Annotated in this window: 52 protein-coding genes and 1 tRNA gene; 15 read left to right on the forward strand and 38 right to left on the reverse strand. The window is 56.3% G+C overall.

Annotation, left to right across the window (positions count from 1 at the left end):
* Window positions 1-3: 3 nt before the first annotated feature.
* Window positions 4-1,154 (reverse strand): IS3 family transposase gene (locus ASE07_RS09555; protein ID WP_156396509.1). Its coding sequence is split into 2 segments (ribosomal slippage): window positions 4-917 and window positions 917-1,154, totalling 1,152 coding nucleotides; the frame shifts between segments, so codons are not numbered across the junction.
* Between the two features lie 470 nt (window positions 1,155-1,624).
* On the opposite strand from ASE07_RS09555, the gene ASE07_RS28710 reads away from it, so the two are divergent.
* Both ASE07_RS28710 and ASE07_RS09565 read left to right on the forward strand, forming a co-directional pair.
* Window positions 1,625-2,938 (forward strand): phosphoribosyltransferase-like protein, encoded by a 1,314-nt coding sequence (locus tag ASE07_RS28710; RefSeq protein ID WP_156396511.1) that lies wholly within the window; start codon window positions 1,625-1,627, stop codon window positions 2,936-2,938.
* Window positions 2,939-3,125: 187 nt separating this feature from the next.
* Window positions 3,126-4,295 carry a reverse transcriptase family protein gene (locus ASE07_RS09565; protein ID WP_082584053.1) on the forward strand — a complete coding sequence of 390 codons (1,170 nt, stop codon included), beginning with the start codon at window positions 3,126-3,128 and terminating at the stop codon, window positions 4,293-4,295.
* Between the two features lie 122 nt (window positions 4,296-4,417).
* Here the strand turns inward: ASE07_RS09565 and darG are convergent, their stop codons facing one another.
* The 4 genes from darG to rpoD all read right to left on the reverse strand — a co-directional run bounded on the left by darG (window position 4,418) and on the right by rpoD (window position 9,090).
* On the reverse strand, window positions 4,418-5,488 hold the full coding sequence (darG, locus tag ASE07_RS09570) for a type II toxin-antitoxin system antitoxin DNA ADP-ribosyl glycohydrolase DarG (protein ID WP_057290602.1): 1,071 nt from the start codon (window positions 5,486-5,488) through the stop codon (window positions 4,418-4,420).
* Window positions 5,489-5,490: 2 nt separating this feature from the next.
* The gene (gene darT / locus ASE07_RS27985) at window positions 5,491-6,120 is read right to left on the reverse strand and encodes a type II toxin-antitoxin system toxin DNA ADP-ribosyl transferase DarT (RefSeq protein WP_082584054.1); all 630 of its coding nucleotides are present in this window, start codon (window positions 6,118-6,120) and stop codon (window positions 5,491-5,493) included.
* 462 nt (window positions 6,121-6,582) lie between these two features.
* Window positions 6,583-6,661 (reverse strand) — tRNA-Ile (locus ASE07_RS09580).
* Window positions 6,662-6,801: 140 nt separating this feature from the next.
* Window positions 6,802-9,090, reverse strand: a complete 2,289-nt coding sequence (gene rpoD / locus ASE07_RS09585; protein ID WP_442946060.1) for an RNA polymerase sigma factor RpoD — start codon at window positions 9,088-9,090, stop codon at window positions 6,802-6,804.
* On the opposite strand from rpoD, the gene ASE07_RS29660 reads away from it, so the two are divergent.
* Window positions 9,053-9,337 (forward strand): hypothetical protein, encoded by a 285-nt coding sequence (locus ASE07_RS29660; RefSeq protein ID WP_235548416.1) that lies wholly within the window; start codon window positions 9,053-9,055, stop codon window positions 9,335-9,337. The two genes, rpoD and ASE07_RS29660, sit on opposite strands and share 38 nt — an antisense overlap.
* A 172-nt stretch (window positions 9,338-9,509) precedes the next feature.
* On the opposite strand, the gene dnaG is transcribed toward ASE07_RS29660, so the two are convergent.
* From dnaG to nirB, 10 genes are all read right to left on the reverse strand, one after another.
* Window positions 9,510-11,306: a DNA primase gene (gene dnaG, locus ASE07_RS09590; RefSeq protein WP_057290604.1), complete on the reverse strand. Its 1,797-nt coding sequence runs from the start codon at window positions 11,304-11,306 to the stop codon at window positions 9,510-9,512.
* A gap of 116 nt (window positions 11,307-11,422) precedes the next feature.
* Window positions 11,423-11,872 carry a GatB/YqeY domain-containing protein gene (locus ASE07_RS09595; protein WP_057290605.1) on the reverse strand — a complete coding sequence of 150 codons (450 nt, stop codon included), beginning with the start codon at window positions 11,870-11,872 and terminating at the stop codon, window positions 11,423-11,425.
* Window positions 11,873-12,116: 244 nt separating this feature from the next.
* Window positions 12,117-12,329 (reverse strand): 30S ribosomal protein S21, encoded by a 213-nt coding sequence (rpsU, locus tag ASE07_RS09600; RefSeq protein WP_005665410.1) that lies wholly within the window; start codon window positions 12,327-12,329, stop codon window positions 12,117-12,119.
* A 102-nt stretch (window positions 12,330-12,431) separates the two neighbouring features.
* Window positions 12,432-13,628 (reverse strand): NAD(P)/FAD-dependent oxidoreductase, encoded by a 1,197-nt coding sequence (locus tag ASE07_RS09605; protein WP_057290606.1) that lies wholly within the window; start codon window positions 13,626-13,628, stop codon window positions 12,432-12,434.
* A 285-nt stretch (window positions 13,629-13,913) separates the two neighbouring features.
* A complete protein-coding gene (cobA, locus tag ASE07_RS09610) occupies window positions 13,914-14,690 on the reverse strand; it encodes a uroporphyrinogen-III C-methyltransferase (RefSeq protein WP_082584055.1) in 777 nt (258 codons plus the stop codon).
* Window positions 14,674-15,660: a DNA-binding protein YbiB gene (ybiB, locus tag ASE07_RS09615; protein ID WP_057290608.1), complete on the reverse strand. Its 987-nt coding sequence runs from the start codon at window positions 15,658-15,660 to the stop codon at window positions 14,674-14,676. Before ybiB ends, cobA begins: the two co-directional genes overlap by 17 nt.
* Window positions 15,661-15,767: 107 nt before the next feature.
* Window positions 15,768-18,644: a nitrate reductase gene (locus ASE07_RS09620; RefSeq protein ID WP_082584056.1), complete on the reverse strand. Its 2,877-nt coding sequence runs from the start codon at window positions 18,642-18,644 to the stop codon at window positions 15,768-15,770.
* Window positions 18,641-18,994, reverse strand: coding sequence for a nitrite reductase small subunit NirD (gene nirD, locus ASE07_RS09625; protein WP_057290609.1), 354 nt, complete (start codon window positions 18,992-18,994; stop codon window positions 18,641-18,643). Before nirD ends, ASE07_RS09620 begins: the two co-directional genes overlap by 4 nt.
* Window positions 18,995-19,005: 11 nt before the next feature.
* A complete protein-coding gene (locus tag ASE07_RS30365; RefSeq protein WP_268793414.1) occupies window positions 19,006-19,128 on the reverse strand; it encodes a hypothetical protein in 123 nt (40 codons plus the stop codon).
* Window positions 19,129-19,195: 67 nt separating this feature from the next.
* Complete coding sequence (gene nirB, locus ASE07_RS09630; RefSeq protein WP_057290610.1) at window positions 19,196-21,634, reverse strand: nitrite reductase large subunit NirB; 2,439 nt, start codon at window positions 21,632-21,634, stop codon at window positions 19,196-19,198.
* A gap of 286 nt (window positions 21,635-21,920) precedes the next feature.
* Between nirB and ASE07_RS09635 the strand changes: the two genes are divergently transcribed.
* Both ASE07_RS09635 and ASE07_RS09640 read left to right on the forward strand, forming a co-directional pair.
* Window positions 21,921-23,135, forward strand: a complete 1,215-nt coding sequence (locus tag ASE07_RS09635; protein WP_057290611.1) for a nitrate/nitrite transporter — start codon at window positions 21,921-21,923, stop codon at window positions 23,133-23,135.
* A 133-nt stretch (window positions 23,136-23,268) separates the two neighbouring features.
* On the forward strand, window positions 23,269-24,972 hold the full coding sequence (locus tag ASE07_RS09640; protein WP_057290612.1) for a bifunctional protein-serine/threonine kinase/phosphatase: 1,704 nt from the start codon (window positions 23,269-23,271) through the stop codon (window positions 24,970-24,972).
* A gap of 27 nt (window positions 24,973-24,999) precedes the next feature.
* On the opposite strand, the gene ASE07_RS09645 is transcribed toward ASE07_RS09640, so the two are convergent.
* Window positions 25,000-26,118 carry an HPP family protein gene (locus tag ASE07_RS09645; protein ID WP_057290613.1) on the reverse strand — a complete coding sequence of 373 codons (1,119 nt, stop codon included), beginning with the start codon at window positions 26,116-26,118 and terminating at the stop codon, window positions 25,000-25,002.
* Between the two features lie 83 nt (window positions 26,119-26,201).
* Between ASE07_RS09645 and ASE07_RS09650 the strand changes: the two genes are divergently transcribed.
* Window positions 26,202-26,648, forward strand: a complete 447-nt coding sequence (locus ASE07_RS09650; RefSeq protein WP_057290614.1) for a MarR family winged helix-turn-helix transcriptional regulator — start codon at window positions 26,202-26,204, stop codon at window positions 26,646-26,648.
* A 111-nt stretch (window positions 26,649-26,759) separates the two neighbouring features.
* Here the strand turns inward: ASE07_RS09650 and ASE07_RS09655 are convergent, their stop codons facing one another.
* From ASE07_RS09655 to ASE07_RS09665, 3 genes are read right to left on the reverse strand one after another with little or no spacing between them, the layout of a single operon-like run.
* Window positions 26,760-27,548, reverse strand: a complete 789-nt coding sequence (locus tag ASE07_RS09655; RefSeq protein WP_057290615.1) for a metal ABC transporter permease — start codon at window positions 27,546-27,548, stop codon at window positions 26,760-26,762.
* Complete coding sequence (locus tag ASE07_RS09660; protein ID WP_057290776.1) at window positions 27,545-28,450, reverse strand: metal ABC transporter substrate-binding protein; 906 nt, start codon at window positions 28,448-28,450, stop codon at window positions 27,545-27,547. The genes ASE07_RS09655 and ASE07_RS09660 overlap by 4 nt, the downstream gene beginning before the upstream one ends.
* A gap of 9 nt (window positions 28,451-28,459) precedes the next feature.
* Window positions 28,460-29,905, reverse strand: a complete 1,446-nt coding sequence (locus ASE07_RS09665) for a hypothetical protein (protein WP_057290616.1) — start codon at window positions 29,903-29,905, stop codon at window positions 28,460-28,462.
* A gap of 239 nt (window positions 29,906-30,144) precedes the next feature.
* Between ASE07_RS09665 and ASE07_RS28715 the strand changes: the two genes are divergently transcribed.
* On the forward strand, window positions 30,145-30,318 hold the full coding sequence (locus ASE07_RS28715) for a hypothetical protein (protein WP_156396514.1): 174 nt from the start codon (window positions 30,145-30,147) through the stop codon (window positions 30,316-30,318).
* A gap of 238 nt (window positions 30,319-30,556) precedes the next feature.
* On the opposite strand, the gene ASE07_RS09670 is transcribed toward ASE07_RS28715, so the two are convergent.
* The 4 genes from ASE07_RS09670 to ASE07_RS09685 all read right to left on the reverse strand — a co-directional run bounded on the left by ASE07_RS09670 (window position 30,557) and on the right by ASE07_RS09685 (window position 34,580).
* On the reverse strand, window positions 30,557-31,369 hold the full coding sequence (locus ASE07_RS09670; protein ID WP_057290617.1) for an ABC transporter ATP-binding protein: 813 nt from the start codon (window positions 31,367-31,369) through the stop codon (window positions 30,557-30,559).
* Between the two features lie 96 nt (window positions 31,370-31,465).
* A complete protein-coding gene (ntrB, locus tag ASE07_RS09675; RefSeq protein ID WP_057290618.1) occupies window positions 31,466-32,377 on the reverse strand; it encodes a nitrate ABC transporter permease in 912 nt (303 codons plus the stop codon).
* Between the two features lie 21 nt (window positions 32,378-32,398).
* Window positions 32,399-33,649 carry a CmpA/NrtA family ABC transporter substrate-binding protein gene (locus ASE07_RS09680; RefSeq protein ID WP_057290619.1) on the reverse strand — a complete coding sequence of 417 codons (1,251 nt, stop codon included), beginning with the start codon at window positions 33,647-33,649 and terminating at the stop codon, window positions 32,399-32,401.
* Window positions 33,650-33,956: 307 nt separating this feature from the next.
* Window positions 33,957-34,580 (reverse strand): ANTAR domain-containing response regulator, encoded by a 624-nt coding sequence (locus ASE07_RS09685; RefSeq protein ID WP_057290620.1) that lies wholly within the window; start codon window positions 34,578-34,580, stop codon window positions 33,957-33,959.
* A 69-nt stretch (window positions 34,581-34,649) separates the two neighbouring features.
* On the opposite strand from ASE07_RS09685, the gene tsaD reads away from it, so the two are divergent.
* Entirely contained in the window at window positions 34,650-35,678 is a 1,029-nt protein-coding gene (tsaD, locus tag ASE07_RS09690; protein WP_057290621.1) for a tRNA (adenosine(37)-N6)-threonylcarbamoyltransferase complex transferase subunit TsaD, read from the forward strand.
* A gap of 120 nt (window positions 35,679-35,798) precedes the next feature.
* Here the strand turns inward: tsaD and ASE07_RS09695 are convergent, their stop codons facing one another.
* The 4 genes from ASE07_RS09695 to ybaK form a co-directional block, all read right to left on the reverse strand.
* Window positions 35,799-36,674, reverse strand: coding sequence for an amino acid ABC transporter substrate-binding protein (locus ASE07_RS09695; RefSeq protein ID WP_057290622.1), 876 nt, complete (start codon window positions 36,672-36,674; stop codon window positions 35,799-35,801).
* 220 nt (window positions 36,675-36,894) lie between these two features.
* Window positions 36,895-37,587: an MgtC/SapB family protein gene (locus tag ASE07_RS09700; RefSeq protein WP_057290623.1), complete on the reverse strand. Its 693-nt coding sequence runs from the start codon at window positions 37,585-37,587 to the stop codon at window positions 36,895-36,897.
* A 91-nt stretch (window positions 37,588-37,678) separates the two neighbouring features.
* Complete coding sequence (plsY, locus tag ASE07_RS09705) at window positions 37,679-38,284, reverse strand: glycerol-3-phosphate 1-O-acyltransferase PlsY (RefSeq protein ID WP_057290624.1); 606 nt, start codon at window positions 38,282-38,284, stop codon at window positions 37,679-37,681.
* A gap of 34 nt (window positions 38,285-38,318) precedes the next feature.
* Window positions 38,319-38,810 (reverse strand): Cys-tRNA(Pro) deacylase, encoded by a 492-nt coding sequence (gene ybaK / locus ASE07_RS09710; RefSeq protein ID WP_057290625.1) that lies wholly within the window; start codon window positions 38,808-38,810, stop codon window positions 38,319-38,321.
* A gap of 422 nt (window positions 38,811-39,232) precedes the next feature.
* Between ybaK and phaP the strand changes: the two genes are divergently transcribed.
* On the forward strand, window positions 39,233-39,796 hold the full coding sequence (gene phaP, locus ASE07_RS09715) for a phasin family protein (protein WP_057290626.1): 564 nt from the start codon (window positions 39,233-39,235) through the stop codon (window positions 39,794-39,796).
* Between the two features lie 331 nt (window positions 39,797-40,127).
* On the opposite strand, the gene xerD is transcribed toward phaP, so the two are convergent.
* The 9 genes from xerD to ASE07_RS09760 all read right to left on the reverse strand — a co-directional run bounded on the left by xerD (window position 40,128) and on the right by ASE07_RS09760 (window position 48,917).
* Window positions 40,128-41,033, reverse strand: coding sequence for a site-specific tyrosine recombinase XerD (xerD, locus tag ASE07_RS09720; protein ID WP_057290627.1), 906 nt, complete (start codon window positions 41,031-41,033; stop codon window positions 40,128-40,130).
* Window positions 41,030-41,530, reverse strand: coding sequence for a methylated-DNA--[protein]-cysteine S-methyltransferase (locus ASE07_RS09725; RefSeq protein ID WP_057290777.1), 501 nt, complete (start codon window positions 41,528-41,530; stop codon window positions 41,030-41,032). The genes xerD and ASE07_RS09725 overlap by 4 nt, the downstream gene beginning before the upstream one ends.
* 157 nt (window positions 41,531-41,687) lie before the next feature.
* Window positions 41,688-43,187 (reverse strand): tripartite tricarboxylate transporter permease, encoded by a 1,500-nt coding sequence (locus tag ASE07_RS09730; protein WP_057290628.1) that lies wholly within the window; start codon window positions 43,185-43,187, stop codon window positions 41,688-41,690.
* A gap of 12 nt (window positions 43,188-43,199) precedes the next feature.
* Window positions 43,200-43,661: a tripartite tricarboxylate transporter TctB family protein gene (locus ASE07_RS09735; protein ID WP_057290629.1), complete on the reverse strand. Its 462-nt coding sequence runs from the start codon at window positions 43,659-43,661 to the stop codon at window positions 43,200-43,202.
* 148 nt (window positions 43,662-43,809) lie between these two features.
* Entirely contained in the window at window positions 43,810-44,793 is a 984-nt protein-coding gene (locus ASE07_RS09740; RefSeq protein WP_156396516.1) for a tripartite tricarboxylate transporter substrate binding protein BugD, read from the reverse strand.
* 201 nt (window positions 44,794-44,994) lie between these two features.
* Window positions 44,995-45,420 (reverse strand): universal stress protein, encoded by a 426-nt coding sequence (locus tag ASE07_RS09745; RefSeq protein WP_057290630.1) that lies wholly within the window; start codon window positions 45,418-45,420, stop codon window positions 44,995-44,997.
* Window positions 45,421-45,474: 54 nt separating this feature from the next.
* Complete coding sequence (locus tag ASE07_RS09750; RefSeq protein ID WP_442946061.1) at window positions 45,475-46,218, reverse strand: TerC family protein; 744 nt, start codon at window positions 46,216-46,218, stop codon at window positions 45,475-45,477.
* Window positions 46,219-46,511: 293 nt separating this feature from the next.
* Complete coding sequence (locus ASE07_RS09755) at window positions 46,512-47,489, reverse strand: tripartite tricarboxylate transporter substrate binding protein BugE (protein ID WP_057290632.1); 978 nt, start codon at window positions 47,487-47,489, stop codon at window positions 46,512-46,514.
* Window positions 47,490-47,912: 423 nt separating this feature from the next.
* The gene (locus ASE07_RS09760; RefSeq protein ID WP_057290633.1) at window positions 47,913-48,917 is read right to left on the reverse strand and encodes a TRAP transporter substrate-binding protein; all 1,005 of its coding nucleotides are present in this window, start codon (window positions 48,915-48,917) and stop codon (window positions 47,913-47,915) included.
* A gap of 181 nt (window positions 48,918-49,098) precedes the next feature.
* Between ASE07_RS09760 and ASE07_RS09765 the strand changes: the two genes are divergently transcribed.
* The 3 genes from ASE07_RS09765 (at window position 49,099) to ASE07_RS09775 (ending at window position 52,895) form a co-directional block, all read left to right on the forward strand.
* The gene (locus tag ASE07_RS09765) at window positions 49,099-51,153 is read left to right on the forward strand and encodes a sensor histidine kinase (protein WP_057290634.1); all 2,055 of its coding nucleotides are present in this window, start codon (window positions 49,099-49,101) and stop codon (window positions 51,151-51,153) included.
* A 105-nt stretch (window positions 51,154-51,258) separates the two neighbouring features.
* Window positions 51,259-51,849 carry a response regulator transcription factor gene (locus tag ASE07_RS09770; protein ID WP_057290635.1) on the forward strand — a complete coding sequence of 197 codons (591 nt, stop codon included), beginning with the start codon at window positions 51,259-51,261 and terminating at the stop codon, window positions 51,847-51,849.
* A 155-nt stretch (window positions 51,850-52,004) separates the two neighbouring features.
* On the forward strand, window positions 52,005-52,895 hold the full coding sequence (locus ASE07_RS09775; RefSeq protein WP_057290636.1) for an AEC family transporter: 891 nt from the start codon (window positions 52,005-52,007) through the stop codon (window positions 52,893-52,895).
* A gap of 26 nt (window positions 52,896-52,921) precedes the next feature.
* Here ASE07_RS09775 and queG read toward each other — a convergent pair whose 3' ends face one another.
* Window positions 52,922-54,031, reverse strand: a complete 1,110-nt coding sequence (gene queG, locus ASE07_RS09780; protein WP_057290779.1) for a tRNA epoxyqueuosine(34) reductase QueG — start codon at window positions 54,029-54,031, stop codon at window positions 52,922-52,924.
* A gap of 98 nt (window positions 54,032-54,129) precedes the next feature.
* Here queG and tsaE point away from each other — a divergent pair, with 98 nt between their 5' ends.
* The 3 genes from tsaE (at window position 54,130) to ASE07_RS09795 (ending at window position 56,570) form a co-directional block, all read left to right on the forward strand.
* Window positions 54,130-54,615 (forward strand): tRNA (adenosine(37)-N6)-threonylcarbamoyltransferase complex ATPase subunit type 1 TsaE, encoded by a 486-nt coding sequence (gene tsaE, locus ASE07_RS09785; protein ID WP_057290637.1) that lies wholly within the window; start codon window positions 54,130-54,132, stop codon window positions 54,613-54,615.
* Window positions 54,579-55,940 (forward strand): N-acetylmuramoyl-L-alanine amidase, encoded by a 1,362-nt coding sequence (locus ASE07_RS09790; protein WP_057290638.1) that lies wholly within the window; start codon window positions 54,579-54,581, stop codon window positions 55,938-55,940. Before tsaE ends, ASE07_RS09790 begins: the two co-directional genes overlap by 37 nt.
* 126 nt (window positions 55,941-56,066) lie before the next feature.
* Complete coding sequence (locus ASE07_RS09795) at window positions 56,067-56,570, forward strand: chemotaxis protein CheW (protein ID WP_057290780.1); 504 nt, start codon at window positions 56,067-56,069, stop codon at window positions 56,568-56,570.
* 55 nt (window positions 56,571-56,625) lie between these two features.
* On the opposite strand, the gene ASE07_RS09800 is transcribed toward ASE07_RS09795, so the two are convergent.
* Window positions 56,626-57,267, reverse strand: a complete 642-nt coding sequence (locus tag ASE07_RS09800) for a VTT domain-containing protein (protein ID WP_057290639.1) — start codon at window positions 57,265-57,267, stop codon at window positions 56,626-56,628.
* Window positions 57,268-57,346 lie beyond the last annotated feature (79 nt).

Below are 57,346 nucleotides of genomic sequence, written 5' to 3' on the forward strand. Positions count from 1 at the left end.
ATCCTAGACACTAGCGAGCCGTTCGAAGTATTGCTTCTCGTAGTCTACCGGTGATAGGTGGTTGTTGTAACCATGCCGGCGCCTTGAGTTATAAAACATCTCGATATAGTCGAACACATCCTGCTTTGCTTCTTCTCGCGTGCTGTAGACCCGACGTCGTATCCGTTCACGCTTGAGTAGTTGGAAGAAGCTCTCTGCTACGGCATTGTCATGACAGTTCCCGCGTCGGCTCATGCTGGCCTGAAGGTTGTGGGCCTTCAGGAAGGCCTGCCAGTCGTAGCTGCTGAACTGACTCCCCTGGTCCGAATGCACCGTCACCGTCTCCGTTGGTTGCCGACGCCAGACGGCCATCAGTAACGCGTCGAGTGCCAACTCCTTGTTCATTCGAGATTGCATTGACCAGCCTACTACCTGGCGCGAGAACAAGTCGAGTACGGCAGCCAGAAACAGCCAGCCTTCATGCGTACGGATGTAGGTAATATCGGTAACCCATACGCGATTAGGCTCTGCCACATCGAATTGCTGTTGTAGACGATTGGGAGCGATGACGGCAGGAACTCCGCCCCGATGTCCTGGCCGCCGGTGGTAACCGGTCTGCGAGCGAATGGCGGCTTGCCGCATCAAACGATAGACTCGATTGTGGCCGCAGTCCTCCCCCAGTACACGCAGGTCCTCGTGTACCTTGCGATAGCCGTACACTGCGCCGCTTTCCAGCCATGACTGTTTGATGTGCCCAAGCAGAAGCCGGTCTTCGATACTGCGCCTGGAGTGCGGGTTGGAACGCCAGGCGTAATAACCGCTCGGATGCACGACCATCATCTTGCACAGCCGACGTATTGCATGCTGTGCCTCATGCTCACGGATGAATGCGTACCTCACCCGGACGTCTTGGCAAAGTACGCGGCGGCCTTTTTTAGGATATCGCGCTCCTCGGTGACGCGTTTGAGCTCCGCCTTGAGTCTACGTACTTCCGCTTCTTGGTCCTGCGCTGCCTGCCGTTCAGGCTCGGCAACACTGTACTTCTTGACCCACTGGTACATGCTGTAGGGCGTTACCCCCAGACGGCTTGCCACTTCCGCAACTGGATGTCCTCGTTCCGTAACCTGCTTGACTGCTTCCACCTTGAATTCTTCTGTGTACCGTTTGCCGCTCATAACACCTCCCTTTAGCCAAATTGTAAGGCTCGGAAGTGTCTATGAAACCAGGGGCGATTCANCCACCTTGAATTCTTCTGTGTACCGTTTGCCGCTCATAACACCTCCCTTTAGCCAAATTGTAAGGCTCGGAAGTGTCTATGAAACCAGGGGCGATTCAAAAAGCCGTGGGTTTCAACTTGGCGAAGCGTATTGAAACAACTTGATCGCTACCATTGGACCCAACTCTATCCCTTATTTGTCCGTTCGGATTTTTGCAACAAAGTGACCAAAGCCTTACAAGCGCGTGAAAAAAAAGGACTCGTCATTTCATGGAATGAATGGAATCACCAATTACAAAGCACTTGATAAAGGCTATACAAACCTTTGACAATAGTTATACAAAATATCCTTAGTTGGAAACCTAAAAATACAGTCATGCGTAAGCAACCTAGCGAATAACGTAGTTGCTCTCAAATGGAAGTAATAATATGTCCATTCTAAAAAGTGAAGCAGCGGTACTCTGGCGGCAACAGTTCAAGGAACCCGATGATTTCGTAGCAGCAGGCCAGTTATTAAAGAAATTCAAGTTTGTTACTGCAACGGAGTTCAAACGTGATTTACGCAGGCTTATTCTAAGTACGTTTCCAGTACCTCAAAAGGCTGCTTTCTACATCGAACGTGAGCTGCAAAAAGTGAAGCCACGTTGGCCCTACAAAAAGCCCGATGGCCGTAAGATAAGAAACAGATTGAAAGACCAAATTGCTGCTCCGATGTATAAAGAAGTTGCATCAAATCGCGGACCGAGACTTCCGCAGCGATGGACTGCGGCAGGAAGTGCCATCCCAGCCGTTCGCTCACCAAACAATCTTCGACAGGAAGTCGGTAGTGAAGGTGTTGTTGCATCCCTAGTCTCAAGACTATGCAGGACGGAACAAGCTAGGTTTATCATGCATCCGCATACAACCGCCCTAAAACGCATGCATGTTAAGCAATTAGTCGTCGTAACGGACTTCATTGGCTCAGGCAAAAGGACGTGGGAGATGCTCGACTCGTTATGGCGGGTCGCATCCGTACGAAGTTGGAAAAGCAGTGGCTATTGCCAATTGTCGGTACTTTGCTATTCAGCAACTGACCGTGGCCTCAAACTAGTTCGACGACATCCTTGTCACCCTACTGTGGTCCAGGTTCGCCCTTGCCCTACTATTTCTAATTCTTTTAAGGGTGTAGAAGCCATAACCATGGAGAATCTTTGCAGTCGATTTCCGCCAGGCGCTTCCGAGCCGCTCGGATACAAACGCACTGGGGCTCTGATTGCGTTTGAACATTCCTGCCCAAACAATGTTCCCGCTATGTTTACGACGACAACACGCAGCAAAAAGGAAACGTGGACTGCACTGTTTCCCTCTAGATCTGCTGAGGAATTCAGTGAGTCGGAAATAAGCGATTTTAACGATACACAAATCAGTGCGTTAGATAATATTCGATGTTCGAATATTGCCCGTAATCCTGCATTCATTACCAGCAGCAAGGAACAACGCGCAATGATTACTCTTCTAGCTGCCATCTACAAGGGACGCCGCAATTCGGACGATTTGGTCGCTGCCACATGCCTGCCGTTTGTAATATTACTAGACGCCTCAGCACGGGCACAACAACAAGGACTGCTAACCAGTTCGGGACGGCTTACAACTACAGGTTTTACATTGATCGTTCATTTGAACCGTCCAGTGCTAGGAACTTTACATATTCCCATTACTGGTAAAACCAATTATTATCCATCATCGCTGAGAGAGCCGTATTAGTGGAAAGCTAGAATCCATAAGGGGTAACCCTTGTGGCTGAACCTTAGCTATATGTTGAGGTGAGGTGTAGGATGTCCGAACACCAATGATTGAACCGGCGCCAACTTGAGGACGCCTCCCGAGTCTGGCTACCAGCGTAACCTCGGGTCAGATCGGGAGGCGCCCCGCAAGGCGGGGCCAAAGGTAGATGAACCACTGGCAATCTCAGCGATATCTAAAAGAAGGTCTAGCTACCAATAAAAACATTGGCTTGCTTAACCGTGCAATTGCGACGGCCGAAGCTATTCGTGCTGTTAATCCGCATGCTCCACCGATCCTCACGCTGAATCACTTAGCCCATGAGACTGGTGTTCCATACGACTTCCTTCGCGGCGTGGTCACACGCGGGGGATCTTCAGATCATAGTTTTTATCATGTTTTCACGGTTAAGAAGAACAATGTAGGGCACGCTCACGGAAGGACTCGGACGATCTGTGTGCCTCACCCTATGTTGATCAAAGCGCAACGTTGGATTCATGAAAACATTTTGCAGTTCGGTCGTTTCCACGAGGCGGCTTGTGCCTACCGTCCCGGTTCAAAGATTGTGGATACGGCGTCGCTTCACTGCGAGGCTCGATGGATGGTGAAGATGGACGTGACTAACTTTTTCGAGTCAATTTTGGAGACTAAGGTATACAAGGTCTTTCGTTCATTTGGATACCAACCTCTCGTCGCATTCGAACTTACGCGAATCTGCACCAGGATCCGCAAGGAAAGCCCCCGTAGAATACAACCTTCGAAGGCAGGGATATCCTCGTATGCCAATAACTACGTCGGCCATTTGCCACAGGGTGCGCCGACTAGTCCACTGCTTGCGAATCTAGCTGTGTACGACTTAGACAAAGAACTTAGCCTGCTGGCCAGGCAAAACGGCATGATATACACCAGATATGCTGATGACATCACTTTCTCTTCTGTAACTTCCACTTGGTCTCGAGCCAAAGCCGTACAGTTGCTTTGCGATGGACATGCAAAGCTCAAGTCTCATGGCTTCTGGCCTAATCATGCAAAAGCCCACATTGTTTCCCCAGGTTCGCGAAAAATAGTGCTTGGCCTCACTGTCGACGGCACTGCTCCACGCCTAACAAAACAATTTAAGAACACACTCCGAGCGCACATTCACTATCTTGAGCGCTTTCAATTAAGTAATCGCCCGCCTCACCAAGTACTCGGCTTTGACTCTATTCTTGGCCTACAGCGTCACGTATTTGGGCTTGCCTACTATGCCATGGGTATTGAAAGAGGTTGGGGAGCTGCGCGACTTGCAGAACTCAAGTCCATTTCATGGCCGGCCGAGCACGGAATCGCTTTCGACTAGTTAAATGTAATCCGGAAAATGATGCGTGCGGGTAGAGATGTTCTCAGATGTTTTGACAGAGTTATGCGCGCCACCCCTTTACACTGATAAAGAGATCGATTTACCGAATAGTGGCCACTGCACTAGTGGAGCGCACTTACTGATTCAGTATCCCAGTGCTGCATTTTCAAACGATCCCACGCCCGTTGAAGGTGATCCGCCTTCAAAACAGCTCTCTTGCGATTGTTCCAGTTGTGAACCATTTCAATCGCCATTTTTGGGGACTCTCGCGCATCTATAGATCGACACATTACCCAGTGCACCGAGCTAAGTAATTCCAAACCATATGGGTCCTCAAATCCTTCAATTAGAGTCGAGACCCGGCTCATTCTTTGAACAAGAGCAGGATCTTCCATCAGGACTGGTTCCGCTGCCTCTGCTGCTCCTTCTTTCAATTCAATCGGCTTTGTTGGGCTATCTTGGCCGTCCCCATACCCTTGCAAAAAGTGCCCTTCTAATTTGATGAGTACTTGACGTAGATTTTTCGCATATGGTCCAAACTGATTAGCTTCATATTGCAGTTTTAGCGGCTGGCCAGCTTCTTGGAGGAAGTACATTAACTTATGTATTTCAAGCAGGCTTATAAAAGGATCAAGCAATCCTTGCTGGTATCTCTGCATAATAGCGATCAAAGCGGCTCTGCCCTTGGTCATAGCAGGTCTCTCTGTCCTGTTAGGCATAGAAGTCGCCAGAGGGGCTCCCGATGGGGTGAATAATTTCACATCCACATCGGGTAAGGGCGCGAACGCCTTCATGATGAGCGGCTCAACATCTGCCCAACTCAGACCGCCAAAGCCACAGCCAAGAGGCGGCACGGCTATCGAGCGAATATTAAGCTCACGCACCTTCGCTACTAGATCCTCGAGTCCAGCTTTGATATCCACCAACCGGCTTTTTGATTTCCAATGTCCTTTTGTAGGAAAATTGATAATCCATTTTGGTCCGCCAACTAGGCCTCCAAGATCATAGACATGAACGCGCCCTAATCGCACTTCCTTGGCTTTGCAAGCGGCCTCATATGATTTGAACATAGCTGGGTATGCCTGCTTAAATTGCAGTGCTATGCCCTTACCCATCACGCCTTCAGTGTTGACGGTATTGACCAGTGCCTCGACTTGTGCGGTCAGCAAATTCCCGTTATTGAGTTCGACCATTTTTAGTAATACCAGTGTGGTGAGACATGAACCGTAAGCGGAGGGATTTGTCTCGCCATGATTTGTTTAACTTGCTCGGCAACTTGCTCGTTATGGCAACCGACTTCTACAAATGACGTCACCGGAAAAAAATCCGCGATTAGAAATTCTGTCATTTTGATATGAAGACGATCGCCACCCCATGAATTTGATCGAACAATGTTCCAATTGACCTTATCGAGCGCGTCGTTGTCATTTGAGAAACTGGTGTAGCCGGCACCAGCATTGCCATCGCTGATTGCCCACGGCCGTCCCAATGCAGTTGCATGATGCACCACACTGACTAAGTGCACAATGCTTGTTTGACAGCCTGCCGGGCGTCCAGTGCTCCCTTTATTGATAGTAAAAAGCATAGGCGACCTTGGGCAGAAATAAAACGGCACGAATTCGCCGACAGCTCGGTTGTTACAACAAGGCACTGTGTACTCAGCAAGTCGACGTTGCTTTATGTGGGCATAGCCAATCTCGGTGATATTTCGATTTGAAGCGCGCACTTGAGCGTCCGAAAATAGACCACCAGCAGTAACGATTCCTTGCAAATTAGCAACGTCTGTAATGTGGTAAATTTTTGTTGTTCTTGAGTCAACTGGCATAACTATTGGTCTTGCTCAGTAAAATTTATGGGATTCATGAAAGGAAATATAGCCTTCAAGAATCCCTATTAAGGCGCAAATCAATCAATTTTTACATCTGTTCTACCTGTCATGTAGTGCAATCTTCAATTCTATACATGATGGGTGTCGTTGACTTGTGCACAGATGCAGCGCTAAGTTCGTGCATCGATATCAATACAATAGTGCCTAATAGAAGTAATTGTGACAAGTATCGTTGGTGCTTCGGCTCATCTATTTACCTTTGACTAGTCAAGACTTACAAATTCTCACTGGAGTATCTCTGGTATGTATGGCGGAAATCCCAACCGTGTGTCATGGCATACCAAATTCGAAACGATTGAAGGGCCATTAGTTTTTGTACTGAGTTGCCTACTATTTACCTACTGGTTCGCAAACGAAAAAGGGTTAGCTGCCATTACGGCGCTAACCCTTTGTTTTATATGGTGGGCCTCCCGTGAGTCGAACACGGCACCAACGGATTATGAGTCCGCTGCTCTAACCAAGCATGAGCTAGAGGCCCGGAAAGCTGTGTATTTTATTCCAACCAGGCACTGTTGTCGCTCGCTTCCTACTACTTTTACACGACGATAGCGATGTACATAAAGCCCGATGTGACTAATGCGGCCTTTCAGCCGCATCAGTGTGTGGTCGGTTACCGGATCAACTACCTTCGAGGAAGCTCTTGAGCTTGTCGGAGCGGGACGGATGGCGCAGCTTGCGCAGCGCTTTTGCCTCTATTTGTCGAATGCGTTCACGCGTGACGTCGAACTGCTTGCCGACCTCTTCCAGCGTATGGTCGGTGGACATCTCGATACCGAAACGCATGCGCAGCACTTTGGCTTCGCGCGGCGTCAGCGAGTCGAGCACATCCTTGACCACGCCACGCATCGACGCATGCAACGCCGCATCGGCGGGAGCCAATGTGTTGTTGTCTTCGATGAAATCGCCAAGATGGGAATCGTCGTCGTCGCCGATCGGTGTTTCCATCGAAATCGGCTCTTTCGCAATCTTCATGATCTTGCGAATCTTGTCTTCCGGCATTTCCATCTTGATTGCCAGTGTCGCCGGATCCGGCTCAGCACCGGTTTCCTGCAGAATCTGGCGGGAGATGCGGTTCATCTTGTTGATCGTCTCGATCATGTGCACCGGAATACGGATGGTGCGCGCCTGATCGGCGATCGAACGGGTGATCGCCTGACGAATCCACCATGTCGCGTACGTCGAAAACTTGTAACCGCGACGGTACTCGAACTTGTCCACCGCCTTCATCAGGCCGATGTTGCCTTCCTGGATCAGGTCGAGGAACTGCAGACCGCGGTTGGTGTACTTCTTTGCGATCGAAATCACCAGGCGCAGGTTAGCCTCGGTCATTTCGCGCTTGGCCTTGCGTGCCTTCATTTCGCCGGCAGCCATCTTCTTGTTGATGTTGCGCAGGTCTGGCAATGGCAGGACGACGCGTGCTTGCAGGTCAATCAACTTTTGCTGCAGTTCCTTGATGGTCGGTACGTTACGGCCGAGCACCGCGCTGTATGCGTGGTTGCCGATCACTTCGCCGTCGATCCAGTCGAGGTTGGTTTCATTGCCCGGGAAGACCTTGATGAAGTGGGCGCGCGGCATGCCGCAGCGGTTCACCGCAACGTCGAGAATCTGCTTTTCGATATGGCGTACTTCGTCCACCTGTCCACGCAGCGTATCGCACAGCTTCTCGACAAATTTGGCGGTGAAGCGGATGGAAAGCAGCTCGTTGGAAATCGTCTCCTGCGCCTTCACGTAAGGCTTGGAGTTGTAGCCTTCCTTCTCGTAGGCCTTGCGCATCTTGTCGAACTGGTTCGAGATTTCTTCGAATTTGCCGAGCGAATCGCGCTTCAGTTGTTCAAGCTGTTCGGCGGAGAATCCGGCAGCACCGCCACCGGAGTTGTCCTCTTCTTCCTCTTCCTCGTCTTCCTCGTCCTCGTCTTCTTCATCTTCTTCGGCAGCAGCGGCTACCGGAGGTGCAGCGACTTCGTCCGAAGCGTTCGGGTCGACTAGGCCGTCGACGATTTCGTCAACCTTGATTTCTTCCTTTTCGATGCGATCCGCGGCGGCAAGGATTTCAGCAATAGTCGTCGGGCAAGCCGAGATTGCCTGGATCATGTCCTTCAGGCCGTCTTCGATACGCTTGGCGATCTCGATTTCGCCTTCACGGGTCAGCAACTCGACCGAACCCATTTCACGCATGTACATGCGAACCGGGTCGGTGGTGCGGCCGAAATCAGAGTCGACCGTAGACAGCGCGGCTTCAGCGGCAGCTTCAGCATCGTCGTCGTCATTGCTGACGGTGGCGACGTTGTCCGACAGCAGCAGGGTTTCCGCATCGGGCGCCTGCTCGTAGACGGCGATCCCCATGTCGTTGAACGTGCCGATGATGCCTTCAATGGCTTCCGGATCGACAATGTTCTCGGGCAGGTGGTCGTTAATTTCAGAATACGTGAGGAAGCCCCGGTCCTTGCCGAGCTTGATCAGTGTCTTGAGCTTCTGGCGGCGCTGTTCGAGTTCTTCCTCGGACGCTTCACTGTCGGCGGAAAACGCGTCCTTCAGCAAGGCCTTTTCCTTGGCCTTGCGGTCCTTCGCTTTCGCTTTGTCGGCGGCTTTGAGTTCAGCGCGCTCAACCGCGTTCAGCGCGGCGATTTCATCGTTTTCCGGCTGGAATTCTTTTGGCTTGCGTCCGCGGCGGCCCGGCACCTTGACACCCGGCAGGACATAGCTTGACGTATCGATAGCTGCCAGTGCGGCGGCATCGGTGGTCTGGCTGACTGCCATGACTTTGCTTTCTGGCTTGGCTTCAGCTTGCGGCGCGGCCTTGGCTACCTTGGCAGTCTTCGGATCGGTTTTCTTATTTGTCACGGGTTCTTTCAGTTTCTCTGGAGCTGCCTTGTCGGTGGCTCGGGATGAAGGTTTCGCCTTTGACATGCCTGTTGGTTCGGTCGTCGTCGGCGCTGCTTTGGCAACTGTTTTCGTGTCTGCTTTGCCTGGCGCCTTTGCCTTGCTTGCGGCAGAGGCTGTCGTCTTTACGGCGGGCTTTGCCACAGACTTATCAGCGGCAGGTTTAGTTGCAGCCGAGGTTGCTTTTTTTGCGGAAACAGTTGAATTCGCGGTTTTTTTCATTGCGTTTGCCATGGAATCAATACCATCTGGATTGCTCTCGTGCGCCGAGTGAACCTGCTTCATGAGGCCAAAGTACATCTGGCCCGGCATTCGCCCGCGCTACATTTTCCCGATCACCCCGTCAGCTCTGAAAGCCGGCGAAATTCTCTAAGACCTTGAATCAAAAGCTTTTAATGATACCACATGGTGCAATATTTCTCCAATTCAAAGGCAAAATGTCACTATTACCGCAATGTGGTTTCGACCTCAGCTTGTCGTCGGAGTTGCTCTTGTTGTTGCATCAGTTCGCGATATCGTATACGAGCCTCTTCGGTTGCCAGACCGGATATTGCCAGACGGTCAAGCTCGGCTTTCAATACTTGCATTTTAGTCTGTCGTACCGCGCCGGCAAGTTCGAGCCGGGCGGCGTCCAGGTCAGATTCGGTATCCGCTGCGATTTCAGCGATCAACGGATCAAAGTCCGACCCGACACCGCGCAGCTGCTCGGCAAGAGCCGCAAAATTGGCGGTCTCCCCAAGTCCGTGACAGACCTCGATCAGTTGCGTCAGCATCGCGGCATTGTCTGGCGCCAGTTGTGCAACCGCGTCAAGTGCAGCCTGATCGAGTCCCACGGCGAGCGATGGATGCGCAACCAACAGTCGGATCATCTGGCGTTCCAGGCCTATCGGCGGCGTACGCTTGGCACGTGGCGGGGCTGCCCGCTTGCGGGCGACTGGCTGCACCAGTTCAAACAAGGCCTCGATTTCGGCCGGCGTGGTCTGGGTTAACTGCGCCAGGCCACGTACAATCTGCAATCGCAGCGCCGATGGCGGCATCGCTTGTAATAGCGGTTTTGCATCAAACTGTGCGCGGGCCCGGCCTTCGGAAGTGCCCAGGTCGTTATCCTGAGTCACCTCATTGAGCAGGAATTGCGACAGCGGCATCGCGTCACGTACCTGCTGATCGAAGGCGTCGGCACCAAACTCGCGCACATAGCTGTCAGGGTCATGCTCGGCCGGCAGGAACAGAAATTTGAGTGTCTTGTTGTCACCGGCATGCGGCAGGCAGGCATCCAGCGCACGTCGAGCGGCGCGACGCCCAGCCGTGTCGCCATCGAAGCTGAAGATCACCTGATCGGTTTGCCGCAACAGTTTTTGGACATGCACCGGAGTACAGGCGGTGCCCAGCGTCGCCACTGCCTGAGGAAAACCAAGTTGTGCGAGGGCAACAACGTCCATGTAGCCTTCGGTGACCAGCACGTAACCAGCTTCCCGAATGGCCTGGCGGGCCTCAAACAAGCCGTAAAGCTCACTACCCTTCTGAAATAAGGGCGTTTCCGGCGAGTTCAAGTATTTGGGTTCACCGCCATCCAGCACGCGGCCGCCAAAGCCGATCACCTGCCCCTTGATGTTGCGAATAGGGAACATGATCCGGTCGCGGAAGCGGTCGTAACGCTTGCGGTTACTGCCCTCTTCCTCGCTCCGGTCAATTACTAGGCCAGCCTCAACCAAGGCCGGCGCATCGTAGTCGTGGAATACCGTACGCAGGCTGTCCCAGCCATCCGGCGCATAACCGAGCCCGAATTTCGCCGCAATTTCACCAGTCAAGCCACGGTTCTTCAGGTATGCGATGGCGTTTTGTGCATTACGCAATTCCTGCCGATAGTAATCGCAAGCCTTCGTCATGACTTCGGATAGGGCGAGGCTTTTTGCCTGGACTTCGGCGCGCTGAGCAGGTGGCAGTCGATCCTGCTGATCAGGTACCACCATGCCAACCCCTTGCGCAAGGTCCTTGACCGCCTCGACAAAGCCGAGGCCCGAGTACTCGATCAGAAAGCCGATCGCCGTACCGTGCGCGCCACAGCCGAAGCAGTGATAGAACTGCTTGGTCGGGCTGACTGTGAAACTGGGTGATTTTTCGTTATGGAATGGGCACAAGCCCATGAAATTGGCGCCGCCTTTCTTCAGTTGCACATAGCGCCCTACCACATCGACAATGTCGACCCGGTTGAGCAAGTCCTGAATGAAAGATTGTGGAATCACGGCGGCCTATTAAGAAGTTGTCCAGGAAGCCATCATCGGCCCACAAGGTGCGGCCATGGGATGGAAGTGGGGGTAAAGCAAGATTTTTAAAGCCTGCTTCACCCCGGGACCGCCTATTACGCGTGCGTCAACGCCTTCTTGACCAGCGCTGAAACCGCCGTCATGTCGGCGCGACCAGCAAGCTTGCCTTTGAGCACTGCCATTACTTTACCCATGTCTTGCGGTCCGGCGGCGCCAGTGGCAGCGATCGCTTGCGCGACTTCGCCGGAGATTTCATCCGCCGAAAGCGCTGCGGGCATGTAGGCGGACAGAACTTGCAGTTCCGCTTTTTCAATATCGGCCAGGTCCTGACGCCCGCCTGCCTCGAACTGCGTAATAGAGTCCTTGCGCTGCTTGATCATCTTTTCAATGATGGCAAGGATATGGGCATCAGTCAGTTCAATGCGTTCGTCGACTTCCTTCTGCTTCATTGCCGCCGTAAGCAGGCGAATGGTGCCAAGCCTGCCGGTGTCCTTGGCACGCATGGCCGCCTTCATATCGTCGGTGATCTGCTCTTTGAGGCTCATTGTTTTCTCCAGTTCGAAGGATTTGCTGCGTTAGGCAAATGCAGATGTCCGGAAAGCATGGCGCACGCTTACTGGCCGGATGCTAGACATAGCCATATCGACATAGACGTCGGGGGCTTGGATGGCGCGCTGAGCACTGTCCCTGCCGGCCGAATCACATTATCGACCGCCTGAAGTACCAAAACCCGCTGCGGTGGCTCCGGAGCGGGTTTGCACGGTACCGCACGCAGTGTGCGGTGCAGAATCAGTACAGCTTTTTCGGCAATTGCTGGCTGCGGATGCGCTTGTAGTGGCGCTTCACAGCAGCGGCGAGCTTACGCTTGCGCTCTGCGGTCGGCTTCTCGTAGAACTCACGCGCACGCAACTCGGTCAGCAGACCGGTTTTTTCAATAGTGCGCTTGAAGCGACGCATGGCGACTTCGAACGGCTCGTTTTCTTTAAGGCGAATTGTGGTCATGTAACTCTAACCGTGGGTTTTTAGGGAAAGACGGCGAGTATAGCAGCTTAAAATCCGCTTGAAAAGAACTTCGGCAATTTGTCACGTAACGTTCACAGCTTGCTAAACCGATAATCCGGCTACTGTGCCGGATGCCCAGGCCCACTGGAAATTGTAGCCGCCCAGCCATCCGGTCACGTCCACCGCCTCGCCGATGAAGTGCAAGCCGGGCACCTTGTTGGTCATCATGGTTTGCTGCGACAGTTCGCGGGTGTCAACACCGCCCCGTGTCACCTCGGCCTTGCGATAACCTTCGGAGCCGTTGGGCACGATCACCCAGCGATTGATGGACTCGCCTAGGCGGCGCAGCACCTTGTCCGGCATATCGGCCAACCGGGCATCCGGCTTGATCCCGTTAGCCAGCAGCATTCCCTCGGCCAGCCTGGAAGGCAGCCATTGCGGCAACAGGTTACCGATATTTTTCTTGAGGCTGGTCTTGCCCTCTACCAGAGTCTCGGCAATATCAGTTTCCGGCACCAGGTTCAATGTGATCGGTTTGCCCGAGTCCCAGAAACTAGAGATTTGCAGCACCGCAGGACCGGACAGGCCGCGATGGGTGAACAAGAGGTCTTCGCGAAAATGCGTGCGCGCCTTTTTTTCGCCGGTTTCGATCTCGACTTCGAGCGCGATACCTGACAACGGTACAAACGGCTCCCACGTATTCGGATCGAAGGTGAGTGGCACCAGCGCCGGACGTGGATCGATCAGCTTGAGGCCGAACTGCTTGGCGATGCGAAAAGCAAAATCGGTCGCGCCGATCTTCGGAATCGATAAACCACCGGTCGCAATGACGACGCTGGCAGCGTGGATCGTTCCGGCATCGGTATCGAGCCGAAACGTCTCGCCATCCTTGCCGATCGATTCAATCTTGCATGGCATGCGCCATGCAACCCTGCCCGCCTCGCACTCGGCCTTGAGCATGTCGATGATCTGCTCGGCCGAATGGTCGCAGAACAATTGTCCTTTGTGCTTCTCGTGGTAGGCAATGCGATAACGTTTGACCAAGCCAAGAAAATCCTGCGGCGTGTAGCGCGACAAGGCGCTCCGGCAAAAATGCGGATTGTTCGACACAAAATTCTGCGGCCCGGCATGCAGGTTGGTGAAGTTGCAACGGCCTCCGCCGGAGATGCGTATTTTTTCGGCAAGCTTGCTGGCGTGTTCGATCAGTACGACTTTCTTGCCGCGCTGGCCGGCTACCGCCGCACACATCATTCCGGCCGCACCGGCGCCAATGACGGCAACATCAAACTGGTTTTGCATGGGATCAGGGAAAACAACGAAGGCATGATTGTACGCCGGGACTGGCATGACCCAGGTTTATTGAAAATGCGGCAATATCGAATGGCCGATCCTGTATGGAGCGTGTGTGCGTTATGCGGTTAAGCAATCGCGTTGGCTACAAAGCACCGAAGAAGACGTTACGCCGGAATACAAAAAAAGCGGCCACCTGAGCAGGTGGCCGAAACGACATCTCTTGGAGGAAAAACTCAGGGGCAATGCAATGAAACCTGGTGCGGCAGTTCAGTAGTTCAGTAGTTCAGCAGTTCAGTAGTTGGAAAGGCGTTGATCCGTTTCCATCAAACCCTCATAGCTGGGGATCGATGCACAGCGTACGACATCGCCAATCACAATAATGCTTGGGCTGGCCAGCCTGGTCGCAGCAACCGCCTCGGACAATTGTCCCAGCGTAGTGACCAGCTGCGCCTGCGCATCCGACGTCGCCGCGTGAATCACAGCAACCGGCGTGGCCGGCGATTTACCGCCTGCGATCAGGGCAGCCTGGATCTCGGCACAACGCGCGACACCCATGTACACTACCAGCGTCATATTCAGTTTCGCCAACGCTTGCCAGTCCGGGTTGGCGTCCGCGGTCTTGCCATGGCCGGTAACAAATATTGCGCCCTGGCTCCAGTCGCGGTGCGTGAGCGGCACACCAATTGAGGATGGCGCAGCAAGTCCGCTGCTGATGCCATTCACCACTTCAACGTCGATGCCCGCAGCCAGCAGGTGTTCGCGCTCTTCGCCGCCACGGCCGAAGATGAAGGGATCACCGCCTTTCAGGCGTACCACGTGGTGTCCTGCGCGTGCCTCGGCGATCATCAGGCGTTCAATGAATTCCTGCGGTGTCGACTGACAGCCGCCGCGTTTACCAACATGGATAACGCGGGCATCGACGTGCGCATGATCGAGGATCACGGGATTGACGAGATCGTCGACCAGCAACACATCAGCCAGCGCGATTGCCTTCACGGCCTTGAGGGTCAGCAATTCCGGATCACCCGGCCCTGCGCCTACGAGATAAACCTTACCCAGCCTTGTCATGGAACACCTGTCTTGCATGTAGATGCTTCGCTATATGCAAACAGTGTTCCACCTGCTCGAGAATGGGTGCAGGCACCGGCTGCCGTCCATTGAGCGCTTCCGCTATCCATTTTGCCGTGGTCTCTGCATCACTTGAGTGCGGCAGCGGAGGCATTTCGTCCACCGGCTCCTGTTTTTGCACCAGCACTGTGCGTTGGTGTTCATGAAACCATTCGATCTGCTGGGCCCGCTTGGGATTAGCGACCGTCTCGCCTTCGGTGCCGCGCATCAGGAAGGCATCGCCGCGCTGGACTGGCGCGGCGGCCGAGAAATAGGCCGACAGCATCTCGAGGTATTCAGGATGGGTGTAGGACGTGAGCCGCAAGGCCGGTCCGGCAAAAGGCTGCATGATCTTGACCAGGGTGTGGGTCGAGTTGCGCACACCGAGGATGCGGCGCAGCGCGAGCAAACCTGCCAGCCGCGGCGCCAGCGCCTCGATCGTCATGAAGACCGGACGTCGCTGGGCGAAACCGGCGGCTGCCTGTTCGGCTGTCTGCGACGGTACGACGCCGAGTTGTGCGAGGATTTCCGCCGTCGTTACACGGCCGGGATCGGAGGTCACGCCATGGATCAATACCGGCACGCCTTCCCTCGCGAGAAGCATGGCGAGCAGCGGCGTGAGATTCGGTATGTTGCGCGATCCGTTGTAGCTGGGAATGACGACCGGCGCCATCTCTCCTGATGGAACGGATAGCGGAGTAAACGATGCTTCTGCGGCATCGAGGAAGCCGGCGATCTCATCGACCGACTCGCCCTTGATGCGCATCGCCAGCACGATGCCGCCGAGTTCCAGGTCGGAAACACGGCGCTCCAGCATGGCGGCATACAAGTCGCGTGCGTCTTCGCGCGACATGCTGCGCGCGCCTTTTTTGCCGCGGCCAATCTCTTTGATGAAACGTGCGGCGTGGAATGGTTCGGGTACGGAGTTCATGGCGGAAGGTTACTACGAACTGCGGACGAAGGAGAAGCACGAAAGTTACCGTGAATGCAAGCCCTTGCCTCGTGAGAAGCAAGGGCAACAGGTACAGGCAAAATTTCCTAGGCTGCGACTTTGCCAGCCGGGCTGCGAACAAAGATAATCTTCTTCAGTTCCGGCACGCACGAGCCACAGCTCGTGCCGCACTTGAGCGTGCCCTGCAGCGATGCCAGTGCCATTTCCGGCGTGCCCTCGTTGATCCAGTCGTGCTTGTCGAGCATGCCATGGATTTCGGACTCGGCGACGTTGTGGCAGTTGCAGACAATGCGCCCGCGTGACTTGAACCCCTGCGGCGCCTGCGTGGAGGGCATCAGCAGCAAACGGCCGAGCGGTGCAACTGCTTGTCCTGCCTCAAGATATTCCTTGAGCCAGCGTTCGGCCGATACGTCGCCCGCCAGCGATACGGCCGCCAGCATGCCGTCGCGCACGAGGATATGTCGTGCATTGCCGCGTTTGGCATCGTCATAACGGAGCACTTCAACACCGGCAATACCAAACCTGCCTTCGATATCCCGCACAAGTTCAGCCGCTGCCGGATAATCGTCGGCCGCACGGAACAGCACGCCGACCTTGTCACGACCGAACAGCGTACAGGAGGCATACGCAAACTGCCGCATGAAGGGACGCAAGGCTGCCTGCAAGGCGAGTGCATGCGATGCGTCGACCCAGCCGAATACCAGGAAGCGCCATGGCAGTTCCGCCTTTAACACCTTGACCGCCGCGTGCTTGAGTTCCGGCTGTTTGGAACTGGGGCAGAACGCCGGCGAGGTCAGCATGTTGACGCCGTAGCTGCCCTCCCCGGCACTGCCACGGCCTGATACGTATTCTTCGCCCCAGTGCATGCCGATGAAGCCCTGTCCTGCGCGCATATCATCGCTGGCCATTGCCGGCAGGATCTGCGAGCCGCGCTTGCTGGTGACATGCACCAGATCGCCATCGGCAATCATGCGGCGCTCCATGTCCGAGCGTGCCAGCATCACCGCCGGCTCTGCTGCATGGGAAAACAGTTGCGCTACAGTGCCGGTGCGACTCATGCCATGCCACTGGTCGCGCAAACGACCGGTGGTAAGGTGGAACGGAAACCGCGCATCGACCTGGTCTGCGACTGGACGATAGACCGTCTCGACAAACTTCGCGCGTCCGTTGGCCGTCGGAAACACGCCATCTTCGTACAAACGTTTCTTCCCTGTGCCTGCACCTTCCGGGTAAGGCCATTGCTGCGGGCCCTGTTCTTCGAGGATGCGATACGACAGGCCGGTAATATCAAGATCGCGTCCACGTGTCGTTTCGCGGTGTTCGTTCCAAATTTCCTCTACGCCGGCATACGGGAACAGGGAGGTAGTTTTGCCCATCCGCTTTTCAAGTCTGCGCGCGAAGTCGATCACGACTTCCCAGTCATGTCTGGCTTCACCGGGTTTAGGCAACACAGGTTTGAAACGTGTGATACGTCGTTCGGAATTGGTGACCGTGCCTTCTTTCTCGCTCCAGGTAGTTGCTGGCAGCAGCACATCCGCATAGTCGACGGTCGCCGTGGTCTTGTAGGCTTCCTGCACGATGACCAGTTCCGCATGCTTGAGCGCTTCCCGTATCAGCTTTTGCTCGGGCATCGACTGTGCGGGATTGGTGCAGGCGATCCACAGAATCTTGATTTCGCCGGCACGCACGGCATCGAACATCTCGACCGCGGTTTTGCCTGGCGTCGCCGGAACATCGTCGACGCCCCACAGCCGCGCCACTTCCGCACGGTGTTCCGGGTTGGACATATCGCGATGCGCCGATAACAGATTGGCGAGACCGCCGACCTCGCGCCCACCCATGGCGTTTGGCTGACCAGTCAGGGAAAACGGACCTGCGCCCGGCTTGCCGATCTGGTGCGTGGCGAGATGCAGGTTGATCAGCGCCGCATTCTTCGCGGTACCGGAAGCCGATTGATTCAGGCCCTGGCAATACAGCGACAGCGATGCCTTGGATTCGCCGAACCAGCGCGCCGCGCGGATCAGGTCTTCCTCGCGAATGCCGCAGGTCTCCGCAACGAACTTGGGTGTGTAGTCACGCACGATGCGTTTGAGTTCGGCGAAGCCTTCGGTATGTGCTTCGATATACGCGGTGTCGATCAGGTCTTCCCACAGGCAGATGTGCAACATGCCATTGAACAGCGCAACATCGGTGCCGGGAAGAATCGGCAGGAACAGATCGGCATCGCGCGCCGTATCGGTACGGCGCGGATCGGCGACGATCATCTTCAGCGCCGGATTTTTTTTGCGCGCTTCTTCAATGCGGCGATACAGGATGGGATGCGCATAGGCGGTATTGGAACCGACGATGAAGATCAGCTGCGCCTCGTCGATGTCTTCATAACAGGCCGGCGGCGCATCGGCGCCCAGCGTCTGCTTGTAGCCGGCGACGGCGCTCGACATGCACAGGCGCGAATTGGTATCGATGTTATTGGTGCCGATCAGGCCCTTGGCCAGCTTGTTGAAGACGTAATAGTCTTCGGTCAGCAACTGCCCCGAAATATAAAAGCCGACACTGTCCGGCCCGTGCTGGCGGATGGTGGCATCGATGCGGCGCGTCAGGAAGTCCATGGTGGATTCCCAGCTCGCACGTTCGCGCGTTGCGCCGCGTGTTAGGCGCATTTCGGGATACAGCGCCCTGACCTGCTGTTGCAGGACGGGATTCGCGGTGAGATGCAGTGTGCTGCCCTTGGTGCACAGCCGGCCAAAGTTGGCAGGATGGTCGGGATCGCCGCGCACGCCGGTGACTTTTTCGCCATCGCTTTCGACGATGACACCGCAGCCCACGCCGCAATAGCAGCATGTTGTTTTGGTTTCCGTCCGCGCGCCTGCGGCGGTTCCCGGTGTCTTGCCAGCTAGATCAGCGGCTTCGGCGATGTCTTGCGTGGAAACGGGATGAGGATCGGCGCTGAGGTGTTCATTCATGCCGCCTCGGTTTCGGTCGCGAGTGTTTGCAATTCGTTCAGGTCAAGATAGACCTTGCCATCCTCAACCTTGACGCTGAACTTCTGGGTACAGCCTTCGTCCGGTGCGGTGGCGCAACCGGAATCGAGCTGGATGTTCCAGTTGTGCAATGGACAGGCAACGCGTTCGCCGAACACGATGCCCTGGGACAGTGGGCCGCCACGGTGCGGGCAGCGGTCGAGCAGTGCAAAAATCTTGTCTTCGCTATTGCGAAAAATCGCCACGTCGATCTTCGGTGCCCGACTGACTACCCGGGCGCCGAGCACGGGGATATCTGCAACGTTGCAGACAGACTTCCATTGTTGAGACATGTCATTCCCTTTTACTTGAGTTGTAGTATGTGGTCCGGTGCGGCTCGCGTCGGCGAGCCTTTGAGGACGCAGGCATTGAGAATTACGAAGGTGGCGGCAGAGGCAAGCACGATGGCGGTCAGATACACTCTCATGATCGATCCTTTCAACAAAGCATTGCGAAATTGCAAATTTGTCGGGACCGCGCGGCTTGCTTCTGTGTCAGACAGTCAACGGTTCGAACTGACGGGTGTCGACCAGGGCCTTGTCTTTCTCATGCCATGGATCCGGCTCGCCATCGAGCGAGAACAGCAAACGCTCATAGAGGGCCTTGCGGTTTTCTGCGTCTTCCAGCACCTTCTTCTTCACGTGCTCAAGCCCGACCCGCGCGATGTAATGCACGGTACGCTCGAGATACCAGCCTTCTTCACGATACAACTGCAGGAATGCACCTGAATACTCTAACACTTCTTCATGCGTTTTTAATTTGACAAGGAAGTGCGCAACTTCCGTCTTGATCCCGCCATTACCGCCGACGTAGATTTCCCAGCCGGAATCGACCCCGATCACGCCGACATCCTTGATGCCGGACTCCGCGCAGTTGCGCGGGCAGCCCGACACAGCGATCTTGACCTTATGCGGCGCATACATCTTCCAAAGCTCGCGTTCGAGCTGCTGGCCCATCAATGTCGAATCCTGCGTACCGAAACGACACCACTCGGAACCGACACAAGTCTTCACGGTACGCAAAGCCTTGGCATACGCATGGCCACAAGGCATGTCGAGATCTTTCCATACCGCAGGCAGGTCTTCCTTCTTAACGCCGAGCAGGTCAATGCGCTGACCTCCGGTGACCTTTACCGTCGGGATCTGATATTTGTCGACGACATCGGCGATGCGGCGCAGATCCTTGGCCGTCGTCTCGCCGCCCCACATCCGTGGAATCACCGAGTAGGTGCCGTCCTTCTGGATATTGGCATGCGCACGCTCGTTGATGAAGCGCGACTGCGGATCGTCCTTCGCTTCATGCGGCCAGGTCGAGATCAGGTAATAGTTGATCGCGGGACGGCAGGTCGCGCAACCGTTCGGCGTGCGCCATTCCATGAAGCGCATGGTGTCCGGAATAGTCAGCAGTTTGTTGGCCTTGATGACATCGCGCACTTCCTGATGCGTATGGTCGGTACAGCTGCACAAGGGCTTGACCTTGTTGGCGCTGGAGTAATCGCCGCCGGCGGTAAACATGATGATCTGTTCGACCAGGCCGGTGCAGGAACCGCAGGACGCCGATGCCTTGGTGTGCTTGCGCACATCTTCCAGCGTGAACAGGCCTTTTTCCTTGATTGCCTTGACGATGGCGCCCTTGCAGACGCCGTTGCAACCGCAGACTTCCGCCGTATCCGGCATCGCCGCCGCCTTGGTGAAGCCTTCGTGGCCGACATCACCGGGACGGCCGGTATTGGATTCGCCGAACATCAGCGTATCGCGGATCTCGCCAATGTCCTTGCCTTCACGCAGCAGGCTGAAATACCAGGAACCGTCTACGGTGTCGCCGTACAGGCAGGCGCCAACCAGCTTGTCGTCCTTGAGAACCAGCTTCTTGTAGACACCGCCTATCGGGTCGGACAAGACGATTTCTTCGGTGCCTTCGCCGCCCATGAATTCACCGGCGGAGAACAGGTCGATGCCGGTGACCTTCAGCTTGGTCGAGGTGACGGAACCCTGATAACGACCGATGCCAAAGTTGGCGAGATGGTTCGCACAGACCCGCGCCATTTCGAACAGCGGCGCGACCAGTCCGTATGCGGTGCCGCGATGATTGACGCATTCGCCGACGGCATAGATACGCGGATCGTAGGTTTGCATCGTGTCGTTGACTACGATGCCGCGGTTGCAGTACAGGCCGGCTGATTCCGCCAGCGTGGTGTTGGGGCGAATGCCGACTGCCATCACGACCAGTTGGGCCGGCACTTCGAGGCCGTCGGTAAAACGGATGGCTTTCACATGGCCATGTTCGTCGCCGACGATCTCCTTGGTATTTTTTTCGAGCAGGAAGGACAGGCCACGGTCTTCCAGCGATTTTTGCAGCATCTTGCCGGCGACCGGATCAAGCTGGCGCTCCATCAGCCAGTTAGGAAGATGTACCACCGTGACATCCATGCCGCGCAGCTTGAGGCCGTTGGCGGCCTCCAGACCCAGCAGGCCGCCGCCGATGACCACCGCATGCTTGTGCTGCTGCGCAGCCTCGATCATGGCGTTGGTGTCCTGGATGTCGCGATAGGAAATGACGCCTTTCAGCTCCTTGCCGGGTACCGGGAGGATGAAGGGATTGGAACCGGTGGCAAGCAACAGGCGGTCGTATTCCGCAACGGTGCCGTCTTCCGCGATGACCTGCCGCTTCTTGCGGTCGATCTTTGTGATCTTTTTGCCAAGGTGAAGGGTGATATTGTTTTCCGCATACCAGTCGACATCATTGAGCATGATGTCCTTGATCGTCTGCTCACCGGCCAGCACGGGCGACAGCAGGATGCGGTTGTAGTTGGCGTACGGTTCGGCACCGAACACGGTGATGTCGTAGACATCCGGTGCAATCTTGAGCAGCTCCTCGAGCGTGCGCACACCGGCCATTCCGTTACCGACCATGACTAATTTCAGCTTCTTCATTAAAGCTTCCTCTCCACGCGGCTTCGCCATTGAAGCCTTTAAATAAACATGCAATTCGATTAGCAGAAGGCATGCCAGCCGGTTTGGGAGGTAAATGCACTGCGATGATGAGGGGATTGCACCCGCAAGGTGCATGCGTGGTCGTCACGATGCCATTTCGCGCATTACGCACCACGAAAGGCTCTTTAAAACGGGGCATGACGGGGGTCTTGGTGCATAAAAGCAGTGGCACAGGGCTTGCATTACCTCAGCCAAGTTTCTATCCCCTCTGGTGCAAAGGAGCATCGTGAAAACAACGTCGTTTTGGAAGGCGGGACATACGCCTACCCTGCTCGCTTCATTCTTTTATTTCGATCTCAGCTTCATGGTCTGGGTGCTGCTCGGGCCACTTGCCGTACAGATTTCGAAAGACCTCGGACTCACACCCGCACAGAAAGGCCTGATGGTGGCGACACCGTTGCTGGCCGGCGCTCTGCTACGCATTGTGATGGGAGTACTGGTCGACCATCTCAAACCGAAAAAGGCGGGCGCCATTGGTCAGGTGATCGTGATGTTGGGACTGGCATGGGCCTGGCTGGGAAGTATCAAGAGTTACGAAGCGATGTTGACGCTCGGCCTGCTGCTCGGTGTCGCCGGTGCTGCCTTCGCCGTCGCGCTACCGCTGGCGTCGCGCTGGTATCCGCCTGAACACCAGGGCACCGCGCTGGGTATCGCGGGTGCCGGAAATTCTGGCACCGCCTTTGCCGCACTGTTCGCACCTACCCTGGCGATTGCCTATGGCTGGCAGAATGTATTTGGCCTTTGCCTGATTCCGCTGGGCGTCGCTTTCCTTGTCTACATGGTTTTTGCAAAGGACTCGCCAGGCGCACCGCCTGCGAAATCCATTACAGAGTATCTCCATGTGCTGAAGGACAGGGATGCGTGGTGGTTCATGTTTTTCTATGCTGTCACGTTCGGCGGCTTTTCCGGCCTTGCCTCTTCACTGACGATTTACTTCAATGGCCAGTACGGGCTCTCACCGGTGACCGCAGGCTACTTCACCGCAGCCTGCGTGTTCGCAGGTTCCATGGTGCGTCCGGTAGGCGGCATCATCGCAGACCGGATTGGCGGCATCAAGACCTTGTCGCTCATGTATGTGCTGGCTGGCACTTTCCTGTTCATTGCCAGCCTGGGCATGCAGTCCTATGTCGCTGCGCTGGTCGTCTTCGTGCTCGCGATGCTGGCGCTCGGCACCGGCAATGGCGCGGTATTCCAGCTGGTGCCGCAGCGCTTTCGCAAGGAGATCGGCGTGATGACCGGTCTGGTCGGCATGGCGGGCGGCATTGGCGGCTTTTACCTGGCGTCCAGCCTGGGATATTCAAAGCAGGTTACTGGCAGCTATCAACTCGGCCTGACTATTTTTTCCGCGCTTGCGGTCTCCGCACTGGTCGGTCTGTCGTACGTGAAAAATCGCTGGCGCACGACGTGGGGCAGCGCCGCGATGACAACCGCCAAGATTTGAACCTGCTTCTGGATGGTTAGAGTACAGTGCATGAAACGGATGACGCAGATGATATGGACGATGTAGATGAAGTCATCAGTTTCATCCGCGTTTTCCTGTCACTGATATCGCCGCCGACCTCACTATCCAGACAATGCCACTTTCCGTACTGACGGGCTACGCTTCCCGTACCGGCCTGCGCGAGCGCAATGAAGACTTCGTCGGCATGGCCACGCCCGAAGAACCGGACCTGTCCACCAAAGGCATGCTCGCCGCCATTGCCGACGGTATTTCAGGCAATGCAGGCGGGCGGGAAGCCGCTGAGTACACAGTGCGCGGACTGCTCACCGATTACTTTGCGACACCCGACACCTGGCCAGTAACACAGGCGATGGATCGCGTTCTGAAGGCGATCAACAGCTGGGTGCAGGCGCAGGGGGCAAAAAACCGGGAACTCGCCGGCATGGCAACCACGCTGACCGCTGTCGTGCTGCGCGGCAGATTCTATTACTTCGCCCATGTCGGCGACACGCGCTTATACCTGCTGCGTGGCGGCACGCTCACACGCCTGACGACCGATCATGTATGGGATCGTCCGGAAATGCAGCACGTGCTCACGCGCGCAATCGGCCTGGATTCGCGCCTCGCCGTCGACCATGGCATGGGTGAATTGCGTGAACGCGATGTTTTCCTCCTCGCCTCCGACGGCGTGTGGGGATGGATGAGCGAATACGACATCACCCATGCACTGTCGGCGCTGGCCATGGACCAGACCAGTGCCGAGGCGGCGGCAGACCTGCTCGTGGACCAGGCGCTGCAGGCGGGTTCCACCGACAATTGCAGCGCGCTGGTTTTGCGCGTGCTTGCACTGCCGGAAGAAAACCTGCGGGACGCGCTGTCCAGCTCACAGCAGCTGCCGGTGCCGCCGCGTCTGAAGCCCGGTCAGGAGCTGGACGACTATCGAGTCGAAGACATCATCCATGCGTCACAAGCGACGCTGCTCTATCGCGTCGTCGAACTGAAGTCGGGACGCCAGCTGGTTCTCAAAACCCTGCATCCCGATCGGGCCGATAATCCCCACGAGCGCTCCGCATTCGCGCATGAGGAATGGCTGGCGAAACGCGTTGTCGCACGTTTCTTTCCCCAGGTCATTGTGCCGGAGCAAAAGAGTTATCTGTACTACCTCAGCACCTGGCATGAGGGGCGGACGCTGCAACAAAAGCTTGACGCGGGCGGTCACTTCACGGCGCCGGAAGCGGTTGCACTTGGAGAGAAGCTGGTGCGCGCAGTTGGCGCGCTGCATCGGCGCAGTATCCTGCATCGGGATATCAAGCCGTCGAATGTGCACCTGGGTACCGATGGGGAATTGCGTTTACTCGACCTGGGCGTAGCGCTATCGGATTTCGACAAGGAAGACGGCGTCACGGCGCCGCAGGCCGGCACGCCGTCTTTCCTCGCGCCGGAGCAATTCGAGAATGCTCCTCCCTCGCGTCAGACCGATGTGTATGCGGCCGGCGTCACCATCTACACCATGCTCACGCGTCATTTTCCTTATGGAGAGATCGAGCCCTTCCAGCGACCGCGCTTCGCTGAACCAGTCCCGGCCAGTCGCTACCGGCCCGACCTGCCGCACTGGCTTGACAGCGTGCTGCACAAAGCCGTGGCGCGCAATCCTGCCGAACGCTTTGAGACCGCCGAAGAATTTCTGATTGCGCTGGAGCGCGGTGCCAGCAACCCCTTGCCTGCACGCGGCGTGACGCCGCTTGCCAGGCGCGATCCCGCAGGTCTCTGGCGTGCCATCGCCGTCATTTCGATTGTGCTGAATTTGCTGCTGCTGTATCTGCTGGTGGTACGGTAAGCACCAAGCAATACGTTCCCACGTTGTTCAGGCCGCAAGTCCGACTTCTTCCAGCTTCTTTCGGTATAGGGCGGCGACCAGATCCGACTGCGTGACCATTCCCACCAGGCGCCGTCGCTCGTCGACCACTGGCAAATGGTGAAAGCCCTCATCTGAAAACAGCGGCACCAGTTCGACTACCGTATTGTCGGGTTTTGCAGTTTGCACACGCGTGGTCATGATGTCGCGCACGGTTTCCTGGCCGCGCAGCCTTGGTCGTCCGCCATCAGGACCCGCGACAAGGTCACGCAGGGTCACGATACCAATCAGTCCCTGGAAAGAATTCACCACGGGCAGCGCATGCAATTCATGACGAGTCAGCAGATTCCATACCTGCGTCGGTGTCATCTCGGGCCGTGCAATGATCAGGTCACGCGACATGATGTCGCTACAGCGGATTTCTCCTGTGCGGCGGCTATAGGCGCGTAATTCGGCCTGTCGAAAAATTTCTTCAAGGTCGTCTTCGTTGACGTCGATCAGCTCATCATAGGCCCTGACCGCCGCATCAAGGTCGGCACGGGTAAACCCGAGTCGTTCAACCGGGCGAAGATCCGTGGTGCCATGCCGGTTACCCACGTGATGCGCCTGGTGCGGATAACGGCGGCGCAGCAGGTTATTGAATATCAGCGCAGCGAGCAACAGAAATGCCGAGTTGACCGCGACCGGGGTAATGGCAAACTGATATCCAAGTGAGGTAACGGCCGGACCACCGAGCACCGCGGTCAGTGCAATCGCGCCACCAGGCGGATGCAGGCAGCGCAGGCTGAACATGGCTGCGATGGCCAATGCACCGGCCATCGCGGCGGCAATAAACGGTGCTTCGATCCAGCGCGCGCAGGTAACCCCGATGAGCGCCGATACGATGTTGCCTCCGATAATCGACCATGGTTGGGCGAGAGGGCTTGCGGGCGCCGCGAACAGCAACACGGCGGATGCGCCCAACGGCGCAATGAACCAGGGATTGATTTCTCCAAAGACGGTATGACTGAGCCACTGCGCCATCAGCAAGCCGACACAGGCTCCGATGCCGGCCACGATTTTCTCGCGGCGTGCCGCAAGGATAGGTGCCGGCACGAATCCTTTCAGCCAGGCCAGAAAATCATTCATACAATTTCTTCCGCAACAATTCAAAGTCGCGAAATATAGCATATTGTGATACATTCAGCGGCAACCCGACTTGCCTGACTGACATGGCCTCGAAAACTCCAAAGCAAACCACAACGCCGTTCACCAAGGAACAGTACGAGGCCTTATCGGAATTCCGCTACCAGTTGCGTCGCTTTCTGCATTTTAGTGAAACCGCGGCACGCGCGGAGGGAATTACACCATTGCAATACCAGCTGCTGCTGCAAATCCGCGGCTTCCCCGGGCGCGACTGGGCACTGGTCGGTGAACTGGCGGAGCGTCTGCAAATGAAGCCACATGGTATGGCAGCACTATTGTCGCGTTGTGAAGAAAGCGGCCTGATTTCACGTACACAAAGCGCAACCGACCGGCGGCAAGTCGAGATACGGTTGCGGCCCGTTGCGCAACGCATTCTTGAGCGACTCGCAAGCCTGCATGCCGCCGAACTGAAATCCTTGCAGGGAACATTCCGCGTTGCACGCATCACGGCATTTAACGATGAGGACAGCTAGAACGATGCTGGATGGCGGCATAACAAAATGCGGATCGCCCTGCAAAGGCGATCCGCATTCAAGAGTGCAACAGCCGCCACGCAGCCACATGCAGTGACGACGCGTTAATTGCTATTCAGCGAATGTTGTTTTCGCGCCATGGGACTTCGACGGACCAAAGCCATAGACCACCATCGCCAGCGCCGCCAAGCACCAGACGATCAATGCACCTGACGGCAGGTCGTACACCGTCGACAGCACCAGTCCCATTCCATACCCGGCAATACCGACCGCATAGGCAATCGCCAATCGGAGCGGCCCAGGGTAGTGCCGTGCCGCAAGGCCGGGAACAATCAGGCTGGCGAATACGAGATACACCCCCACCAGTTGCACCGAGATGGTGACGGCAAGCGCGAACAACAAATAAAAGCCAAGACGTCCCTGTGCCTGCTTGTTACGCAGCCCGAAAATAACGATTGCAATGAGTGCCGTTGCAATAGCTGGTACCGCAAGCTGATCGTAGCGGACCCATAGAATCTGTCCCGCCAGCAGATCACGCAGATGCTCCCCCCCATGCGGATTGTGTGCGAGCAGCAGCAAACTACCCGTGGCAGCCAGGACAAAGAGGACGCCGATCTGCGCTTCCTGCACCTCCGGCCAGCGTTTCTCGGTCCATGTCAGCAGAAATGCGCCAAGAATGGCAGCGGTCCCGGCTGCCAGTTGTACTAGCCATCCCTGGTCCAGATCAGCCATGCCGGCAATGATCACCCCCAACGCCGCGATCTGTGCAATGGCAAGGTCGATAAAGACAATACCTCGCTTCAGCACTTGCACGCCGAGTGGAACATGCGTCATCAACACCAGCACACCGGCCACGAATGCCGGTGCAACAATACTCAGGTCAATGGCATCCGGATTCATTTCGCCGCTTCCAGAAGCCGGCGGAGGGTATCGTCGAACACCCCGAACAGATCCTTTGCCTGATCGTTTCCGCCCACGGTAAACGGCACGACCACGGCGGGGATTTGCGCATGATCGGAAAGCCATTGTGAAGGCCGACCATCCTGGTAAGCGGCACGTATCACCATCCTGGCTGGCTCACGCTGCAACTGGCTGACCAGGCCGGACAGATGCGCGACACTCGGCTCTACACCCGGCTTTGGTTCCAGCGTTGCGATACTGCGCATGCCAAGCCAGTTCAGCAGATAAGCCATGTTCTTGTGATGTTCGACGACGGCAACGCCTTTCAGAGGAGCACCCTGCTGCGTCCATTTCTGGATCGCCGCATTCCAGCGCATGGAAAAGTCTTTGTGCCTTGCCTGGTAATAGGTCGCATTGGCGGCATCGATCTGGCTCAGGCGCTGCACCAGCACATCGGCAACACGGGCAATGTTGCGTGGATCTTGCTGGATGTGCGGATTGCCCGCCGCATGCACGTCGCCGTCGCTGCGGTCCAGGCGCGTGGGGATGTCCAGGCGCGGAACCTGCATCCCGGCATCGAGATATCCCGGCTGCCCTGGAGCAATCTTTGGATTGCCGGATTGTTGCAGTAATACCGGCAGCCAGCCGACTTCCAGATCGAGTCCGGTGCACACCAGCAAATCGGCATTTCGCGTGCGCGCGATCAGACTGGGGCGTGCTTCGATGCGGTGCGGGTCCTGCATGGCGGTCGTGGCGCTGGAGGCCTTGACCTTGTCACCACCGATTTCAGTTGCCAGTGCCGCCCACTCCGGTTCGCATGCCAGAATATTCACGATCGCATGGGATGCCGACGAGACGGTCAGCGACACTGCCGCCATCAGGAATAGAAACGTATTTTTCATGGCGAGCACCTAGAACGAATGTGAGCCGTGCGCACCCAGGCTCATGATGTATTGAAGGAAGATCTGGTTGTCGCTTGTTCCTGGCCGCGATTTATCCTGCGCCAGCTGCAGCCGCAAGCGGCTGAACTCGGATGGGGAATAGTCGACCATGACGCTGGAGCGTCTCGGATCGTAGGAAGCCAGACGCGGGAAGTCGGCGGTGGATAAGGTTCCGTTGCTGACCAGTCCGATACCAGGTGTGCCTGAGGACAGCCTGTCATAACGCAGGCCGACACGCCACATCGGCATGAACTGATAGATACCCTGCAGGTACCAGCCTGACTGGGCCGACGCATACGTATCAGCAAGGGCGAGCCCTGCCGTATCGAATGCCAGCGTGCCTTTTTCCCTGCGACGGAAATATTCTCCCTGCAGCTTGAAGTTGGTCTGGGTGGCATTGCCACTGGGCGCCCACTTATAGACGCCATCGAGGATCCAAGTATTGGCACGACCGCTGAATGCGTTGACGACGGCGCCATCCGCGCTATCTACATCTTCATACGAGCGGTCGGTTGCACCAGTTCGCAGATACGAGACGCCGGCACGCCAGCTGGCATTCTCGCCGATGTCATCGCCGATATGCGCAAAGAGTGCGGTGGCACCAACCCCATTCTTGTTACGGTCATTGCCAGGGAAATTACTACCATTTCCTGCTTCCAGACCAAATTCAAGGAAGCGGTCAGTCGGCGCTAACCATTTAAGCTGTAACCCGTCGGTTCTGTACTGACCGCCAAAGAATGCCTGGTAAGCGAGCGGCGCATCGACAAAATCCCAGGCGTGGGTATGGATGCTGTTGAGATAGCCGATCGACGACAGCATGCGCCCCCCTTTCAGGTTCACGCCGTTCGACAAGCTCCTGGTCTGCACGAACGCCTCTTCAACACCAACGCTGTCGTCGGGCGCAAGGGCAAAGGTCAGTTGCCCGGCGAAAGTGGGATCGATATTGGCGCGGAGCGTAATTTCAGATTCGCCGAGACTGAAGTTGCGGCTGCCCGGGCCAACTTCTTCGCCGCCCGGCACAAAGCCCTGGATACGGGCCTGTTGTGGATCCTTCGACAGGCGAGAATACGTCCCTCCGAGGATCGCCGAGATACCGGGGTTGAAAGTGTTTGCTGGACCGGTCGACGCAGCCGCCATCGGCGACGCCGCCGCCACACTTTGAGAGTTCGAAACCGACGATGTGGCGGCCGTTGCCGGTACCGGTGCGTTGCCATTGGCTATTGCAGGCGGTTGCGCCTGCGCTGCCTGCAGACGCTGTTCGAGCGACCGGATGCGAGCTTCGTAATCCTGCTTCATCTGTCGGATTTCATCACGCATCTGGGCAATGTCCTGATCGGTCGCGGCCAACGACGGCAAAGGCGACAAGGATGCATAGGCGACAGCAAGCGCTGTCGCCAACGTGGTTCGTTTCAACATGTTCGTTCCTGATAGATGTATAGAGTCACGCCCGGCACGCATGCCGTGTCGGGTCGAGGTAAAGGCAATACAAGGGCTCAGGAATGAACGGGGGGTGCGCGTGAGTCGAATAATCGACCGGCTGGCGGAAGGGGTTTAGTGCGTGGCTTGCCGGCAGGTGCTTCGTTCGGCAAAACAAGCTGCGTCATCGTTGCCGGTGAACCGGTCAGGCCCGAACCGATTGCGGCGAAGGAAAGGCATTGTTTACACTGCAGTTCCTTGAGCAGATGTTCGTGCCTGGAATCATTCAGACTACCGTCGGCCGAAATATGCGAAATCGCATGCACAATGCCAAGCTGCTGCGACAGCAGCAGGAAACAGGCAAAGGCGAGATGCGCAAAAACGCGACGGACGTTCACTGGACGGGCAAGTAAATTTGAAATGTGGCTTGATGAAGCGGCCGGGGTAACTGCCACTCGATGTAAGAAACAATAACTGTCGGGTAGTTTAGCGTAAATAATCCCCCGGACGATAGCAGAGTTTGCGCCGCCATCAGCATGAATACCAGCGAACCTGGTGCTGTGCGCTCACGGCCCTGCGATAAAAAAGCGGCGAAGAATCGCTTCTCCGCCGCCGTCCCTCTATTGCGCCTTGCAGCGCCTCCCTTGAGACCTACGCCGCTTCCTTGACCGCAGGGTGCGCCTGGCGGTGATACAGGAATTCCAGTACGGAGCTACGGTATTCGACATATAGCGGATCCTGCGCCAGGATAACGCGGTCACGCGGTCGCGCCAGTCGTACGTTGACAATATCGCCGATGGTCGCGGCAGGTCCGTTGGTCATCATGACAATCCGATCCGACAGCAGCACCGCTTCGTCAACGTCGTGCGTGACCATTACCACCGTCGATTGTGTCTTGGCGACGATCTTGAGCAGTTCATCCTGCAGATGGGCGCGCGTGAGCGCATCGAGTGCGCCAAAAGGCTCGTCCATCAACAATACCTTGGGCTCCATCGACAAGGCACGCGCAATGCCGACACGCTGCTTCATGCCGCCGGAAATTTCATGTGGGCGCTTTTGCTCTGCATGCGACAAGCCGACAAGTGCCAGCGCGGCTAGCGTCCGTTCCTTCAGTTTAGCCCTGCTTTCCGTTGCGGCGAAGACGCGTTCGACAGCGAGGTAAATGTTTTCGTAGCAAGTCAGCCACGGCAGCAGCGAATGGTTCTGAAACACCACCGCGCGCTCCGGCGACGGACCGGCGATTTCGCGGTTCGCGCAAAGCAAGGTACCGTCGCTGGCGCGCAATAAGCCGGCAATCAGGTTAAGCAAGGTCGACTTGCCGCAGCCCGAATGACCGATCAACGTAATGAATTCACCCTTCTTCACGTTCAGGTTGATGTCGCGCAGTGCATGAAAACTGCCCTGCCTGGTACTGAACACCATTTCGGCATTCTGGATTTCGATGAATTTGCTGGTATTGTCCATGGTGTTCTCCATTCGTCTCTCCCGCGCGGTGGGAGAGACGCAATCTATCAAAGGTCAGCGCAGATCGACCGTGCAGTAAGAATTGCGTTGCGGCGCTTAGCTACTTACTTCTTCATAAGTAAATGCTCTTGCAAGCGCAACCAGTCCTTGTTCCAGCAGCAGACCGACCACACCGATCACCACGATGGCGATGATGATGTGCGGGACGTTGAGGTTGTTCCATTCATCCCAGACCCAGAAACCGATACCGACACCGCCGGTCAGCATTTCCGCCGCGACAATCACCAGCCATGCGGTACCGATCGCGAGGCGCACGCCGGTCAGCATGTAAGGCAGCACCGAAGGGAACAGGATTTTGGTGACGATCTTCCACTCGGACAGGTTGAGCACCTTGGCGACATTCATGTAATCCTGCGGCACGCGCTGCACGCCGACCGCGGTGTTGATGATCATCGGCCAGATCGAGCAAATGAAGATCGCCCAGATGGCAGCGGGATTGGCCGCCTTGAATACCAGCAGGCCGATCGGCAGCCATGCCAGCGGCGATACTGGCTTGAGCAGGCTCACAATGGGATTGAACATGCCGGCCAAAAACTTGAAGCGGCCAATCATGAAGCCCAGCGGAATACCGACCACGGCAGCGAGGCCGAAACCGGTGGCAACGCGTTGCAGCGACAGCAGCAGGTTCCAGCCTATGCCCTGATCGTTTGGACCTTTCTGGTAAAACGGATCAGAGAATACGATGATCGCCTCCTGCAAAGTCACCATCGGTGAAGGAAATCCGCTGTTTTTCGCAGCCACGATTTCCCAGACCAGTACCAGCAGCGCGAGACCGAAAATCGGCGGCAGCACCGCCAGAAAAAAGGGTTTGAATGACCGCTTTACAGCAGACGGTTTTGCTGTGGCTGCACGCGACTTCACGTGTTCCCTGGTATCTGCTTTCATCGGTGGCGACTCCGATGCCGGGTCGACCGGCTTGTTGAGGACGTTGTCCATGACTGCACTCATGATGGGCTCCAGGTCGGGTAATCAGGCTTTGATGGCAAAGGAAGACGCGTAAGCCTTCGGGTTCTTGCCGTCCCATACAGTGCCGTCGATCAGCTTCGAACTACGATAAGGATCTTTCGGCACGCTGACCTTGACCATGTTGGCCGCGTCCTTGTACAGGTCAATCTGGTTGATCTGTTTGGCGACCGCGAGGTAATCCACTTCCTCCTTCAGCAAGCCCCAGCGTTTGTGCTGTGTCAGGAACCACATGCCATCGGACAGGTAGGGAAAATTCACCGCACCGTCGTTAAAGAATTTCATGTAATTCGGATCGTCCCAGGTTTTTCCAAGGCCATTCTGATAGCGGCCGAGAATGCGCTGGTTGATCACATCGACCGAGGTGTTCACGTACGACTTGTCGGCAATCGTTTCCGCCATCTTGTTTTTGTTCGACAAGCTGGCATCGATCCACTTGCTGGCCTCAAGCACGGCAGCCGTCATGGCGCGTGCGGTGTTCGGGTATTTCTTGACGAAGTCGGCGGTTGTGCCGAGCACTTTTTCCGGATGGTCCCGCCAGATATCTTGCGTCGTGACGCTGGTAATGCCGATGTTGTCGGCAATCGCGCGATGTCCCCATGGCTCGCCCACGCAGAATCCGTCCATGTTGCCAACACGCATATTCGCCACCATCTGCGGCGGCGGCACGGTGATGACCTTGGCGTCTTTCATCGGATTGATGCCATGTGCAGCAAGCCAGTAATACAACCACATGGCATGGGTACCGGTCGGAAAGGTCTGCGCAAACGTGTACTCGCGCTTTTCGGTCTGCATCAGCTTGGCCAGCGATGCACCATCGACCGCACCCTTGTCAGCCAGCTTCTTGGACAGTGTGATTGCCTGCCCGTTGTTATTCAATGTCATCAGCATGGCCATGTCTTTCTTCGGGCCGCTGACGCCAAGATGGACGCCATAGATCAGGCCATACAGCACATGCGCCGCATCGAGTTCACCGTTGACCAGCTTGTCGCGCACGCCTGCCCAGGAAGCTTCCTTGGTCGGCGTGATCTTGATGCCGTATTTCTTGTCGATGCCGAGTACGGATGCCATCACGACAGACGCGCAATCGGTCAACGGAATGAAGCCAATCCTGACCTCTTCCTTTTCCGGCTTGTCGGAACCGGCAGCCCATGCCCCCTGGGTGGCGAGTCCACCGAATGCACTAGCTGTTACTGCGGCGCCCGCTTTGATGATGCTGCGGCGGGTCAAATTCGTTTTGCTTTCTTTTGTTGTCATGATTCCCTCATGCATGGCCTTGAAACCGGCAAAAAGAAAGGCGTCCGGTCACTGCAAGCGGAAGCTCGCGGTGACTGGGACGCCTTTGTCCAAATGCGATGACCACCATTGGTCATCGCAGTGTTACTGATCGGTGCGCCAGCATTGGCACATCTGTCTGGTTTGCAAGCCCTGTGCCAACCCGGCGTGAAGCGTATTGATGCGAATTGATGCGAATTGATCCGGATCAGGTCGGGAACCGCACCCCGATTGTGCAACGCATTAAAACGGGGCGGTGCACGTTACATGCTGGGGATACTGAGAGCACTTAAATGAGCAGATCGGCGACGTCGATCATGCGCTGGGCTACTTCGGACAGCTTGAGATTCTTGTCCATGGCGAGGCGGCGCAGCTTTCGGTAGGCTTCATCTTCCGAGCAATGATGCCGTTCCATCAATAAGCCCTTGGCGCGCTCGATTACCTTGCGCTCGGCGAGCTTCATCTTGGTTTCGGAAAGTTCGTGGCGCAGTTTCTGGTCGACTTCGAAGCGCGCCAGTGCAACGTCGAGCACGGCCTTTACGCGCTCCGCCGACAGTCCCGCGACGACATAGGCCGAGACGCCCGCCTCGATGGCGGCGTGCATCTTTTCCTTGTCGTTGTCTTCGGTGAAGCAGACGATGGGACGTCGCTCATTGGCAGTGGCCGCAACGACTTTCTTCAGCGCGGCATCGGATTGCTCATCGACGATGATGACGTCCGGTTGCAGTTGCACGATCTGTTCTTCCAGATCCGCATCGGGCGGCAATGCCGCAAGGATGTTATAGCCGCCTTCCAGCAACCCGATGCGCAGGGCGCGTGCCCGTTCCGCCTGGATCTGTGCGGCATGGCTGGCCCCTTCCGGCACGACGAGGGAGTTGATAACGACGATTTTCAGCTGTTTGGGATCGCTCATGATTTGCCTATGGTGGACTTCCTTTAAAATAGAGCTTTGCAAGAAGCTTGCCATCCACCATTTCTTTCCATGATCGTTCTCGGCGTCGAATCCTCCTGTGATGAAACCGGCCTGGCGTTGTATGACACACAACGCGGCCTTCTCGCGCATGCCTTGTATTCACAGGTTGCCATGCATGAGGAATATGGCGGCGTGGTGCCTGAACTCGCATCACGCGACCATATCCGCCGCGCCATTCCGCTGCTTGAGCAAGTTTTGAACAATGCCTCGGTACCGCGCAGCGCGATTGATGCCATTGCATACACACAGGGCCCGGGGCTGGCCGGCGCCTTGCTGGTGGGCGCGTCGGTCGCCTGTGGCCTCGGCCTGGCACTTGACCGGCCGGTACTGGGCGTGCATCACCTTGAAGGCCACCTGTTGTCGCCTTTGCTTGCCAAAGAGCGGCCGGAGTTTCCATTTGTTGCGCTGCTCATTTCCGGTGGCCACACGCAACTGATGCGGGTCGATGGCGTTGGCCAGTACGAATTGCTTGGCGAAACCTTGGATGATGCGGCGGGTGAAGCTTTTGACAAGTCAGCCAAACTGCTTGGCCTTGGCTATCCGGGCGGACCTGCGATTTCCCGGCTTGCCGAGTTCGGCGATTCCGGCGCTTATCAGTTGCCGCGCCCCATGCTGCATTCGAAAGATCTCAATTTCAGCTTCTCCGGCCTCAAAACCGCGGTGCTTACCCTGGTCAAAAAGCAAACGGTCAACATTTGCGAACAGGACAAGGCCAACATTGCGCGCGCCTTCGTCGATGCGATCGTCGACGTGCTGGTTGCAAAGTGCCTGGCAGCGTTGAAACAGACCGGCCTGAAACGATTGGTGATTGCCGGTGGTGTCGGCGCGAACCGTCAGCTGCGCGAAGCACTGAACGACGCCGCACAAAAGAAGCGCTTCCGCGTGTTCTATCCTGAGCTGGAGTTTTGCACCGATAATGGCGCGATGATCGCGTTTGCCGGCGCGATGCGCCTGCAGATCAATCCGGATGCCGCAAAACGCGATTATGCGTTCAATGTGCGGCCGCGCTGGCCGCTGGATGAATTGCGGGTGGTGTGATGGTGTGAGCAGTCATCGCATTGCTTCTGGCAGATCGTCCGGTTGAATCAGACGGCCTTGCAATCTACATAGCCCGAACGTAGCTCACTTCCTTGTCCATTGAAGGTGTGAAGCGTCTACTCAAAAGCGGTCGCCAGGATACTTCAGCGATTCCCGCAGCAGATTTCCCATCGGGATATTCATGTTTGCCCCACCGGGACCGGAGCGGTTCATGAACCAGTAGTTGTACATCGCGTAAATTTCCCGGCTTTCCACGGTGCGCACGATTTCCTTGTCCACCAGCTTCTTGAATGCGGGATCATCCTTCCGCAGCATGATCGCGTAAGGCTCCACTGACAGCGGATCGCCGACAATGGCGAACTTGTTCGGGTCCCTGGACAATGCCTTCAGGCCGTATAGCAGCACATCGTCCATCGGAAAGGCATCCGCCTTGCCCTGCTCCACCATCGCAAACGATGCCATATCATCGCTGCCCTCCACAATGCCGACGTTCAATGTGCGGACGTTACTGCGTTCGTTCAGCAATTTGATGGTGGTCGTCCCTTTGGTGATGACGACCTTGCGATCACGCAGGTCAGGCCAGTTACGAATATCACTTTCCGACCTGACCAGCATGCGGACCGAAGCGAAAAAATGCGGAATGGCGAAGCTGACTTTTGCACGTCGCTCTTCTGTATTGGTGGTCGAACCACATTCCATGTCGGCGCGGCCATTGATGATCGCGGAGAATCGCGACGACGAATCCACCGGCACGAATGCCACGGCGAGTTGCGGCATTTTCAGTTCACGTTTGACCGCTTCCACGATCTTCAAACAGAGATCGATCGAATAGCCAGTGACCTTCTTGTTTTCATTGAGATAGGAGAACGGCGGCGAATCCCGGTAGGCCAACACGATCGTCTGCGTTTCGCGAATCTTTGACAAAGTCTCGGCAAGGGCGGAGGCTGTCGCCAGCATGGCGGCCAACACAAACATACTTCCTGCAATGCGCTTCATGGTTTCCTTGACTGCATCAACGGCGGGGAGACAAATGCAATCGACCAGTCTAAATAAAATCCCGCAGTTTTTTGCTAGGCAATCGGCGAAAAACCATGCATAAAATTTGTACGAAAAACCATACGCTTACGCGCAAGCGATCACATATCGGCGCGCTGGCAGATCATGGATGCAGCATCGGGGCTTGTTACTACGTGACCAGAGGCGGCGGCGTGGCTGTTTAATCCCCGGTGGGTGATAGCTGGAACGACCGGACCTTGTCCCAGCGCCGCAAATACTCCGCCAGCTTAGGCGTGTTGCTGGAGTCGATGGTCTGAATAACCATACGGTATTCGAACGAAACGCCGTCCTCGTTCACCCGGTAACTCATGTTCGCCACCGTAAAACCATACTCCTTCAGCAGTGCGCGAATTTCTTCTTCCGGCACCGTGTCGCTGCGATCGAAGCGCAGCAGATGATGCGCATAAGAATGTGAGGGCATCATTGCCTCGATACGGCGGAAAAACGAAAGAATGCCGACGGTGAGCAACGTGGCGAGGATCGCCGGATAATAAAAGCCGATGCCGATCAGGACACCAATGGCGGCTGTGATCCAGATGGAGGCTGCGGTGGTCAGGCCCCGTACGCTGAGCCCCTCCTTGAAGATTACGCCGGCACCCAGAAAACCGATGCCGGTCATGATGCCCTGTGCCATGCGTGTCGGATCGGTACGTATCATTTCACTGTCCATGCCCGGCAACCAGGTCGATTGGTACAGCATGACCAGCATCAGGAGGCTGGACGCGACGCATACCAGCGTGTGGGTACGAAATCCGGCGGGTCGCGCGTGATAGCTGCGTTCAAGCCCGATAATGCCGCCGGCGATCAGAGCGCCGAGCAGGTGAACTGCAATGTTAACGTAATCATTATCCATCCCCGCTCCTTGTTATTTTTTATAAAGCATACCGCGATTGCGGGAAGGATGGATAGACGTGTAGCAATCTGCTGTCGGAATGGACGCCGGCTTATTTTTTCTTGCTGCCGAGTCGGCTTTCCTTGCCAGCCATCAGGTTGGCAATGTTCTGGCGATGACGATAGATCAACAGGGCGCTCATCACAAGGATGGCCAAAAGAATGCCGTCGGTACCGAACAGCAGCCCATAGTAAAAAGGGGCGAAGACGCTGGCCACCAGCGCGGCCAGCGATGAATACCGGAAGGCGTAGGCAATAACGATCCAGGTCACAATGGTTGCGAGGCCGAGCCAGCCATTGATTCCGATCAGGACACCCAGCATGGTCGCAACGCCTTTGCCGCCGACAAAGCGTGTGAATAGCGGCCACAGATGGCCGACGAACACGGCGAGTGCGACCAACGCAATGCCGGCATCGCCTACGCCATTCTGCGGCCCCAGGCGCATGGCCAGCCATACCGCAAACCAGCCTTTGGCGCCGTCACCGAGCAAGGTCAACGCAGCTGCGGCCTTATTGCCGCTACGCAGCACGTTGGTGGCCCCTGGGTTCTTTGAACCATAGGTACGCGGATCAGCGAGCCGGAAGATCCTGCTCATGACCACCGCAAACGATACCGAGCCGATCAGGTAAGCGGCGACGGCAAACAAAACTGTATTCATTTCATCCTTTCAATGGGGTACCACCACAACGGCATTATTCTTCGAGCGCGCATTTCACGGGCTTGGCTGGCAGGACGACCGGAATGACTTTCGGGTCGATGCCGATCAGATAACCGCGGCGGCCACCGTTGATATAGATCCGGTCGAGATCGAGAATGCTTTGCTCGACATACACCGGCATGGCTTTTTTGGTGCCGAAGGGAGAGGTGCCGCCAACCAGGAAACCTGAATGACGGTTGGCGGCTTCGGGTTTGCAGGGCTCGACCGACTTGCAGCCGATCTGGCGCGCCAGGTTTTTGGTAGAGACCTTGCGATCGCCATGCATCAGCACGATCATTGGTTTGGCCGCCTCGTCCTGCATGATCAGGGTCTTGACCACATGATGTTCATCCACTCCCAGTTCGCGGGCAGACACCGCAGTGCCGCCATGCTCTTCATACGCATAGGGATGCTCGGAAAAAGCGATTCCCTGCTTGCGCAGAAATTGGGTGGCCGGAGTCTCGGAGATATGTTCTTTTTTTGCCATGGTTCAAATTCAAATTGCGGAGCACATTATGCAGCAAGATCCGCTCTTTGCAAGACGGCAGGGCATGCCTTATGCGAGTGACAGACACAGGTGATTTTCTCGTTCACGATCTTTATGGGGAATTTTGATGAAAAAGTTGGGAAATGGTAAATTGCAAGAAAAACAACTTAAGCCGCGCTGTTTTCCTGATGGATGCTTAGCTCTCTGCGATATGCCTCAAGTAATTCTTCTTATCATTGGCTTTATTCCTGTCCGGAAAATTTCCGTTGCCCGCTGATAGATAAAGATCAATTATTTTTGTGCGCCGCACAAAAACGTCTTGACTTCGATAGCTCAGCCTTTAGAATAGTCATTGTTGCAGCGCACAATAAGTCTGCTATTAACCTACCCTATTCACTGCATTTCCTTTTTAGGAGAAGACCATGTTTAACACTCCCGAGCAATTTTCCTCCGCCGCCAAAGCCAACTTTGAAGCTCAGGTTTCCCTGTTCAACAGCCTCTTCGGCAAAGCATTTGAGAGCGTCGAAAAAGTTGTTGACCTGAATTTGAATGTAGCGAAGGCATCGCTGGAAGACACATCGATTGCAGCACGCCAGTTGCTGTCTGCAAAAGACCCTCAGGAATTTTTCTCGCTGACCGCCGCACAAGCTCAACCAACCGCTGCGAAGGCAATCGCCTATGGTCGTCACCTTGCTGGTATCGTGACCGCCGCCCAGGCTGAACTGAGCCGTGTCACCGAAGAGCAGATCGCCGAAACCGGCCGCAAGGTATCTGCCCTCGTCGACGACGTATCCAAGAATGCCCCGGCCGGTTCGGAAAACGTTGTTGCCATGTTCAAAACCGCGCTGGGTAATGCTAATGCAGGTTATGAGCAGTTCACCAAAACTGCCAAGCAGGCAGCTGAAGTGATGGAAGCGAACATGAATTCCGCCGTCACCCAGTTCTCGCAAGTCGCGGAAAAGACAGCTGGCCGTACACGCAAGTAATCCTTCATCCCGGATTCCGGATGATGCAAAACGGGCCGCAATGCGGCCCGTTTTTTTATTGGTGATACAAGGCAGCGCTGCTCAAATTTATGCGGGAATCCCCTTTTACCGCGAGATGAAGGCGATGATCGCTTAAAGCGTCGACACCATATACGTCGCGGCAAAGGTTGTAGCTACCAGCACAATATAGGAAAGGGTACGCAAGGTTTCCATGGTCATTGTCCAAAACGGGTCGTTGGACATTCACTTTAGCAATTATTGTTCCATTTCAAATTGACAGAAAGCAATAGTTTTAATGCCTTCATGTCATGTTAACGTGACAAAACAGAGCTTATCCCCGCGGGTGATGTTCCGCGTGCAGTTTCTTCAGACGTTCCCGGGCAACATGGGTATATATCTGGGTAGTTGAAATATCGGCATGCCCCAGTAAAAGCTGGACAACACGCAGGTCCGCACCATGGTTGAGCAAGTGGGTGGCAAACGCATGCCGCAAGGTGTGCGGTGACAGCGGCGCATTGATATCCGCCTTGAGCGCATGCTTCTTGATCAGGGTCCAGAACATCTGGCGCGTCATCGGGCCGCCACGTGCGGTCACAAACAACGCGTCATCGACCTGGCCGTTCAGGATGGCGAGCCTGCCCTCTTTCAGGTAGCGTTCGATCCATTGGCGCGCCTCTTCCCCGAACGGCACTAGCCGTGTCTTGGCGCCCTTCCCGGTAATCCGGAGCACGCCCTCATTCATGCCCAGTTCCATGGTCTTGAGCAAAACCAGTTCGGACACGCGCAAGCCGCTGGCATACATCAGTTCCAGCATCGTGCGGTCACGCAGGCCCAGCGGCGTACTGACGTCGGGCGCGGCGAGCAAAGCCTCGACCTGCGCCTCGGACAGCGTTTTGGGCGTACGTGGCGGCTGCTTGGCCGATTTCAGTTTCAGACAGGGGTCAACATGAATCCTGTTCTGCCGCAGCGCCATTTGATAGAAGCGCTTGAGTACTGCCAGACGCCGGTTGGCCGACGTTGCCTTGGTATCGGCATGGCGTGCTGCGAAGTAGGCCAGGATATCCTGGGCTTGGGCGGCATGCAGATCCTTACCGTGCTGCTCGGCGAGCCAGGTACCAAATAAGGTCATATCCCGCCGGTACGCTTCCAACGAGTTTTTGGCTAGTCCGTCTTCCAGCCACAGGGTGTCGCAGAATTCGTCGATGAGATTCTGGTTTGCTACTGGCGCTTCACTCATCGGTAAGCCGTAACGCCTTCATGGGCAAGCAACCACCGTTTGACACCGAGATGAAAACCGGTCTCGTCATCATGGTTGGAAAAGCCGCCGAGTCCCCCGGACGCCGTGACCCGGTGACAGGGAATCACTAGCGGAAACCAGTTGGCGCCGCAGGCCTGTCCGACCGCCCTTGGCGCCGAGCGGATCAGTTTGGCCACTTGGCCGTAGGTCCGCACATCGCCGCGCGGAATGGTGCTGATGACATCCCAAACCTTGCGCTGAAACGCCGTGCCTACTTCGGCCAGCGGCAGATCGAAACGGAAGTCGGGTTCGTTGAGATAGCGCTCTACCTGGCGTGCTGCCTGTTCCGACAGGGCGTCGACCGGCGCCTTTTCATCGAAGCTCGGCGGCAGATAGACGAGTTCACGAACGATGCCAGGCTCGGTACGGATTCCGACCGCTCCCCAGGGAGCCTCGACGATGGCGGAAAATAGCGTTTGATTGGAAGATGCTTTCATCCCGCTAGCATAAATCAAAAGCAGGGACATTTTGTTTCATCCGCACAGTCAGACTAAAGGTGTTGCAAGTCTGCCCCATACAAAACCAAACCGGCGCGCCCCTTTCGGTGGCGCGCCGGTCCAGACAGAGATTTACCGGCATACCCGGCCGCCGTTCTTACTCGACGAATGCCTCTTCGCGCTTCTTGCGCAAGGAAGGCAACAGCACGACCGCCATGGCCAGCGCGGACAGGATCAGCATGGTGGCGCTGATCGGCCGCTGCAGGAAAACTAACGGATCGCTGCGCGACAGCAGCAAGGCGCGACGCAGATATTCTTCCATCATCGGCCCGATAATGAAGGCCAGCATCATCGGTGCGGCTTCCATCTCAAGCTTGGCGCAGATATAGCCGAACAGGCCGAATCCCGCCATCACGAACACGTCGAATTCGCTGTTGTTCAAGCTGAATACGCCAATCGCACAGAAGACCAGGATGCCCGGGTACAGGAAGTGGTAAGGCACCATGATCATGCGCACCCACAGCCCGATCATCGGCAGGTTCAGCACGATCAGGAAGAAGTTACCGATCCACATCGAAGCGATGATGCCCCAGAACAGCGCCGGTTGTTCCGTCATCACCGCCGGTCCCGGCTGAATGCCCTGGATGATCATCGCGCCGATCATCAGTGCCATCACCGGGTTGGATGGAATCCCCAGGGTCAGCATCGGGATGAAGGAAGTTTGCGCGCCGGCATTGTTGGCAGCTTCTGGTGCGGCCACGCCTTCAATGGCGCCCTTGCCGAACTGCGCCGAGTTCTTCGATACCTTCTTCTCGATCGAATAAGCAGCGAACGACGAGAGCATCGCGCCACCGCCGGGCAGGATACCCAGCGCCGAACCGAGCGCGGTGCCGCGCAGGATGGGCGCTATGATGCGCTTGAGATCGTCCTTGCTGGGCATCAGTCCCTGGACCTTCTTGATACTCAGTGAACGTTCTTCCTGATTTTCCAGGTTGCGAATGATTTCACCCAGGCCGAACATGCCCATGGCAACCACCACGAAGTTGATGCCATCCGCCAGTTGCGGCACGTCGAAGGTATAGCGCGGGGTGCCTGAATTGACGTCAGTACCGATCAACCCCAGCAGCAGACCAAGCATAATCATGCCGAGCGCGCGCAGCAGCGAGCCGTGTGCCAGTACCACCGAGGCAACCAGGCCCAGCACCATCAGCGAAAAGTATTCAGCGGGACCAAACTGCAGTGCCAGTTCGGCCAGGGGCGGTGCGAACAGTGCGAGCAACAGTGTGGCAACAGTACCGGCAAAGAATGAACCGATACCAGCGGTAGCGAGGGCCTTGCCGGCATGACCCTGACGGGCCATCTGATAGCCATCGATCGCGGTCACGACCGACGAGGATTCGCCCGGCAGGTTGACCAGAATCGCGGTGGTGGAGCCGCCGTACTGCGCGCCGTAATAAATACCGGCCAACATGATCAGCGAAGAGATCGGCGGCAGCGCGAACGTCGCCGGCAGCAGCATGGCGATGGTCGCGGTCGGCCCGAGGCCGGGCAGCACACCGATGGCGGTACCCAGGAACACCCCGATCAGGCAGTACATCAGATTGGATAAAGTGAGCGCGGTATCGAAGCCGAGTGCGAGGTTACTTAGAATTTCCATTGTTCATTCCCCTTAGAACCCGAGCCACGGGCCGAGCATCGGCATCGGCAGGCCGAGCGCTTTCACAAATACCAGCACGCTGAACACCGCGAGGCCAATGGCGACTGCGAGGAAAGGCGCCACCCTGAACTTGATACTGGCCAGCCCACTGAGCATGACCAGGACGATAATGGCAATTGCCAGGCCGGCACCGCGCACGAGCACACCAAACAGCACGGTACCCATGATCACCAGCACGATGCCTTTTATCGAAAAGGCCCCAATGGCTTCGCCGGAACTAATCAATGAGCGCACCACGGCAATGGCACCGATCAGGGCAAGCAGTCCGCCAAGGATGGTGGGGAAGTAGGCCGGGCCCATCCTGCCGGCGCTACCCATTGAATAGTCCCGGCCGATAAAGATCGCGGCCAGTCCAATGGCGATGAAAATCACCCCCGACCAGAGGTCCTTGGGGTTGCGGATGAATGATGCCAAAATCGTCTCCTCCTTGGTTTACAAATATGTTGCAATTCTGCCTGTCTTGCGGGGCGCTGTTTTTACCTGCATGTTAGCTGCAACCCGTATGAGAAGCGGGGCGATGATGCCCCGCTTCCTTTACTGCATGGCTTTATACCACTTTTGTTTAATCGGCATACACGCCGGCCTTCTTGATAATTGGGGCCCACTTGTCAATTTCGGCCTTGAGGTGACTCCGCAACGCTTCCGGGGTGGCGCGGTTTTCTGCAACCGGCTCGGTGCCAAGTTCAGCGAAGCGCTGCTTGACGGTCGAATCTTTGAGAGCGATCTGGAGAGCACCTGCCAGTTTGTCAATTGCCGGTTTAGGCGTGCCCTTAGGTGCATACAAGCCATGCCACACCGCAATCTCGAAGTTCGGCAATCCGGCTTCATTGGCTGTTGGCAGATCCGGCAGTGACGGCACCTTGGTCTTCGTCGTGACCGCATAGGCCTTGATCTTGCCGCTCTTGATCTGGCTGGTGGTGTTGGTGGTCTGGTCGCACATGAAGTCGACCTGACTGCCCAGCAAGTCATTCATCGCAGGACCTGTCCCCTTGTAAGGAACGGTAGTGACTTCGGTATCGATTGCGGTCTGGAACAGCATTCCGCACAGGTGCGATGCTGAACCAACACCGGCGTTGGCGTAGCTAACCTTGTTCTTGTTAGCCTTGATATAGGAGATCAGCTCCTTGAAATCCTTGGCGGGAAAATCCTTGCGTGCCACGATAGTCATCGGCACATCGGTGACAAGGCCGATCGGCTCGAAGCTATCGATCGAACTATAAGAAAGCTTGCGATACAGGGTCGGTGCGGTAGATTGGCCGATATGGTGCAGGAAAACGGTATGGCCATCCGGCTCCGCCTTTGCAACCCGGGCTGCGCCAATAGTACCGCCCGCACCACCAACGTTCTCGACGATCACCTGCTGGTTCAGTGTTTTGCTCATCGACTGCGCTACCAGACGGGCCACGGTATCGGTTGGGCCGCCTGCTGCGAATGGCACAATCATCGTGATAGTTTTGGTCGGGAAAGTGGCCTGTGCATGAGCAAAGGTGCTTGCTACCAGTGCCAGCCCTGCTACGAAACGAAATGACTTGATATTCACGTGCATTGCTCCTCTTTAATAGTTGTATAAATGCATGACCTGTCCGGCTGATCAGTAAGCCACGCAAAGTATTTCAAAGTATTTTCAATACTATGCGCATACCAAGTCTGCATTCAACCTATTATTGTCATGACACGTGTATGGCGCTACTGTGGAAACCCGCAAATCATGTTTGTGCGACGCACAAAGTTTGCAGCCAGGGTTGCCTTACTTTACCAAGACCACCGGAACGTCAGCCAGATGAATTATTTTGGTGGCAACCGAACCCATTAGCAAACTGCTAATTCCTGACAGCCCACGCGTACCGATGACGATTTCATCGCAGCCTTTGTCATGCGCGAATCGCGTAATAATTTCAGCCGGTTCGCCAACAAACAGATGGTGACTATAGGACACACCAGCGGATTCGAGCATTGCGCATGGCCCTTCCAGAACCTTCATGCCTTCCTCATGATGAAACTGCTTCAGCTGTCTGGCGTCCACAAAGCCGCTGACACCGCCGTGCAATGCATACTGCACATTTACCAGCAGAACTTGTATCTGGTCTTTCGCGCCAGAGGCTCGTTTGATTACATGAGCGAGAGCATGCTGTGAACTTTCCGAGCCATCAATCGCCAACAGGATTTTTTGCATTGTTGTTTCCTCTCAGTGAAACGGCGTCCTGTGCACTGGCAGGACCGTACGTAGTTAATGGCCTCCGGTATTTTCGCGCGCTTCTTTTTGCGCTGCCAGATCTTCCGGCAGGGCGGCTCGCGATTCGGCGCGTGCAGCGAGCAGCTTACCTATTGCTACCACGATTACCGCGCCCAGCAATGGCGCTATCCACTTCGCTGCAGGCAAATTTACCGCAAACCAGTCCTGGACTGCCACATCTTCAACCACCATTCCACCTGCGATCCAGCCAAGCAGCGCACCGCCGCCGACGATAACCAGAGGAAAACGATCCATCAGCTTCATCACCAATTGACTGCCCAGCATGATGATTGGAATGCTCAGCAGCAAGCCGAAGATGATGAGCACCTTGCTGTCACCCGCGGCTCCGGCAATGGCAATCACATTATCCAGACTCATGACAGCGTCGGCGACAATGATGGTTTTGATGGCGGATATCAGCGTAGCGCCTGCTTCAATGTGATGACCGCCCTCTTCCGGCTCCGGCAGGAGAAGCTTCACACCGATCCACAAGAGCAATGCAGCGCCAACAAGCTTTAAGTAGGGCACTGCGAGCAGCGTTACCGCAAAGAAGATCAGCACCACGCGTAGACCGACTGCACCAAACATGCCCCACAGGATACCTAGTTTGCGTTCTCTTTCCGGTAAGCGACGGCAGGCCAGGCCGATGACAACGGCGTTGTCGCCACCGAGTACGATATCGATGGCGACAATCTGCAAGATGGCCAGCCAAAATGAAGGGTTACTAAAGTCCATGATTACCTTACATGCCTGAATAACGGGGATGAGAAAAAGCGCCTGCCTTGAAGCGCTTGTCCGAAAACTTAAGCTGCCCAAAGACCTCGATACCACAGCTTTCGGAAGAGCCGAAAAATGGTCGTTGGCGAGTATACAACATCGTTTTATCCGTTAATTCCGTTAATTCGAGCAATTCCTGCGTAAAAAGCGCAGCTTACGCCGGCACCTTTATTCCGATCGCTGCAAGGCTGTACCGACGTAAAACAGGCAAAGCGATGTTTTAATGGCGTCGCCTGTCGAGGCGGGGACGATGATCAGGTGCCGTCGAAACGAATATTCTGCTTCTTGACCAGATTCTTCATTTTGTCCAATTCGGTCTTGATTTCAGCCGCATGCTCGGCCGGCGTATTGCCTACAGGTTCCGCGCCGCTTTGCTTGAGTCGCTCACGCACTTCAGGCATGGCAAGAACTTTCACTGCCGCAGCATTGATTTTCTTGACAATGTCGTCCGGCGTTTTCGGCGGAGCAACCAGGCCATACCATGCCGGATCGTTAACCTGGGGAAGCCCAAGTTCTGCAAACGTTGGAACATTAGGCAAGGCTTCAAGACGCTTGTTCCATGCAATCGCCAACGGCCGCAGCTTGTTCGCCTGAATGTGTGACATGGACGAAGGCAGGTTATCAAACATCATGTCGACTTGGCCGCCAAGCAGATCGTTCAGCGCGGGCCCGGCACCCCGATACGGAATGTGGAGGATGAAGGTTCCTGTGGCAAGTTTGAATTGCTCGCCGACCATGTGCTGGATACTGCAGGTGCCTGACGTTGCATAGTTCAGCTTGCCCGGACTCTTCTTCACATAGTCAATGTACTGTTTGAAGTCCTGCGCCGGAAACTTGGGATTGACAGTCAGGACATTTGGCGTCCGTGCGAGGTTGGTGATCGGGGTGAAGTCCGTCAAGGGGTTGTAGCCGAGCTTAGGATTGCACGCCGCATTCACTGCATGGGTCGAGATGGTGGAGATGCCGAGGGTATAGCCGTCGGGATCAGCCTTGGCGACAGCAGTGGCCCCAATACTGCCTCCGCCACCACCACGGTTCTCGATGACAACTGGTTGACCAAGCTCCTTGCCCAGCTTGTCGCCGACGACACGTGCCACGATATCAGTGGTTCCACCCGGCGCAAACGGCACGATCAGGCGGATGGGCTTGTTCGGATAAGACTCTGCGTAAGCGGCCGATGCCATGATCGACAGCGACGTCATCAGCGGCACGGCAAGGTAATGTAATTTCATTGGATATCTCCTGTGTTGATCGTTACCTTCTATGGGAACGGTGATGAAGAAAATGACGGCGGTACGTAGGATTAACAGTACCGACACGAGGTAAGTATGCAAACTTCAGGCCAGAATTCTTCTGCAGGCAGTAGCCGTCTCTTATCGATACAGTCTTCCGGCATGAGCAAACGTACCGGGCAGAATGTACTCTGGAGTTGTCTGAAAAACCGCAAAGTGTTGCCGCCAAATTCTGGAGATCAGCACATAAAGGAATAAAGTAATGAAGGACATGTCGCCTGGGTTTTTGCGTCTGCTTATACCAATCCCAACCTGTAACGTGACAAATGAGATCGATGGATTTTTTTGACTGGCAAGGCGCAGGAGGAGTCAATAGCGGGCTATTGACGACGACTCATGGTGCGTTATGGGTTGGGATTGGTATTACTTGATGCCGAGTCCGGCAGCTTCCTTGTTGACTGCGCCAATCAGGTCCTTGCCGATACGGCCTTCCATATCCTTCTGGACCGGCAACAGCGCCTTGCGCCATTCAGCACGATCCTTGTCGTTCAGCACGTAGATTTCAGTCTTGCCGGATTTCTTGACGGCTTCCATGGCGGAATCGTTTTCCTGCTGTGCGATTGCGTTCGCATAACGGGTAGATTCTTTCATCGCACCTTCCAGTGCGGAGCGGATGTCGGCCGGCAGGCCATCCCAGAATTTCTTGTTGACGATGACCGCGTAGCCCAGGTAGCCATGGTTGGATACTGTCACATGCTTCTGCACTTCGTGCATCTTTTGCGTGTACAGATTGGACGGCGGGTTCTCCGTACCGTCGACGATGCCTGTCTGGAGCGCTTGATACACTTCGGAGAATGCCATCACCTGCGGGTTGGCGCCCAGCGCCCGCATCTGTACATCAAGCACCTTGGACGACTGGATACGCATCCTTAAGCCCTTGAAGTCGGCCGGCGTCCTGAGCGGCTTGTTGGCCGACATCACCTTGAAGCCGTTGTCCCAGTAAGCCAGTCCGGTAATGCCCTTGGACTCCAGTTTTTTGAACAGGTCCTTGCCGATCGGGCCTTCCGTCACGCGGTACAGCACCTCCTTGGTCGGGAAAATATAGGGCAGATCGAATATTTCGAATTCCTTGACCCCCAGCGGACCAAACTTGGCCAGCGACGGTGCCAGCATTTGCACCGCACCCAGTTGCAGGGCTTCGAGCTCCTCCTTGTCTTTGTACAAAGTGCTATTCGGATACACCTCTACCTTTACCCGACCTTTGGTTGCCTTTTCGGCAAGCGCCTTGAAGCGGTCGGCGGCCTTGCCTTTTGGCGTGTCATTTGCCACCACATGACTGAATTTGATGACAATCGGCGCCTGCGCAAAGGCATTGGCGCTGACTACCGCAGCCACGCCAAGGCCCAGGAAGAGGGCTTTGAATTTCATGTATGTCTCCAGTTGAGCGGAAATAAATCCTTTGCAATCCATGTGTGCATTCTGTTGAGAGCCCAGAAGGGTTACAAGTGTGGATAACCACAAGCTTAGTGCACGTCGCGAAGCGCCTGCGACATGCACTAAACTGTCAATATCGTCGCACTTCTCAATTGCTGCCTGACACCACGTGCCCATGATACGCAAGCGCCTCACACAGAAATTCAGCGTCGTTTTCCCCACCCGGCGCCAGGCATGGCGCTGGCTTTTACCGATTCTGCTGGTATTGCTGTTCCTGTCGACGCTGCTGTGGCTACCCTGGCAGACGCAACGGATGGAAGCCAGCGAGCGCCAGGAGCAGTTGATCGCCGATACGCTATGGGTCGAGCAGACGATCCGTTTTCAGCTCGGTCGCCATGAAGAAAATCTGCGCCAGATCGCTTCCGAAATCCTGGCCGGCCATCTGACTGAACCGCGGCTGCGGGAACGGCTCGGAACGCTTGTCCGGACCAATCGAGAACTGACCCGCATTGTCCAGTTCGACAGCCAGGGCCGCATGGTGCTGTCGACCGATGATGAGCCGCTCTCGCTCAAGGACCTGTCACCGGAATCGCGTCTCGCATCCGAAAACGCACGCAAGTCGCAAGATCCGCAGTACGCGCAACCCGCATCGGGCTCGAACTCGACAGGTCCTGCCACGCTTGACTATCACGTGCCGCTGCAGTCAGGGAACGATTACCTCGGCGAACTGGTGGCCAGCTATTCGATACCGAGCATCCTCAGTGAAATGGTGCCCTGGTGGTTTGCGCAGGACAATGAAATCAGCCTGACCGACCAGGACGACAATGTCATTGAGCAGCGTGCAGCCGGCGGCCCCGGCCGTAACGTTTATACCCACCAGCGCGCGCTGGACTTGCCAGGTGTCGTGCTTACCCTGCGCACCAACAGCGTCAAGGGCGAACCCAAGCTGCTGCCCAGCCTGCTGGTCGGTTCGGTGATTACGCTGTCGCTCGGATTGCTCTGGAGCCTATGGGCGCTGTGGCGCGACATCAACCGGCGGCTCGCCGCCGAAGGTGCACTTCGGCAGCAGGTGGCGTTCCGTACCGCCATGGAGAATTCACTGATGACCGGACTACGGGCGCGCGACCTGAATGGCCGTATTACCTATGTCAACCCGGCATTCTGCCGCATGGTCGGCATTCCTGCTGAACAACTGGTCGGCAAGCTGCCGCCGATGCCTTACTGGGCGCCCGAATCAATAGACGAATACAACCATCGTTTTACGAAGGTACTGGCCGGAACCGCCACACCGCAGTTCGAAACGATTTTTCAGCGCGCCAACGGCGAGCGCTTTCCGGTTCTGATTTTCGAGTCCGCACTGGTGGACGACAGCGGGCGGCAAACCGGATGGATGGGATCGATCCTGGACATCTCCGACCGCAAGCAGGTCGAAGACCTGAACCGGCGCCAGCAGGAAAAGCTGCAGGCCAGCGCGCGGTTGGCCACGATGGGTGAAATTGCGTCGACACTGGCCCATGAACTCAACCAGCCGCTGGCCGCCATTTCAAGTTACACCACCGGCGCGCTGAACCTGATCGACAGGCATGCCGACCATCCCGAGCAACTGGATCTGTCGATGCTGAAGCCGGCGCTGGAAAAGGCCGGCAACCAAGCCCAGCGCGCCGGCCACATCATCCGCAGCGTGCATACGTTCGTCAAGCGCAGGGAACCAAGCCGCGAGCCGGTGACCGTGCAGGCGCTGCTCGACAACGTATTGCCGCTAGTCGAACTGCAGGCGCGCCAGTTCTTCGTCGCCACGCAAACCGAGCTCGATGCCGATCTTCCGCCAGTGCTGGCGGACCGCGTGATGCTGGAGCAGGTGTTGCTCAACCTGACGCGCAACGCGATCGAGGCGATGCAGAATATTCCGCCCGAACGCCGTATCCTGCGCATCGTGGCCGAACGGGATGCCGTTACCGGATCGCAGCCCAACGTGGTCATCGCGGTTATCGACAACGGCCACGGTATTCCACAGGAAGTCTCCGAGCGATTGTTCTCACCCTTCTTTTCGACCAAGGCAGAGGGCATGGGCATGGGCCTGAACATCTGTCGTACCGCCGTCGAGTTCCACGGCGGTAAACTGCTTCATGCGGATAATCCGGGTGGCGGCACGATTTTCCGCTTCAGCTTGCCGATATTGACTGAGGGGATGCCAGTTGCGGGAGATTCGGCGATAATCAGCGAAAGCTGATGCCGCCTGCGTTGCTTCATTCAATGCGACGGCTGCTGCGCACACTTGACAGGATGTCCATGCATTCCGCATCACGGCAAATCCTGCGCGACCGGAAGGGACTGCATGCTGCATATTGTCGACGATGAAGAAGTGATACGCGATTCGCTGGAATGGCTCGCGCAGTCCCGTGCCATTTCCGTTGCCACGTATGACAGCGGCGCAGCCTTCCTTGCGGTACTCGACAAATTCAGCAGTTTCGATCCACAGGGTGAATGCGTTCTGCTTGATGTGCGAATGCCGGATATGAGTGGCGCCGCCCTGTTCGACCTGCTGACGACGCGCGGCCTGACGCAGCGGATGCCCGTCATCTTCCTGACCGGCCATGGCGATGTCCCGATGGCGGTCGACACGCTTAAGCGCGGGGCCTTCGATTTTTTTGAAAAGCCGTTCAACGACAACAATCTGATGGATCGGATCGAAGAAGCCCTGGCGGCTTCCCGCGAAGCCGGCGCCATCGCCAAAGTACATGACCGGCTGGCCACGCTGTCGGCGCGCGAACGTGAAGTGCTGGACCTGATCCTGGCCGGCAAGATGAACAAGGTGATCGCCGACGAACTTGGCATCAGCATGCGAACGGTCGAAGTACACCGTGCACACATCTTCGACAAGATGAACGTCAAGACCGCGGTCGAACTGGCGAGGCTGCTGAAGTAAGCGGGCGAACGCGATTTCTGCCGGACTGGACCAGACGTCACTCCATCACTCCGGGCTGCGCAGCAATACATCAAGGATCGCATAGGGGAAATCCGCTACAGCGGCGCAATGGAATCCTCGGTAACATTCCGGTTTAGCCTTGCTTTCCCTCTTTCATGTCCATCGCCACCATCCTGTTTCCCGACTTCGCGCTGATCCTGCTGGGTTTCCTGCTTATGCGCTTTACCGATTGGGGAACCCCGTTCTGGAGCGGCCTGGAAAAGCTGATCTATTATTTCCTGTTTCCCGCCCTGCTGTTCTATTCCACGGCGCGCACCCCATTTGACTTCGCCACGACTGGCAAGATGCTGCAGGTCGCGCTGCTGACTCTCACGGGGGGCATTGCACTTGGCTGGCTAGCCAAACCTTTATTTACCGTCCCGCCGATGATGTTCGAGTCCGGCGTGCAGACGGCATTTCGCTTTAATTCGTATATCGCCCTGGCCATCGCTTCCCGGCTTGCCGGTGAAAAGGGAACCACGCTGATGGCGTTGATCATTGGTTTTGCGGTCCCGCTATGCAATATGGCAGCGGTCCATGCGCTGGTCAGCAAAGGCGGCGGCCTGCTGAAAGAAATGGTCCGGAACCCGCTGCTGATGGCGACCGCAAGTGGCATGGCTTTCAACTTTGCCGGTCTCCAGATACCGGAAATTGTCGGCGCGACGCTGTCCCGCATGGCCAACGCATCGATTGCCGTTGGCCTGATCGCGGTCGGCGCCGGGCTGCGCATGTCGGGACTGCGGGAAGCCAAAGGCATGGCGCTCTATTTCACTGCGGTCAAACTGCTGGCGCTGCCGGCGATTGCATTGATGCTGGGCCGCTGGATGGGCCTTCCCGCGCTGCAGTTGCAGATTGTCGTGATGTTTGCGGCGCTGCCTACCGCATCGAGTGCCTATGTCCTGGCGGCCCGCATGGGCGGCAATGGACCTTTCGTGGCCTTCCTGATTTCGGGCGGAACCGTGCTGTCGGCTTTGACCCTGCCAATCTGGCTCAGCCTCTCACGCTGATATCGTCCGGGCGTACAAAAGATTGCTTACAACTGCAACCTGCCCTGCTCCAGCGCCCAGGCCACATGTTCGCGCACCATATCGGATGGATGGGTGGCGCGGGTCTGCAAGGCGGTAATGAGGGGTGCGGCCTGCCCGGGGTGATCAGCCGATACCTCGCGCAGGGCATTGCCGAGCCCGACAGCCAGATTCCTCAGCCATCGCTCATGCCCGATGCGCCGGATCGGACTGCCCTCAAGACGGCGGTTGAACTCGTCCTCCTCCCACGCAAACAGCTCGGCCAGCGTGGCGGCGTCCAGCCCGTTACGCACATCGAAGTCGGGCAAGCTCGAACGCTGGGCAAATTTGTTCCATGGGCATACCAGCTGACATTCATCGCAACCGTAAATGCGGTTACCGATCAAGGGACGCAGTTCCACCGGGATGCTGCCTTTGAGTTCGATCGTCAGATAGGAAATGCAGCGCCTGGCATCAAGGCGATAGGGACCGAGGATAGCCTGAGTCGGGCAAATATCGATACAGGCGCTGCACTGTCCGCAATGGGAGGTGACTGGGGCATCGACCGGCAGTGGCAAATCCGTGAACAGTTCGCCAAGAAAGAACATTGATCCGGCGTCGCGATTGAGTAACAGCGTATGCTTGCCGCGCCAGCCTATGCCCGACTTTTCGGCCAGCGCCACTTCCATGACCGGCGCCGAGTCGGTAAAGACACGATAGCCGAAGTCGCCGATTTCTCCTCGTATGCGGTCGGCAAGTTGCTGGAGTCGCGAGCGCAACACCTTGTGATAGTCGCGCCCGCGTGCGTAGACCGAGACCGTGGCATTCGCCGCTTGACGGGCGTGGCGCTCTTCGCGGTCGCGCCACTCGTCGCCGGCATCCTGCGGCAGGTAATTCATGCGTGCAGTGATGATCCGCAGCGTACCCGGCACCAGTTCGTCAGGGCGGGCGCGCTTCATTCCATGGCTTGCCATATAATCCATGTCGCCGTGATGCCCCGCGTCAAGCCATGCCTGTAACCCGGCCTCTTCTTGTGACAAGTCGACACCGGCAATGCCGATTTCCGCAAAGCCGAGCTCGCGCCCCCATGCTTTGATAGTCAGCGCCAGTGTGGCCAGATTGTTATCAGGTACGGTCATGACAAGGAAGTTTGCGCGATCGCGGGCGGGATGCAGATCCGGGACGGCATTTACGCCGCCACCATTGGAAACCAACGATAAAAGAGCCATTTTACGAGATGCGGCAGTTTCACACTCATTTGCATGACGAAGCCGGCACCGCAGCCCTTGGCGCGGCGTTCGCACGCGCGCTGGCGCCGGGCCTGACGATCTACCTGCACGGCGACCTAGGCGCCGGCAAAACTGCTTTCACCCGGGCGCTGCTGCACGCCGCCGGACATGCCGGACATGTCAAAAGTCCTACGTATACCCTGGCCGAGCCCTACACCGTGAAGATCGGCGGACAGACTGTCGACATCATTCATTTTGATCTGTACCGGCTTGCCAGCCCGCAGGAATTTCTGGAAGCGGGTTTTCGCGAACATTTCAACGAACATTCGATTTGCATCATCGAGTGGCCTGAAAAGGCCGAAAAGGTGTTGCCGATGCCAGACATAAACATGCATTTAAGCATTTCCGGCGAAGGTCGTGATATAAAATGTGAAGCCTTGTCCGACCAGGGTTTTCAATGTCTCGATCGTCTGAAATTTGCGCCAAACCTGTGACTTCCCCCGCGAAATCACGACGTCGCCGCACAATTCTCAAAGCCGGCGGCACACTTTTCCTCTCCGTTTTTTCTCCGCTGCCTTCGCACGCTGCCCAGATCATGGCGGTTCGCGTGTGGCCGGCCGAAGAGTACACGCGGGTGACACTGGAAAACGACACCCACCTGAAAACCAGCCATTTCATCATCAAGGACCCGGAACGCCTGGTCGTCGACATCGAAGGGCTGGAACTCAACCCCACACTCAAGCAGCTGGTCGCCAAGATCCAGTCGAATGATCCCTATATCAAGCAGGTGCGGGTCGGACAAAATCGCCCGAATGTCGTGCGCCTCGTGTTCGACCTGAAGGAAGAAGTCAATCCCCAGGTGTTTACCCTGGCGCCGGTCGGCGAGTACAAGCACCGACTGATTTTCGACCTCTATCCGGTCAATCCGGTCGACCCGATTGCCGCGTTGATCAACAAGGGCGAGTGGAATCGCGAACCTCCGGCCGAGGTCTTGCCGCCACTAGCGGAAGCCAAACCCGAATTCAATCCTTTGCCGCAGACCGCACCAGGCGATGTCGCGCTGCCAAAACCCGAGCCAAAGGCGGAACTCGACAAGCCGTCCGCGTTGACGCGCATGATTACGATTGCTCTCGATCCTGGACATGGCGGCGAAGACCCTGGCGCCCTGGGCCGCGCCGGCAGCCGTGAAAAAGATGTCGTACTGGCAATTGCCAAACGCCTCAAGGCCAAGATCGAAGGCCAGCCCAACATGCGGGTAATGCTGACACGCGATGGCGACTTCTTTGTGCCGCTGCATGTCCGCGTCCAAAAGGCCCGCAAGGTACAGGCTGACCTGTTCGTGTCCATCCACGCCGATGCGTGGGTGGAACCGACCGCACGCGGGTCGTCGGTCTTTGTGCTCTCCGAAAAAGGCGCGTCGTCAACGGCAGCCCGCTGGCTGGCCAACAAGGAAAACGCCGCCGACCTGATCGGCGGCGTCAATATCAAGACCCAGGACCGGCAACTCGCCAGGGTGCTGCTGGACCTGTCGACGACCGCGCAAATCAATGACAGCCTCAAGATCGGCAAGGCCGTGCTGCAAGAGATCAGCGGCATCAACCGCCTGCACAAGCCGGCGGTGGAACAGGCTGGCTTCGCGGTGTTGAAAGCACCGGATATCCCCAGCATCCTGATCGAAACGGCATTCATCTCCAATCCGGAAGAAGAAGCCAAGCTGACCGATGACGCGTACCAGGATCAGATGGCCAATGCTGTGTTGAAGGGTATCCAGAAATATTTCGCCCGCAACCCGCCGCTCGCTAAAAGCCGGATGATGTGATCCGCCCCGCCGGGAAAAGTCGCTTTACGGCAACAACTCTGCTAATCTAAACTAAAGAACGCAAGCCCGCACACCAGGTTTGCGCCATTCTTTCGCAGTGCATCCTTTGACGAGGCCACACCCATGATGCAAGCCATCGCCAACGTAAACACCGCCACCGCGGCTGACCCGGCGCTCGCCGCCGATGAATATCTGGCGTTCACGCTGGGCAAGGAAGAGTACGGGATTCAGATCCTGAAGGTCCAGGAACTGCGCGGCTATGAGAATCCGACGCGCATCGCCAATGCGCCTGAATTCATCAAGGGCGTGGTCAATCTGCGCGGCATTATCGTGCCTATTGTGGACATGCGCATCAAGCTCAATATCGGTGCGCCGACTTATGACCAGTTTACGGTGGTCATCATCCTGAACATTGCGGGTCGCGTGGTCGGCATGGTGGTGGACAGCGTTTCGGATGTCATTACGCTTTCCCCGGGCCAGGTCAAGCCGGCCCCGGAAATGGGTACTGCGCTCAACACCGATTATCTGATTGGTTTAGGGACCATCGATGAGCGCATGCTGATCCTGGTCGATATCGACAAGATGATGTCGAGTGCCGAACTGAGCCTGATTGAACAGGCCGGCGTCTGAACCGACATCCCGAGGATGTCAGGGCGCTATCAATAGGGCAGCGCCCGGCGCGCGTCTAGCGCCAGACCCGGCGTGACAACTTCCATATCGCGCCGAGGGCAACCGGGATCACCGCTGCGCCGACACCGATCAACACAATGGTGTTGAGATGATTACGGATGATTGGGATATTGCCGAAGAAATAACCTGCCGCGACCAGACCTATCACCCAAAGCAAGGCTCCCGCAATATTAAATAGCTGAAATTTGGTGAAGGTCATCATCGACACCCCGGCAACGAAGGGGGCGAAGGTTCGCACTATCGGCACGAAGCGCGCAAGCACGATGGTTTTGCCACCGTGGTTTTCATAAAAAGCATGCGTTTTCCGCAATGCATCCTTGTCCAGCCAACGGTAATCATGGGTAAATACTTTTTCACCGATGCCCCTCCCTATCCAGTAGTTGAGGGTATTGCCGCCGATGGCCGCCACAATGAGCAGCCCCATCAGCAGCCATTCATTCATGGCACCCGTTGCGCAAAATGCACCCGCGATGAAAAGCAGGGAATCGCCCGGCAGGAACGGCAACACGACCAGACCGGTTTCACAAAAGACGATGGCAAACAGCACTACGTAAACCAGCGTGCCGTATTGATCAATAATCACGCCAAGGGACTTATCGATATGCAACATCATATCGAGGAATTGCATCAAATCCATGCTTTCTCCATCTGAGTTCGGCGCATCATACACCACTGCCTCGTGGAAAAATAAGAGTTGCGACAAACTCATGCGTCCT

Source organism: Noviherbaspirillum sp. Root189 (assembly GCF_001428545.1).
GTDB lineage: Bacteria > Pseudomonadota > Gammaproteobacteria > Burkholderiales > Burkholderiaceae_D > Noviherbaspirillum.

What these genes read in the sequence shown, in the direction of transcription:
- ASE07_RS28710 (WP_156396511.1), top strand. Translation starts at nt 1,625, where the DNA reads ATGTCCATTCTAAAAAGTGAAGCAGCGGTACTCTGGCGGCAACAGTTC.
- ASE07_RS09565 (WP_082584053.1), top strand. Translation starts at nt 3,126, where the DNA reads ATGAACCACTGGCAATCTCAGCGATATCTAAAAGAAGGTCTAGCTACC.
- darG (WP_057290602.1), bottom strand. Translation starts at nt 5,488, where the DNA reads ATGGTCGAACTCAATAACGGGAATTTGCTGACCGCACAAGTCGAGGCA.
- darT (WP_082584054.1), bottom strand. Translation starts at nt 6,120, where the DNA reads ATGCCAGTTGACTCAAGAACAACAAAAATTTACCACATTACAGACGTT.
- rpoD (WP_442946060.1), bottom strand. Translation starts at nt 9,090, where the DNA reads ATGTCAAAGGCGAAACCTTCATCCCGAGCCACCGACAAGGCAGCTCCA.
- ASE07_RS09595 (WP_057290605.1), bottom strand. Translation starts at nt 11,872, where the DNA reads ATGAGCCTCAAAGAGCAGATCACCGACGATATGAAGGCGGCCATGCGT.
- rpsU (WP_005665410.1), bottom strand. Translation starts at nt 12,329, where the DNA reads ATGACCACAATTCGCCTTAAAGAAAACGAGCCGTTCGAAGTCGCCATG.
- ASE07_RS09605 (WP_057290606.1), bottom strand. Translation starts at nt 13,628, where the DNA reads ATGCAAAACCAGTTTGATGTTGCCGTCATTGGCGCCGGTGCGGCCGGA.
- cobA (WP_082584055.1), bottom strand. Translation starts at nt 14,690, where the DNA reads ATGACAAGGCTGGGTAAGGTTTATCTCGTAGGCGCAGGGCCGGGTGAT.
- ybiB (WP_057290608.1), bottom strand. Translation starts at nt 15,660, where the DNA reads ATGAACTCCGTACCCGAACCATTCCACGCCGCACGTTTCATCAAAGAG.
- ASE07_RS09620 (WP_082584056.1), bottom strand. Translation starts at nt 18,644, where the DNA reads ATGAATGAACACCTCAGCGCCGATCCTCATCCCGTTTCCACGCAAGAC.
- nirD (WP_057290609.1), bottom strand. Translation starts at nt 18,994, where the DNA reads ATGTCTCAACAATGGAAGTCTGTCTGCAACGTTGCAGATATCCCCGTG.
- ASE07_RS30365 (WP_268793414.1), bottom strand. Translation starts at nt 19,128, where the DNA reads ATGAGAGTGTATCTGACCGCCATCGTGCTTGCCTCTGCCGCCACCTTC.
- nirB (WP_057290610.1), bottom strand. Translation starts at nt 21,634, where the DNA reads ATGAAGAAGCTGAAATTAGTCATGGTCGGTAACGGAATGGCCGGTGTG.
- ASE07_RS09640 (WP_057290612.1), top strand. Translation starts at nt 23,269, where the DNA reads ATGCCACTTTCCGTACTGACGGGCTACGCTTCCCGTACCGGCCTGCGC.
- ASE07_RS09645 (WP_057290613.1), bottom strand. Translation starts at nt 26,118, where the DNA reads ATGAATGATTTTCTGGCCTGGCTGAAAGGATTCGTGCCGGCACCTATC.
- ASE07_RS09650 (WP_057290614.1), top strand. Translation starts at nt 26,202, where the DNA reads ATGGCCTCGAAAACTCCAAAGCAAACCACAACGCCGTTCACCAAGGAA.
- ASE07_RS09655 (WP_057290615.1), bottom strand. Translation starts at nt 27,548, where the DNA reads ATGAATCCGGATGCCATTGACCTGAGTATTGTTGCACCGGCATTCGTG.
- ASE07_RS09660 (WP_057290776.1), bottom strand. Translation starts at nt 28,450, where the DNA reads ATGAAAAATACGTTTCTATTCCTGATGGCGGCAGTGTCGCTGACCGTC.
- ASE07_RS09665 (WP_057290616.1), bottom strand. Translation starts at nt 29,905, where the DNA reads ATGTTGAAACGAACCACGTTGGCGACAGCGCTTGCTGTCGCCTATGCA.
- ASE07_RS09670 (WP_057290617.1), bottom strand. Translation starts at nt 31,369, where the DNA reads ATGGACAATACCAGCAAATTCATCGAAATCCAGAATGCCGAAATGGTG.
- ntrB (WP_057290618.1), bottom strand. Translation starts at nt 32,377, where the DNA reads ATGAGTGCAGTCATGGACAACGTCCTCAACAAGCCGGTCGACCCGGCA.
- ASE07_RS09680 (WP_057290619.1), bottom strand. Translation starts at nt 33,649, where the DNA reads ATGACAACAAAAGAAAGCAAAACGAATTTGACCCGCCGCAGCATCATC.
- ASE07_RS09685 (WP_057290620.1), bottom strand. Translation starts at nt 34,580, where the DNA reads ATGAGCGATCCCAAACAGCTGAAAATCGTCGTTATCAACTCCCTCGTC.
- tsaD (WP_057290621.1), top strand. Translation starts at nt 34,650, where the DNA reads ATGATCGTTCTCGGCGTCGAATCCTCCTGTGATGAAACCGGCCTGGCG.
- ASE07_RS09695 (WP_057290622.1), bottom strand. Translation starts at nt 36,674, where the DNA reads ATGAAGCGCATTGCAGGAAGTATGTTTGTGTTGGCCGCCATGCTGGCG.
- ASE07_RS09700 (WP_057290623.1), bottom strand. Translation starts at nt 37,587, where the DNA reads ATGGATAATGATTACGTTAACATTGCAGTTCACCTGCTCGGCGCTCTG.
- plsY (WP_057290624.1), bottom strand. Translation starts at nt 38,284, where the DNA reads ATGAATACAGTTTTGTTTGCCGTCGCCGCTTACCTGATCGGCTCGGTA.
- ybaK (WP_057290625.1), bottom strand. Translation starts at nt 38,810, where the DNA reads ATGGCAAAAAAAGAACATATCTCCGAGACTCCGGCCACCCAATTTCTG.
- phaP (WP_057290626.1), top strand. Translation starts at nt 39,233, where the DNA reads ATGTTTAACACTCCCGAGCAATTTTCCTCCGCCGCCAAAGCCAACTTT.
- xerD (WP_057290627.1), bottom strand. Translation starts at nt 41,033, where the DNA reads ATGAGTGAAGCGCCAGTAGCAAACCAGAATCTCATCGACGAATTCTGC.
- ASE07_RS09725 (WP_057290777.1), bottom strand. Translation starts at nt 41,530, where the DNA reads ATGAAAGCATCTTCCAATCAAACGCTATTTTCCGCCATCGTCGAGGCT.
- ASE07_RS09730 (WP_057290628.1), bottom strand. Translation starts at nt 43,187, where the DNA reads ATGGAAATTCTAAGTAACCTCGCACTCGGCTTCGATACCGCGCTCACT.
- ASE07_RS09740 (WP_156396516.1), bottom strand. Translation starts at nt 44,793, where the DNA reads ATGCACGTGAATATCAAGTCATTTCGTTTCGTAGCAGGGCTGGCACTG.
- ASE07_RS09745 (WP_057290630.1), bottom strand. Translation starts at nt 45,420, where the DNA reads ATGCAAAAAATCCTGTTGGCGATTGATGGCTCGGAAAGTTCACAGCAT.
- ASE07_RS09755 (WP_057290632.1), bottom strand. Translation starts at nt 47,489, where the DNA reads ATGAAATTACATTACCTTGCCGTGCCGCTGATGACGTCGCTGTCGATC.
- ASE07_RS09760 (WP_057290633.1), bottom strand. Translation starts at nt 48,917, where the DNA reads ATGAAATTCAAAGCCCTCTTCCTGGGCCTTGGCGTGGCTGCGGTAGTC.
- ASE07_RS09765 (WP_057290634.1), top strand. Translation starts at nt 49,099, where the DNA reads ATGATACGCAAGCGCCTCACACAGAAATTCAGCGTCGTTTTCCCCACC.
- ASE07_RS09770 (WP_057290635.1), top strand. Translation starts at nt 51,259, where the DNA reads ATGCTGCATATTGTCGACGATGAAGAAGTGATACGCGATTCGCTGGAA.
- ASE07_RS09775 (WP_057290636.1), top strand. Translation starts at nt 52,005, where the DNA reads ATGTCCATCGCCACCATCCTGTTTCCCGACTTCGCGCTGATCCTGCTG.
- queG (WP_057290779.1), bottom strand. Translation starts at nt 54,031, where the DNA reads ATGACCGTACCTGATAACAATCTGGCCACACTGGCGCTGACTATCAAA.
- tsaE (WP_057290637.1), top strand. Translation starts at nt 54,130, where the DNA reads ATGCGGCAGTTTCACACTCATTTGCATGACGAAGCCGGCACCGCAGCC.
- ASE07_RS09790 (WP_057290638.1), top strand. Translation starts at nt 54,579, where the DNA reads ATGTCTCGATCGTCTGAAATTTGCGCCAAACCTGTGACTTCCCCCGCG.
- ASE07_RS09795 (WP_057290780.1), top strand. Translation starts at nt 56,067, where the DNA reads ATGCAAGCCATCGCCAACGTAAACACCGCCACCGCGGCTGACCCGGCG.
- ASE07_RS09800 (WP_057290639.1), bottom strand. Translation starts at nt 57,267, where the DNA reads ATGGATTTGATGCAATTCCTCGATATGATGTTGCATATCGATAAGTCC.